At 72.6% G+C, this 56955-nt stretch carries 55 protein-coding genes (2 of these 55 cut by a window edge); 31 read left to right on the forward strand and 24 right to left on the reverse strand.

Annotated features, from left to right (window positions below):
• From ABZT12_RS17420 to ABZT12_RS17435, 4 genes are all read right to left on the reverse strand, one after another.
• Window positions 1-886: the 5' portion of an alkaline phosphatase D family protein gene (locus ABZT12_RS17420; protein WP_356384408.1), read on the reverse strand. 785 nt of this gene lie to the left of the window's left edge; 886 of the gene's 1671 nt are visible here — the first part of the coding sequence; the start codon lies at window positions 884-886; its stop codon lies off the left edge, out of view.
• An 80-nt stretch (window positions 887-966) separates the two neighbouring features.
• Window positions 967-1785, reverse strand: a complete 819-nt coding sequence (locus ABZT12_RS17425) for a thioredoxin domain-containing protein (RefSeq protein ID WP_356384412.1) — start codon at window positions 1783-1785, stop codon at window positions 967-969.
• A gap of 87 nt (window positions 1786-1872) precedes the next feature.
• Window positions 1873-2559 (reverse strand): hypothetical protein, encoded by a 687-nt coding sequence (locus tag ABZT12_RS17430; protein WP_356384415.1) that lies wholly within the window; start codon window positions 2557-2559, stop codon window positions 1873-1875.
• A gap of 68 nt (window positions 2560-2627) precedes the next feature.
• Window positions 2628-3953 carry a DUF2252 domain-containing protein gene (locus ABZT12_RS17435; RefSeq protein WP_356384418.1) on the reverse strand — a complete coding sequence of 442 codons (1326 nt, stop codon included), beginning with the start codon at window positions 3951-3953 and terminating at the stop codon, window positions 2628-2630.
• Window positions 3954-4154: 201 nt separating this feature from the next.
• On the opposite strand from ABZT12_RS17435, the gene dnaE reads away from it, so the two are divergent.
• Window positions 4155-7694, forward strand: a complete 3540-nt coding sequence (gene dnaE / locus ABZT12_RS17440; RefSeq protein ID WP_356384421.1) for a DNA polymerase III subunit alpha — start codon at window positions 4155-4157, stop codon at window positions 7692-7694.
• Window positions 7695-7798: 104 nt separating this feature from the next.
• Here the strand turns inward: dnaE and ABZT12_RS17445 are convergent, their stop codons facing one another.
• The gene (locus ABZT12_RS17445; RefSeq protein ID WP_356384424.1) at window positions 7799-7963 is read right to left on the reverse strand and encodes a hypothetical protein; all 165 of its coding nucleotides are present in this window, start codon (window positions 7961-7963) and stop codon (window positions 7799-7801) included.
• A 223-nt stretch (window positions 7964-8186) separates the two neighbouring features.
• On the opposite strand from ABZT12_RS17445, the gene ABZT12_RS17450 reads away from it, so the two are divergent.
• The 4 genes from ABZT12_RS17450 (at window position 8187) to ABZT12_RS17465 (ending at window position 12155) form a co-directional block, all read left to right on the forward strand.
• Window positions 8187-9413, forward strand: a complete 1227-nt coding sequence (locus tag ABZT12_RS17450; protein WP_356384427.1) for an NYN domain-containing protein — start codon at window positions 8187-8189, stop codon at window positions 9411-9413.
• Between the two features lie 106 nt (window positions 9414-9519).
• Window positions 9520-10491, forward strand: a complete 972-nt coding sequence (locus tag ABZT12_RS17455) for an ABC transporter ATP-binding protein (RefSeq protein ID WP_356384602.1) — start codon at window positions 9520-9522, stop codon at window positions 10489-10491.
• 61 nt (window positions 10492-10552) lie between these two features.
• Complete coding sequence (locus ABZT12_RS17460; protein ID WP_356384432.1) at window positions 10553-11377, forward strand: ABC transporter permease; 825 nt, start codon at window positions 10553-10555, stop codon at window positions 11375-11377.
• A 34-nt stretch (window positions 11378-11411) separates the two neighbouring features.
• A complete protein-coding gene (locus ABZT12_RS17465) occupies window positions 11412-12155 on the forward strand; it encodes an AAA family ATPase (RefSeq protein ID WP_356384435.1) in 744 nt (247 codons plus the stop codon).
• Between the two features lie 184 nt (window positions 12156-12339).
• Here the strand turns inward: ABZT12_RS17465 and ybaK are convergent, their stop codons facing one another.
• From ybaK to ABZT12_RS17485, 4 genes are all read right to left on the reverse strand, one after another.
• Entirely contained in the window at window positions 12340-12840 is a 501-nt protein-coding gene (ybaK, locus tag ABZT12_RS17470; protein ID WP_356384438.1) for a Cys-tRNA(Pro) deacylase, read from the reverse strand.
• Between the two features lie 13 nt (window positions 12841-12853).
• Window positions 12854-13597 (reverse strand): LON peptidase substrate-binding domain-containing protein, encoded by a 744-nt coding sequence (locus ABZT12_RS17475; RefSeq protein ID WP_356384441.1) that lies wholly within the window; start codon window positions 13595-13597, stop codon window positions 12854-12856.
• Between the two features lie 11 nt (window positions 13598-13608).
• Window positions 13609-14640, reverse strand: a complete 1032-nt coding sequence (locus tag ABZT12_RS17480; RefSeq protein WP_356384444.1) for a hypothetical protein — start codon at window positions 14638-14640, stop codon at window positions 13609-13611.
• A gap of 147 nt (window positions 14641-14787) precedes the next feature.
• Window positions 14788-16365, reverse strand: coding sequence for an oxidoreductase (locus tag ABZT12_RS17485; RefSeq protein ID WP_356384447.1), 1578 nt, complete (start codon window positions 16363-16365; stop codon window positions 14788-14790).
• A 176-nt stretch (window positions 16366-16541) separates the two neighbouring features.
• On the opposite strand from ABZT12_RS17485, the gene hisD reads away from it, so the two are divergent.
• The 8 genes from hisD to hisF are packed head-to-tail and all read left to right on the forward strand — an operon-like array spanning window position 16542 to window position 22255.
• Window positions 16542-17891, forward strand: coding sequence for a histidinol dehydrogenase (hisD, locus tag ABZT12_RS17490; protein ID WP_356384450.1), 1350 nt, complete (start codon window positions 16542-16544; stop codon window positions 17889-17891).
• Window positions 17888-18997, forward strand: coding sequence for a histidinol-phosphate transaminase (locus ABZT12_RS17495; protein WP_356384453.1), 1110 nt, complete (start codon window positions 17888-17890; stop codon window positions 18995-18997). The genes hisD and ABZT12_RS17495 overlap by 4 nt, the downstream gene beginning before the upstream one ends.
• A complete protein-coding gene (hisB, locus tag ABZT12_RS17500) occupies window positions 18994-19587 on the forward strand; it encodes an imidazoleglycerol-phosphate dehydratase HisB (protein ID WP_356384455.1) in 594 nt (197 codons plus the stop codon). Before ABZT12_RS17495 ends, hisB begins: the two co-directional genes overlap by 4 nt.
• Complete coding sequence (locus tag ABZT12_RS17505; RefSeq protein WP_356384458.1) at window positions 19584-19748, forward strand: hypothetical protein; 165 nt, start codon at window positions 19584-19586, stop codon at window positions 19746-19748. Before hisB ends, ABZT12_RS17505 begins: the two co-directional genes overlap by 4 nt.
• Complete coding sequence (gene hisH / locus ABZT12_RS17510) at window positions 19739-20389, forward strand: imidazole glycerol phosphate synthase subunit HisH (protein ID WP_356384461.1); 651 nt, start codon at window positions 19739-19741, stop codon at window positions 20387-20389. Before ABZT12_RS17505 ends, hisH begins: the two co-directional genes overlap by 10 nt.
• The gene (gene priA, locus ABZT12_RS17515; protein WP_356384464.1) at window positions 20386-21111 is read left to right on the forward strand and encodes a bifunctional 1-(5-phosphoribosyl)-5-((5-phosphoribosylamino)methylideneamino)imidazole-4-carboxamide isomerase/phosphoribosylanthranilate isomerase PriA; all 726 of its coding nucleotides are present in this window, start codon (window positions 20386-20388) and stop codon (window positions 21109-21111) included. Before hisH ends, priA begins: the two co-directional genes overlap by 4 nt.
• Entirely contained in the window at window positions 21108-21503 is a 396-nt protein-coding gene (locus ABZT12_RS17520) for a RidA family protein (RefSeq protein ID WP_356384467.1), read from the forward strand. The genes priA and ABZT12_RS17520 overlap by 4 nt, the downstream gene beginning before the upstream one ends.
• Entirely contained in the window at window positions 21500-22255 is a 756-nt protein-coding gene (gene hisF / locus ABZT12_RS17525) for an imidazole glycerol phosphate synthase subunit HisF (protein WP_356384470.1), read from the forward strand. The genes ABZT12_RS17520 and hisF overlap by 4 nt, the downstream gene beginning before the upstream one ends.
• Before the next feature lie 81 nt (window positions 22256-22336).
• Here hisF and ABZT12_RS17530 read toward each other — a convergent pair whose 3' ends face one another.
• Window positions 22337-22972 carry a TIGR03085 family metal-binding protein gene (locus tag ABZT12_RS17530; RefSeq protein ID WP_356384473.1) on the reverse strand — a complete coding sequence of 212 codons (636 nt, stop codon included), beginning with the start codon at window positions 22970-22972 and terminating at the stop codon, window positions 22337-22339.
• A gap of 125 nt (window positions 22973-23097) precedes the next feature.
• Here ABZT12_RS17530 and hisI point away from each other — a divergent pair, with 125 nt between their 5' ends.
• From hisI to lgt, 11 genes are all read left to right on the forward strand, one after another.
• Window positions 23098-23499 carry a phosphoribosyl-AMP cyclohydrolase gene (hisI, locus tag ABZT12_RS17535; protein ID WP_356384476.1) on the forward strand — a complete coding sequence of 134 codons (402 nt, stop codon included), beginning with the start codon at window positions 23098-23100 and terminating at the stop codon, window positions 23497-23499.
• Between the two features lie 11 nt (window positions 23500-23510).
• Window positions 23511-24998, forward strand: a complete 1488-nt coding sequence (locus tag ABZT12_RS17540) for an anthranilate synthase component I (protein WP_356384479.1) — start codon at window positions 23511-23513, stop codon at window positions 24996-24998.
• Window positions 24999-25050: 52 nt separating this feature from the next.
• Window positions 25051-25692, forward strand: a complete 642-nt coding sequence (locus tag ABZT12_RS17545) for a TIGR02234 family membrane protein (protein ID WP_356384482.1) — start codon at window positions 25051-25053, stop codon at window positions 25690-25692.
• 130 nt (window positions 25693-25822) lie between these two features.
• Entirely contained in the window at window positions 25823-26071 is a 249-nt protein-coding gene (locus ABZT12_RS17550; protein WP_356384484.1) for an HGxxPAAW family protein, read from the forward strand.
• A 104-nt stretch (window positions 26072-26175) separates the two neighbouring features.
• The gene (locus tag ABZT12_RS17555; protein WP_356384487.1) at window positions 26176-26622 is read left to right on the forward strand and encodes a DUF2752 domain-containing protein; all 447 of its coding nucleotides are present in this window, start codon (window positions 26176-26178) and stop codon (window positions 26620-26622) included.
• A 119-nt stretch (window positions 26623-26741) separates the two neighbouring features.
• Window positions 26742-27551: an indole-3-glycerol phosphate synthase TrpC gene (gene trpC / locus ABZT12_RS17560; protein ID WP_356384490.1), complete on the forward strand. Its 810-nt coding sequence runs from the start codon at window positions 26742-26744 to the stop codon at window positions 27549-27551.
• Between the two features lie 21 nt (window positions 27552-27572).
• A complete protein-coding gene (locus ABZT12_RS17565) occupies window positions 27573-27755 on the forward strand; it encodes a hypothetical protein (protein ID WP_356384493.1) in 183 nt (60 codons plus the stop codon).
• 114 nt (window positions 27756-27869) lie between these two features.
• Complete coding sequence (trpB, locus tag ABZT12_RS17570; RefSeq protein WP_356384496.1) at window positions 27870-29153, forward strand: tryptophan synthase subunit beta; 1284 nt, start codon at window positions 27870-27872, stop codon at window positions 29151-29153.
• A complete protein-coding gene (trpA, locus tag ABZT12_RS17575; RefSeq protein ID WP_356384499.1) occupies window positions 29150-29965 on the forward strand; it encodes a tryptophan synthase subunit alpha in 816 nt (271 codons plus the stop codon). Before trpB ends, trpA begins: the two co-directional genes overlap by 4 nt.
• 107 nt (window positions 29966-30072) lie before the next feature.
• Window positions 30073-30855: a thioredoxin domain-containing protein gene (locus tag ABZT12_RS17580; RefSeq protein ID WP_356384502.1), complete on the forward strand. Its 783-nt coding sequence runs from the start codon at window positions 30073-30075 to the stop codon at window positions 30853-30855.
• Window positions 30856-30948: 93 nt separating this feature from the next.
• Window positions 30949-32079 (forward strand): prolipoprotein diacylglyceryl transferase, encoded by a 1131-nt coding sequence (lgt, locus tag ABZT12_RS17585; protein WP_356384505.1) that lies wholly within the window; start codon window positions 30949-30951, stop codon window positions 32077-32079.
• A gap of 73 nt (window positions 32080-32152) precedes the next feature.
• Here the strand turns inward: lgt and ABZT12_RS17590 are convergent, their stop codons facing one another.
• The 7 genes from ABZT12_RS17590 to ABZT12_RS17620 all read right to left on the reverse strand — a co-directional run bounded on the left by ABZT12_RS17590 (window position 32153) and on the right by ABZT12_RS17620 (window position 39892).
• Window positions 32153-32977, reverse strand: coding sequence for a CoA ester lyase (locus ABZT12_RS17590; RefSeq protein ID WP_356384508.1), 825 nt, complete (start codon window positions 32975-32977; stop codon window positions 32153-32155).
• Window positions 32974-34164: a CoA transferase gene (locus ABZT12_RS17595; protein ID WP_356384511.1), complete on the reverse strand. Its 1191-nt coding sequence runs from the start codon at window positions 34162-34164 to the stop codon at window positions 32974-32976. Before ABZT12_RS17595 ends, ABZT12_RS17590 begins: the two co-directional genes overlap by 4 nt.
• Window positions 34161-35054 carry a ribokinase gene (rbsK, locus tag ABZT12_RS17600; RefSeq protein WP_356384514.1) on the reverse strand — a complete coding sequence of 298 codons (894 nt, stop codon included), beginning with the start codon at window positions 35052-35054 and terminating at the stop codon, window positions 34161-34163. Before rbsK ends, ABZT12_RS17595 begins: the two co-directional genes overlap by 4 nt.
• A complete protein-coding gene (locus ABZT12_RS17605) occupies window positions 35051-36412 on the reverse strand; it encodes an ADP-ribosylglycohydrolase family protein (protein ID WP_356384517.1) in 1362 nt (453 codons plus the stop codon). Before ABZT12_RS17605 ends, rbsK begins: the two co-directional genes overlap by 4 nt.
• Window positions 36400-37575 (reverse strand): ADP-ribosylglycohydrolase family protein, encoded by a 1176-nt coding sequence (locus ABZT12_RS17610; protein ID WP_356384520.1) that lies wholly within the window; start codon window positions 37573-37575, stop codon window positions 36400-36402. Before ABZT12_RS17610 ends, ABZT12_RS17605 begins: the two co-directional genes overlap by 13 nt.
• Window positions 37576-37583: 8 nt before the next feature.
• Entirely contained in the window at window positions 37584-38687 is a 1104-nt protein-coding gene (locus ABZT12_RS17615) for an ADP-ribosylglycohydrolase family protein (RefSeq protein ID WP_356384605.1), read from the reverse strand.
• 83 nt (window positions 38688-38770) lie between these two features.
• Complete coding sequence (locus ABZT12_RS17620; RefSeq protein WP_356384523.1) at window positions 38771-39892, reverse strand: ADP-ribosylglycohydrolase family protein; 1122 nt, start codon at window positions 39890-39892, stop codon at window positions 38771-38773.
• A 282-nt stretch (window positions 39893-40174) separates the two neighbouring features.
• On the opposite strand from ABZT12_RS17620, the gene ABZT12_RS17625 reads away from it, so the two are divergent.
• The 3 genes from ABZT12_RS17625 (at window position 40175) to ABZT12_RS17635 (ending at window position 47436) form a co-directional block, all read left to right on the forward strand.
• A complete protein-coding gene (locus ABZT12_RS17625) occupies window positions 40175-40906 on the forward strand; it encodes a VIT1/CCC1 transporter family protein (protein WP_356384526.1) in 732 nt (243 codons plus the stop codon).
• 367 nt (window positions 40907-41273) lie between these two features.
• Complete coding sequence (gene gltB / locus ABZT12_RS17630) at window positions 41274-45980, forward strand: glutamate synthase large subunit (protein WP_356384529.1); 4707 nt, start codon at window positions 41274-41276, stop codon at window positions 45978-45980.
• A complete protein-coding gene (locus ABZT12_RS17635) occupies window positions 45973-47436 on the forward strand; it encodes a glutamate synthase subunit beta (protein WP_356384531.1) in 1464 nt (487 codons plus the stop codon). Before gltB ends, ABZT12_RS17635 begins: the two co-directional genes overlap by 8 nt.
• Before the next feature lie 116 nt (window positions 47437-47552).
• On the opposite strand, the gene ABZT12_RS17640 is transcribed toward ABZT12_RS17635, so the two are convergent.
• The gene (locus ABZT12_RS17640; RefSeq protein ID WP_356384534.1) at window positions 47553-48362 is read right to left on the reverse strand and encodes a chitosanase; all 810 of its coding nucleotides are present in this window, start codon (window positions 48360-48362) and stop codon (window positions 47553-47555) included.
• Window positions 48363-48460: 98 nt separating this feature from the next.
• Here ABZT12_RS17640 and ABZT12_RS17645 point away from each other — a divergent pair, with 98 nt between their 5' ends.
• Window positions 48461-49042, forward strand: a complete 582-nt coding sequence (locus ABZT12_RS17645) for a HutD family protein (RefSeq protein ID WP_356384537.1) — start codon at window positions 48461-48463, stop codon at window positions 49040-49042.
• Window positions 49043-49082: 40 nt separating this feature from the next.
• On the opposite strand, the gene ABZT12_RS17650 is transcribed toward ABZT12_RS17645, so the two are convergent.
• Both ABZT12_RS17650 and ABZT12_RS17655 read right to left on the reverse strand, forming a co-directional pair.
• On the reverse strand, window positions 49083-50054 hold the full coding sequence (locus tag ABZT12_RS17650; RefSeq protein WP_356384540.1) for an acyl-CoA dehydrogenase: 972 nt from the start codon (window positions 50052-50054) through the stop codon (window positions 49083-49085).
• Window positions 50054-51193: an acyl-CoA dehydrogenase family protein gene (locus ABZT12_RS17655; protein ID WP_356384543.1), complete on the reverse strand. Its 1140-nt coding sequence runs from the start codon at window positions 51191-51193 to the stop codon at window positions 50054-50056. The genes ABZT12_RS17650 and ABZT12_RS17655 overlap by 1 nt, the downstream gene beginning before the upstream one ends.
• A gap of 48 nt (window positions 51194-51241) precedes the next feature.
• Between ABZT12_RS17655 and ABZT12_RS17660 the strand changes: the two genes are divergently transcribed.
• From ABZT12_RS17660 to ABZT12_RS17670, 3 genes are read left to right on the forward strand one after another with little or no spacing between them, the layout of a single operon-like run.
• Window positions 51242-52030 (forward strand): SDR family oxidoreductase, encoded by a 789-nt coding sequence (locus ABZT12_RS17660; protein WP_356384546.1) that lies wholly within the window; start codon window positions 51242-51244, stop codon window positions 52028-52030.
• A 25-nt stretch (window positions 52031-52055) separates the two neighbouring features.
• On the forward strand, window positions 52056-52667 hold the full coding sequence (locus ABZT12_RS17665) for a TetR/AcrR family transcriptional regulator (protein WP_356384549.1): 612 nt from the start codon (window positions 52056-52058) through the stop codon (window positions 52665-52667).
• A 26-nt stretch (window positions 52668-52693) separates the two neighbouring features.
• Window positions 52694-53851, forward strand: a complete 1158-nt coding sequence (locus tag ABZT12_RS17670; protein WP_356384552.1) for an acetyl-CoA C-acetyltransferase — start codon at window positions 52694-52696, stop codon at window positions 53849-53851.
• A gap of 74 nt (window positions 53852-53925) precedes the next feature.
• Here the strand turns inward: ABZT12_RS17670 and ABZT12_RS17675 are convergent, their stop codons facing one another.
• The 4 genes in view from ABZT12_RS17675 to ABZT12_RS17690 are tightly spaced (each overlapping or abutting the next) and all read right to left on the reverse strand, a layout consistent with a single transcriptional unit that may run on beyond the window.
• Window positions 53926-54978, reverse strand: coding sequence for a nitronate monooxygenase (locus ABZT12_RS17675; RefSeq protein ID WP_356384555.1), 1053 nt, complete (start codon window positions 54976-54978; stop codon window positions 53926-53928).
• Window positions 54978-55742 carry a CoA-transferase gene (locus ABZT12_RS17680; RefSeq protein ID WP_356384558.1) on the reverse strand — a complete coding sequence of 255 codons (765 nt, stop codon included), beginning with the start codon at window positions 55740-55742 and terminating at the stop codon, window positions 54978-54980. The genes ABZT12_RS17675 and ABZT12_RS17680 overlap by 1 nt, the downstream gene beginning before the upstream one ends.
• A complete protein-coding gene (locus tag ABZT12_RS17685) occupies window positions 55739-56587 on the reverse strand; it encodes a CoA-transferase (RefSeq protein ID WP_356384561.1) in 849 nt (282 codons plus the stop codon). Before ABZT12_RS17685 ends, ABZT12_RS17680 begins: the two co-directional genes overlap by 4 nt.
• Window positions 56584-56955 carry the end of an enoyl-CoA hydratase family protein gene (locus tag ABZT12_RS17690; RefSeq protein WP_356384564.1) on the reverse strand. Its footprint extends 375 nt past the window's final position, so 372 of the gene's 747 nt are visible here — the last part of the coding sequence; its start codon lies beyond the right edge, outside the window; the stop codon is at window positions 56584-56586. Before ABZT12_RS17690 ends, ABZT12_RS17685 begins: the two co-directional genes overlap by 4 nt.

Here is a 56955-nt window from a genome sequence, read left to right on the forward strand (position 1 = left end):
GCATCCACTCGAAATAGGCCTGCTTGGCGGCCGCCTGGCGGGCGGTCCAGGTGCCCTCGGCGCCCTCGGTGTGGTTGACGGCGCCGCCGGACCAGGAGTTGTCCGCGAACTCGTGGTCGTCCCAGATCGCGATGACCGGCGCCTTCAGGTGCAGCGCCTGAAGGTCGGGGTCCGTCTTGTACTTCCCGTGCCGGGTGCGGTAGTCGGCGAGCGTGATGATCTCGTGCGCCGGCGCGTGCGGCCGGACGACCGCGCCGCGCGCCGCGTACTCGCCGGACCCGTACTCGTAGAGGTAGTCGCCGAGGTGCAGCCAGGCGTCGAGGTCGCCGCGGGCGGCGAGATGGCGGTACGACGAGAAGTAGCCGGCCTCCCAGTTGGCGCAGGAGACCACGCCGAAGCGCAGCCCGGCGACGCTCGCGTCCGCCGCCGGCGCGGTGCGGGTGCGCGCCGCCGGGGAGTCGGTGCCGCCGGCCGAGAAGCGGAACCAGTAGTCGGTGGCGGGCTCCAGGCCGCGGATGTCCGCCTTGACGGTGTGGTCGGAGGCGGTGGTCGCGGTGAGGGAGCCACGGGCGACGACGTCCGTGAACGCCCGGTCCCGGGCGACGGTCCAGCTCACCTCGGTGTCCGGGCCGAGCCCCGAGCCGGGCGTCGCCTCGGCGGCGGGGGTCACCCGGGTCCACAGGAGGATGCCGTCCGGCAGCGGGTCGCCGGAGGCCACGCCGTGCAGGAAGGCCGGGGCCTGGTCCGCCGCGCGGGCGGGGAGGGCGGCGGCGAGGGGGCCGGCCAGGACGGCGCCGGCGGCCGCGGCCTTGACGACCGAACGGCGGCTTGGCGCAAGGGAGTTGACACCCTCGGAGGACTTGACTGATCTGAGTCGACTGGTCACGGACGATCAGGTTACTGATCGGTACGGAGAGAAGCGGGCGAACTCGGAAAAGTTCGCCCGCTCTTCGTGCGGCCGTCGGCTCAGCCCTTGAGGGCCGCGTCCACCACCCTGGTGAAGTCGGCCACCGTCATGGGCGGGTTGCCCTGGCTGTCGGCGGTGAGCGTCTTGCCGTCCATGACGAAGCTCGGGGTGCCCGTCACCCCGTCCTTGTTGGTGTCGAAGGTCTTCGACATGGCCATCGCCCAGGCGTCGTAAGTGCCCTTCTTGACCGCGTTCTGGAACTTGGTGTTGCCCTTCAGCGCGGAGACGGTGTCGGCGACCTTGATCAGGTAGCTGTCGTCCTTGAACTTGTCGGTCGTCTCCTCCGGGTGCCACTTCGTCGAGTACAGCGCGGTCTTGTACTCGACGAACGCGTCGGGACTGACGTTCAGCGCGGCGCCCAGGGCGCTCAGCGCGTTCTTGGAGCCCACGCCGTCGTCGTGGTTGTCGATGAACGTGCCGCCGATGTACTGGATCTTGAACTTGCCGTCGTCGAGGTCCTTCTTCACGGTCGAACCGACGGTCTGCTCGAACTGCGCGCAGACGGGGCAGCGCGGGTCCTCGTACTCCTTGAGGGTCTTCTTGGCCGTCGACTTGCCGATGACGACGGTGGTGCCCTTCGTGCCCGTGGTGTTGGCGGGCGCGACCACCGTGGCGTCCTTCAGGCCCGACCAGTAGCTGGGCTTGTTGGCCTGGACGACCGCGTAACCTATGCCGCCGGCGGCCGCGAGGACCGCGACGACCGAGCAGGCCACGATGACCTGCCGCTTGACCTTCGCCTTCTTGGCCTGACGCTCGCGCTCCAGGCGCAGCCGCTCACGGGCCGCCGTCTTCGACGCCGCGCTGTTCCGCTTGCTCATGTCGGTGATCTCCATCGGGGACGCGCACGCAGGACGCGCGCGGATACGTGTGGGGGACTTGGATGTGCTCGGGTGCGGGAGAGTGCCTCAGACCGCGGCGACCGAACACGGCGGTCCACGCCGTCCCAGGGAGTGCACCAGCAGCCGCTCACGGGCGGCGGTCCCGCGCCGCGCGGGACGCGGCAGCCGCCGTACGGGCGAGGTGCGGCGTACCGCCACCGCGGCGACGGCGAGCAGCAGCGGCCGGAAGGTGACCGCGGTGGCCGCGCGCAGCAGCCCGGCCAGGGCGCGCTCGCCCCGGCGCAGGTACGCGGCGGCGAGCAGCCCGACCCCGAGGTGGGCGCCGAGCAGCAGCCAGGCGGCGGTCGGGTCGGCGTGCGCGAGCAGCGCGGCCGTGCGGGAGGGGTCGTCGGTGACCCGGGCCAGCGAGGTGCCGACCCCGCCGCCGCTGCACAGCACGTCCAGGCCGACCGAGTGCAGCGGGCCGGCGACCGGGCCGCCGACCCGGCCGTAGCAGGCGTGCTGGCCGGTGGTGAAGACCGTGTCGGCGGTCAGCTCCAGCGGGATGAGCAGCGCCGCGATGTGTCCGAAGCCGCGCTCCCGGCCGGCGAGGGCGAAGGCGGGCAGGTACACGGCGGCGGCGACGGCCGCCACCGTGCCCAGCGGCAGGGGGACCCGGGACAGCAGCACGTGCGACGCGCTGCTGAGCGTCACGACCAGTGCCGTGAACAGTGCCGCGCGTACGGCTCTGAGCTGGATCCCGGATATGTCCATAGCGGAGGAGAGTGTGTCACGTGCTCCCGTAGGAGACCCCTAAAGGGTTCCTGTGAGCGCGCGGATGGTTACAGACCCGGAATCCTGCCGTTGCGGAACAGGTCCACGAAGATCTGGTGGTCGGCACGCGCGCGTGCGCCGTAGGCGTGGGCGAAGTCGACGAGCAGGCCCGCGAAGCCCTCCTCGTCGGCCGCGATCGCCGCGTCGATGGCCCGCTCGGTGGAGAACGGCACCAGGGACTCGCCGGACTGGTCGTCCGCCGCCGCGTGCATCGTGGCCGTGGCCCGCCCGAGGTCGGCGACGACGGCGCCGATCTCCTCCGGGTCGTCGATGTCGCTCCAGTCCAGGTCCACCGCGTACGGGGAGACCTCGGCGACCAGCTGGCCCGACCCGTCCAGCTCGGTCCAGCCCAGCCACGGGTCGGCGTGGGCCTGGAGGGCGCGCTGGGAGATCACCGTGCGGTGGCCCTCGTGCTGGAAGTACTCCCGGATCGCCGGGTCCGTGATGTGCCGGGAGACGGCCGGGGTCTGGGCCTGCTTGATGTAGATCACCACATCGTTCTCCAGGGCGTCGCTGTTGCCCTCCAGGAGGATGTTGTACGACGGCAGCCCGGCCGAGCCGATGCCGATGCCGCGGCGGCCGACGACGTCCTTGACCCGGTAGGAGTCGGGGCGGTCCAGGGAGGAGTCCGGGAGCGTCTCCAGATAGCCGTCGAAGGCGGCGAGGACCTTGTAGCGGGTCGCCGCGTCCAGCTCGATGGCGCCGCCGCCGGGCGCGAAGCGGCGCTCGAAGTCACGGATCTCGGTCATCGAGTCCAGCAGCTCGAAGCGGGTCAGCGACCGGGCGACGCGCAGCGCCCCCAGCAGCGGCCCCTGGGCGCTGTCCAGGGTGAACGGCGGCACCTCGTCGCTCTTCGCGCCGGTCGCCAGCGCGTGCACCCGCTCGCGGTAGGCGCGCGCGTAGAGCGTCACCAGGCCGGTGATCTGCTCGTCGCTGAGCGCCTTCGCGTACCCGATGAGGGCGACCGAGGCGGCGAAGCGCTTGAGGTCCCAGGTGAAGGGGCCGACGTACGCCTCGTCGAAGTCGTTGACGTTGAAGACGAGGCGGCCGTTGGAGTCCATGTACGTGCCGAAGTTCTCCGCGTGCAGGTCGCCGTGGATCCACACCCGCGAGGTGCGCTCGTCGAGGTACGGGCCGCCGCGCTTCTCGGCGTCCTGGTCGTGGTAGAAGAGGGCCGCGGTGCCCCGGTAGAACGCGAAGGCCGAGGCCGCCATCTTCCGGAACTTCACGCGGAACGCGGCCGGGTCGGCGGCCAGGAGCTCGCCGAACGCGGTGTCGAAGACGGCGAGGATCTCCTCGCCGCGGTGCTCGTCGTTGAGCTGCGGAACCGACATCGCTGGGTGCCTCCTGGTGCGGGGTCGTGCGTGACGTGGGGGACGGGTGCGCGGTGGTCTCCGGACGGCCGTCCGTCTTCTTGCAACGCCCGAAGGTACCCGGGAGTGCCCGTCGTCCGTCAGTGCCGAGGCATAGGATCTGCTCCTGTCCCCCAGACTGTCCGCAGCCTGTCGCCGAGCGTTTCCCATGGAGGCCAAGCCGTGTCAAAGCCGCCGTTCACGCACCTGCACGTCCACACCCAGTACTCGCTGCTGGACGGTGCCGCGCGGCTCAAGGACATGTTCGACGCGTGCAACGAGATGGGCATGACCCACATCGCGATGTCCGACCACGGCAACCTGCACGGGGCCTACGACTTCTTCCACACCGCGAAGAAGGCCGGCGTCACCCCGATCATCGGCATCGAGGCGTACGTCGCCCCCGAGTCCCGGCGCAACAAGCGCAAGATCCAGTGGGGCCAGCCGCACCAGAAGCGCGACGACGTCTCCGGCTCCGGTGGTTACACGCACAAGACGATCTGGGCGTCGAACGCGACGGGCCTGCACAACCTCTTCAAGCTCTCCTCGGACGCGTACGCCGAGGGCTGGCTGCAGAAGTGGCCCCGGATGGACAAGGAGACCATCTCCAAGTGGTCCGAGGGCCTCATCGCCTCCACCGGCTGCCCCTCCGGCGAACTGCAGACGCGGCTGCGGCTCGGCCAGTTCGACGAGGCGCTGAAAGCCGCCTCCGAGTACCAGGACATCTTCGGCAAGGACCGCTACTTCCTGGAGCTGATGGACCACGGCATCGACATCGAGCACCGGGTCCGTGACGGCCTCCTGGAGATCGGCAAGAAGCTCGGCATCCCCCCGCTGGTCACCAACGACTCGCACTACACGTACGCGCACGAGGCGACCGCCCACGACGCCCTGCTGTGCATCCAGACCGGCAAGAACCTCTCCGACCCCGACCGCTTCCGCTTCGACGGCACCGGCTACTACCTGAAGTCCACCGACGAGATGTACGCCATCGACTCCTCCGACGCCTGGCAGCAGGGGTGCGCCAACACCCTCCTGGTGGCCGAGCAGATCGACACGGCCGGCATGTTCGAGGCGAAGAACCTCATGCCGAAGTTCGACATCCCCGAGGGCTTCACCGAGGTCACCTGGTTCAAGGAGGAGGTCCGCCTCGGCATGGAGCGCCGCTTCCCCGGCGGTGTCCCCGAGGACCGCCAGCGGCAGGTCGAGTACGAGATGGACGTCATCATCCAGATGGGGTTCCCGGGGTACTTCCTCGTCGTCGCCGACTTCATCATGTGGGCGAAGAAGAACGGCATCGCGGTGGGCCCCGGCCGTGGCTCCGCGGCCGGCTCGATCGTCGCCTACGCCATGGGCATCACCGACCTCGACCCCATCCCGCACGGTCTGATCTTCGAGCGGTTCCTCAACCCCGAGCGCGTCTCCATGCCCGACGTCGACATCGACTTCGACGAGCGCAGGCGCGTCGAGGTGATCCGGTACGTGACGGAGAAGTACGGCGCCGACAAGGTCGCCATGATCGGCACCTACGGCAAGATCAAGGCGAAGAACGCCATCAAGGACTCCGCGCGCGTGCTGGGCTACCCGTACGCGATGGGCGACCGGCTCACCAAGGCGATGCCCGCCGACGTCCTGGGCAAGGGCATCGACCTGGACGGCATCACCAACCCCTCGCACCCGCGCTACAGCGAGGCCGGCGAGATCCGCGCGATGTACGAGAACGAGCCGGACGTCAAGAAGGTCATCGACACCGCCAAGGGCGTCGAGGGCCTGGTCCGGCAGATGGGCGTGCACGCCGCCGGCGTCATCATGTCCAGCGAGCCCATCGTCGACCACGCCCCGGTCTGGGTGCGGCACACCGACGGCGTCACCATCACGCAGTGGGACTACCCGCAGTGCGAGTCGCTCGGCCTGCTGAAGATGGACTTCCTGGGCCTGCGCAACCTGACGATCATGGACGACGCCGTCAAGATGGTGAAGTCCAACAAGGGCATCGACCTGGACCTGCTGGGCCTGCCGCTCGACGACCCGAAGACCTTCGAACTGCTCCAGCGCGGCGACACCCTGGGCGTCTTCCAGTTCGACGGTGGCCCCATGCGCTCCCTGCTGCGCCTCATGAAGCCCGACAACTTCGAGGACATCTCCGCCGTCTCCGCGCTGTACCGTCCCGGCCCGATGGGCATGGACTCGCACACCAACTACGCGCTGCGCAAGAACAAGCTCCAGGAGATCACCCCGATCCACAAGGAGCTGGAGGAACCCCTCCAGGAGGTCCTCGCGGTCACCTACGGCCTGATCGTCTACCAGGAGCAGGTGCAGAAGGCCGCCCAGATCATCGCCGGCTACTCGCTCGGCGAGGCCGACATCCTGCGCCGCGTGATGGGCAAGAAGAAGCCGGACGAACTGGCCAAGAACTTCACCATCTTCCAGGCCGGCGCCAAGAAGAACGGCTACAGCGACGAGGCGATCCAGGCCCTGTGGGACGTGCTGGTCCCCTTCGCCGGCTACGCCTTCAACAAGGCGCACTCCGCCGCGTACGGACTGGTCTCCTACTGGACCGCCTACCTGAAGGCGAACTACCCGGCCGAGTACATGGCCGGACTGCTCACCTCGGTCAAGGACGACAAGGACAAGTCGGCCGTCTACCTCAACGAGTGCCGGCGGATGGGCATCCGCGTGCTCCCGCCGGACGTCAACGAGTCGATGTCCAACTTCGCCGCCCAGGGCGACGACGTGATCCTCTTCGGCCTCTCCGCCGTCCGCAACGTCGGCACCAACGTCGTCGAGTCGATCATCAAGTCCCGCAGGGCGAAGGGGAAGTACGCCTCCTTCCCCGACTACCTCGACAAGGTGGAGGCGGTCGCCTGCAACAAGCGCACCACGGAGTCGCTGATCAAGGCCGGCGCCTTCGACACCATGGGGCACACCCGCAAGGGCCTCACCGCCCAGTTCGAGCCCATGATCGACAACGTGGTGCAGGTCAAGCGCAAGGAGGCCGAGGGCCAGTTCGACCTCTTCGGCGGGATGGGCGACGAGGCGAGCAGCGAGCCCGGCTTCGGACTCGACGTCGTCTTCACCGAGGACGAGTGGGAGAAGACCTACCTCCTCGCCCAGGAGCGGGAGATGCTCGGTCTGTACGTCTCCGACCACCCCCTCTTCGGCCTGGAGCACGTCCTCTCCGACAAGGCCGACGCGGGCATCGCCCAGCTCACCGGGGGCGAGCACGCCGACGGCGCGGTCGTCACCATCGGCGGCATCATCTCGGGCCTCCAGCGCAAGATGACCAAGCAGGGCAACGCCTGGGCCATCGCCACCGTCGAGGACCTCGCCGGCTCCATCGAGTGCATGTTCTTCCCTGCCACCTACCAGCTGGTGTCGACCCAACTCGTCGAGGACGCCGTGGTGTTCGTCAAGGGCCGCCTCGACAAGCGCGAGGACGTGCCGCGGCTGGTCGCGATGGAGCTCCAGGTCCCCGACCTCTCCAACGCGGGCACCAACGCGCCGGTGATCCTCACCATCCCGGCCACCCGGGTCACCCCGCCGATGGTCAGCCGCCTCGGCGAGATCCTCACCCACCACCGGGGCGACAGCGAGGTCCGGATCCGGCTCCAGGGCCCGCGCAAGACCACCGTGCTCCGCCTCGACCGGCACCGCGTCAAACCCGACCCGGCCCTCTTCGGCGACCTGAAGGTACTGCTCGGCCCGGCCTGCCTGGCCGGCTGAGCGAGCGGCACGACCGGGGGGCGCATCCGTCGACGGATGCGCCCCTCGGCGTGTGCCTGGGTCTCAACAACGCGATTCAGGTCTCAACGACCGCCGCACGGTTGTCAGTTGTGACCGAAGCGCTTCTCGCGGCCCTTGCGGGCCATGTCGCTGGGGGTCGCATGGGATATGCGTTCCTCGGCCTGGTTGGTCATCGAGGACGGCTGGGCCTGCTCCTGCCCGCGCTCGGCCGGGGCGTGTTTGCGGTCACGGTTCTTGTTCTTGGCCATGGTGATCTGCCTCCTGAAGGGGATCTAGGGGCCAGGACCGGGACCAGACTCACATAGGCTGACAGGGAGCGCATTTCGGATCATTACCGTATGTGACAGGCTTGGTCGGCGTGCCGGTCCCCGATACGCCACGCCGATGATCGAGTTCCGGCCGTTAACCCCTGCGCAGTCGGGCAGACTCCAAGCAAGCCCGAAGCAATCTCCCGGAAAGAGGGTGGATCGCGTGGACCGCTGCATCGTCCTGGTGGACGCCGGGTATCTGCTGGGGGCCGCCGCCAGTCTTCTTGCCGGAGAGCCCTCACGTTCCCGCATCACCGTCGACCACCCCGCCCTCGTCCAGGGCCTGCGTGAGCGCGCCGAGTCCGACACCGAACGGCCGCTGCTGCGCATCTACTGGTTCGACGGCGCCCCCGACCGCGTCCCGCAGCCGGAACACCGCAGACTGCGCGTGATGCCCCGGGTCACGGTCCGCCTCGGCGCCCTGACCCGCAGCGACGGCCGCTGGGCGCAGAAGGGCGTCGACGCCGCCATGCACGCCGAGCTCACCGAGCTGGCCCGCAACCGCGCCTGCTCCGACATCGTGCTCGTCACCGGTGACGGGGATCTGCTGCCGGGCATGATGGCCGCCAAGGAGCACGGCGTCGCCGTACACCTGTGGGCCGTGCAGGCCGCGGACGGCGACTACAACCAGTCCGAGGACCTGGTCGCCGAGGCCGACGAGCGGCGCGTGCTGGACCGGGCCTGGATCACCAAGGCCGTACGTCCCAAGGACCTCGGCGGGGTCTGCGCGCAGCCGCCCGCGCCCCGGCCCGAGATCGCGGCGATCCTCTCCGCGCCGCTGCCGGAGTCCGCGCTCGGCCGGGCGCCCGAGCGCTCCGCCGACGAGGGCGAGCACACCTCGCCCGACCCGGAGTCGGAGAACGGCTCGCAGGACCGGGTCCCCGCCGCCAAGGGCGTGCCCACCCCGAAGGACCTGGCCGCGCTGCGCGCCCCCGGCGCCGCCCAGCCCGCCGCCCCGCATCCGCCCAGCGCCACCCTGCGCTGGTCCTCCGACAAGGGCTGGGTGGACCGGCCCGGCACGGCCTCGGAGCCGCCCGAGGTCGCCTCCATGCCGACGCTCGCCCAGCTGACCACGGCCGAGCAGCGCTGGGCCGACCGCGAGGAGGACATCACGACGGTCGGCGGCGACCCGTTCGAGGTCGGCCAGGTCTTCGCCCGCCGGTGGATGGGCCGGCTGGGCGACCAGGGCCACCTCCAGAAGCTGTCCGGGATGTATCCGCGGATCCCGCACCGCATCGACGGCGAGCTGCTGCGGTACGCGGCCCGCTTCGGACTCCTCGCCCACAAGGACGACCAGATCGACGAGCACGACCGGTACGCGATCCGGGCCGGCTTCTGGCGCGAGATCGATGTCCGCACCGCAGCCGAGCACGCGCCCGCCGCCGAGTGAGGCACGTGCGGGGCGGGGTTGGATTTCAGGCGGAGTCGGGCACCCCGTACTCTCGTCCTTTGTGAGTACGCGCGCGGGACAGGCACCTCGGCACACGGCTGACGTCGTGTGCGCCGCGCGCGGGCTGACCAAGATCTATCCGCCGGTACGGGGTCGGCGGGGCGCTCCGGGCACCCCCGAGGTGCGGGCCACCGACGAGGTGACGCTGGACATCCGCCGGGGCGAGATCTTCGGACTGCTCGGGCCGAACGGCGCCGGCAAGTCCACCCTCGTCCGCCAGCTCACCGGGCTGATGCGGCCCGACGCCGGCAGCGTCGAGATCCTCGGCCACGACATCGTGCTCCACCCGGAGCGGGCCGCGCGCATCCTCGCCTATCTCGGGCAGGAGTCCTCCGCGCTGGACGAACTCACCGTGTCGCTGGCCGCCGAGACCACCGGGCGGCTGCGCGGCCTGGAGCTGCGGCAGGCGCGGGCCGAGCGGGACGCCGTACTCGACGAACTGGGGCTCACCGCGCTCGCCGGCCGCCCCCTGAAGAAGCTCTCCGGCGGCCAGCGGCGGCTCGCCTGTGTCGCCGCCGCCCTCGTCGGGGAACGGCCGCTGCTGGTGCTCGACGAACCCACCACCGGCATGGACCCGGTGGCCCGCCGAGCCGTGTGGTCCGCGGTCGACCGGCGGCGGGCCGAGCGCGGCACCACCGTGCTGCTGGTCACCCACAACGTGATCGAGGCGGAGACCGTGCTCGACCGGGTCGCCGTCCTGGACAGCGGGCGGGTGATCGCCTGCGACACCCCGGCCGGGCTCAAGGAGCGGGTGGCCGGCGAGGTGCGGGTCGAGCTGGTGTGGCGGGAGCGGCCGCCGCTGGAGGTGCCGGAGGTGGCCGCGCTGCGGGACCGGGCGGTGGAGTCGGGGCGCCGCTGGACGTTGCGGCTCGCCCCCGAGGAGGCCCGGGTGGCCGTCGCCACGGTGACCGGCGGGGCCGCCTTCGCCGCCCTGGACGACTTCACCCTGGCCACCCCGAGCCTGGAGGACGTGTACCTGGCGCTGGGCGGGAACGCGCAGGGGCTGGTGAAGGCATGAGCACGCGGGCCGTCGCATCCGTATCGGACAGGACTGCCGGCGTCGAGAGGAGCAGCGCGACGTGAGTGCCGTGTCCGCCGATGTACTGCCCGGTGGTGCCCTGGCCGTGCCGGAGGCCGCCGGGGGCGCGGCCGAGCTGGGGCCCCGGGCCCGGCTGTGGCCGTCGATGGCCGCCGTGTACCGGGCCCAGCTCTCCCGGGCGCGGGTCGCGCGGATCCCGCTGCTCTTCGTGGCGACCTTCCAGTCGGTCGGCATCCTGATCATGATGCGCGGGGTGGTGGACACCGGCAGCGCGGACGCCCGATCCGTGGTGGCCGGTTCGTCGGTGCTGGTCGTCGCCTACGTCGGGCTGAACCTGCTGTCGCAGTACTTCGGGCAGCTGCGGGCCAGCGGCGGCCTCGACCACTACGCGACGCTGCCGGTGCCGCCCGCGGCCGTGGTGCTGGGCGCGGCGGGCGCGTACGCCTCCTTCACCGTGCCCGGGACCGTGCTGACCGCGGTCCTCGGCTGTGTCCTGTTCGGGCTGCCGCTGTCGAACCTGTGGATCGTGCTCGCGGTGATCCCGTTGGCCGGGGCCGCGCTCGCCGGGCTCGGGGCGGCCTGCGGACTGCTCGCGCCCCGCCCCGAACTGGCCACGCTGCTCGGCCAGTTGGGCATGTCGGCGGCTCTGCTGCTGGGGGTGCTGCCGGCCGACCGGATGCCGGAGGCGGTGCGGTTCGCCCGCGATCTGCTGCCCTCGACCTACGGCGTGGAGGCCTTCGCGCGGACCTTCGGGGCGCGTCCGGACTGGGCGTTCGTCGCCGGTGACCTCGCCGTCTGCGCCGGTGTGGGCGTCGTCTCGCTCGCCGTCGCCACCTGGGCCTACCGCCGGGCCGCCGTCCGGTGACGCGCCGCACAGCGGCGCCTGGCACGATGTCAGGGTGACCGCACCGCTGACTCCGCCTCCGCCGCCGCGTGACCAGTCCTCGCACGAGCACTCCTCGCACGATCAGTCTCCGCGGGACGGGTCCGCGCGGGACCAGGCCCCGCGGGGCGCCTGGCCGACGCCGGACGCCGGGTATCCGGAACCCGGCCCGCACGACGAGCCGTCCGACGAGGACGGCCCCGGGCTGAAGACCGAGATCCGGGAGGCCGTGGTGATCACGGTGGCCTTGGCGGTCGGCGGGGCGCTGCTCGGACTCCTGTGGTGGTGGCTGGCGCCGCACGTGCCGCTGGTCGGCGACGTGACCGGCAAGAGCTGGGTCGTCTACCTCAAGGACAGCGAGGGCGAGCAGGCCGTGGGCGTGGACGGAACGTTCACTCTGCTCGCCGTGGCCTTCGGTGCCGTGACCGCGCTCGCCGTCTTCCTGCTGCGCCGGCGCGGGGGCGTGCCCCTGGCGGTGGCGCTCGCCGTGGGCGGCCTGCTCGGCTCGCTGCTGGCGTGGCGGCTCGGGGTCTGGCTCGGCCCCACGGGGAACGTGATCGCCCACGCGAAGTCCGTCGGCAAGGGCGTCACCTTCTCGGCGCCCCTCAAGCTGGGCGCGAAGGGCGCGCTGCTGGCGTGGTCCGTGGCCGCCCTCGTCGTCCACCTCGGCCTCACGGCCCTGTTCGGCCCGCGCGATCCGGAGCCGCCCTACCAGCAGGCCCCCCTCCTCAAGGACCCGTACGGAGCCCCGCAGCCGTAGGCCCGGTGCGGGGGCCGCCGGGGATCAGGCGGGCCGTCTGCCGTGGTTGGCGCGGCCCCTTCCGGTGCGCCACTCGCGCTTCCGCGTTCTCTTCGACATGTCCCTCGTACTCGGCTGAGGAACCCCCCGCCGTCGAGGGGTAGGCACGCCCGGGGGCGCCGGTACCGCGCGGTGAGCCGGGCGGTCAGGCACGCCCGAGAGGGGCCGACACCGCCGCCGTGAGCCGGGCCAGGTCCGCCGGGGCCAGCTCGATCTCCAGGCCCCGGCGACCCGCCGAGACACAGATGGTGGCGTGGGCGGGCGCGGAGTCGTCCAGCACCGTGGGCAGCCGCTTGCGCTGGCCGAGCGGGGAGATGCCGCCCAGGACGTAGCCGGTGGTGCGCTCGGCGAGCACCGGGTCGGCCAGGACCGCCCGCTTGCCGCCGACCGCCGCGGCGAGCGCCTTCAGGTCGAGCCGGCCCGCCACCGGGACCACGGCCACCGTCAGGGCCCCGTCGACCTCGGCGACCAGCGTCTTGAACACCCGCTCGGGGGAGACGCCCATCGCCTCGGCCGCCTCCTCGCCGTAGGAGGGATGGGCCGGATCGTGGTCGTAGGAGTGCACCGTGTACGGCACTCCGGCGGCCGTCAGGGCGACCGTCGCGGGGGTGCCGCCGGGCTGCTGCTTCCGGGACTTCTTCGCCATCGCGGGTACGGCCTCAGTTCAGGCTCGTCGGGCCGCGCGTCAGGTCGAACGCCGGCAGCGACGGCAGGTTGCGGATGATGGACGTCTCCGTGCGCAGGACCTTCAGCTCGTCGCGCAGCCGCGAGGCGGTGTCCGGGGCCTGGAGGAGGCGCTGCTTGGTCACCGTGTCCAGCATCATCGCCGCCGCGACCAGGTACGACACCACGGCCGGCTCGTCCGGCAGCTCGGCCTCGCCGGTCGACAGGGACCGCTCCCGGGCGCCCGCCAGCCGCTTCTGGTACTGACGGAATGCCCGCAGCACCCCCTCGGCCAGCGCCCCGGCGCCGTCACCGGGCTCCTCGGGCAGCTCCTCCAGCTCGGCCGTCAGGAACGGGCCGGAGCTGTCGAGGGAGAGCAGCCGCACCCGGGTGGTCCCGGTCGCCAGCACCTCGAAGGTGCCGTCCTCCCGCTCCCGGATCGTCGCGGCGTCCGCCACGCAGCCCACCGAGTGGAACGCCTTGAGCGGCTCGGGCCCGAAGCCCGCCGAGGGCCCCCGCTCGGGCACGGCCGTCTGGTCCGGCATCCCGGACGCGCTCGGCGCCACCTCGTGCCCGTCGCGGATCGTCACGACGGCGAACCGGCGCGGTTCCTCCTCGGAGGTCTTCAACAGGTCGCGCATCATGGCGCGATAGCGCTCCTCGAAAATGTTGAGGGGGAGCACGAGCCCCGGGAACAGCACGGTGTTCAGCGGGAAGAGCGGAAGCCGGACGGTGGTCACGCCGCAAGAGCCTAGTCGTCGCCGGAGCCGGTGCGAGCGCCGTGTCCCCTGTGCGGGTGTTCCGCCGGGTGCGCCGCCGCCGTGGCGCGGATGTCGGCGCGCACCTTCAGGAACATGCCGAGCGGGTCGTCCGAGAGCCGCTCCCAGGGGAACGAGGTGGCGTACGGGCCGATCAGCCGGACCTGGGCGAGGGCCTCCTCGGGGCGGTCGAGCCGGACCAGGAGATACATCAGTTCGTTGCGGATCCGGGCCGGCCACGGGGCAGCGGCCGGGAACCGGGCCGACAGCGCGATCGCCCGGTCGGCCGCCGCGTCCAGCCGCGCGCGGGGCACGTCCGCGACGGCGCCGTCGATGAGGCACCCGAAGGCCGCCCGGGCGGGCAGCGCCTGGACGAACGAGTCGGCGGGGGCGTCCTGCGCGGCCAGGTCGGCGAAGTCGAAGCAGGCGCGGTGCGACCCGTGCCAGGCGGAGGCGAGATAGCGCAGGGCGGCCACATGGCAGCCGTAGTGGTGCGGGGCGCGGCGGACGGCGGCGGCCCACAGCTCCTCGAAGTAGGTGTGGCCGGCCCGTGAGCCGCGCGCGTGGTCCAGGGCGACCCGCCAGGGCACCGGGTCGCTGTTGTCGCCGCGCGCGGCGGCCGTGATCAGCGGGGACACCTCCCGCAGCAGCTCCGCGCGGGCCGGGGAGTCCCAGGCGCGGTCCACCGCGAGCTGGGCCGCGACCAGGGTCGCGTCCGGGTCGTGCGGGGCCGCCGCGCACCAGGCCTGCAACCACTCGGCGCGGGAGCGGGCGAAGGAGGCCAGCCGTTTGACGTACCGGTCGCGGTTCTCCCAGCGGGCGCTCGCCCGGGTGGCCGCGAGCAGTTCGGCGGCGGGGAGGTACTCGCCCCGCGCTGCGGTGACCAGGACCGGTCCCACGAAGTCGTCGGGCGCGTCGAGCAGCACCTCGTCGTCGTGGGGTACTCCGGTGGCGAGGTGCGGCCGGCTTCGGGGGGACCGGGGCGCGCGGAGGAAGGGGGGCAGCGGTGCCATGGTGGGGACCATTGAAAGCCGCAGGTCACGCCCGCGCCAGGGGTGGGGCGGAATCGGCGGAAGGTTGTACGGGCGCGGGTCAAGGCCCGGTAAAAGGTGACTGTTGTTCAGCTGTTCGAGAGCTGTGCGCCCGCCCCGGCCGCCCTTCCGGTGGCCCGCTCACCCCCGTCTGAGCAGCCGGGTCGCCCCCGCCGCCACCGCGGTCGCCAGGACCCAGCCCAGCACGATCATCGCCGCGGAGAGCCACTGCCAGCCGCCGCTCAGCTGCCACTGGCCCACCTGACCCAGGTCGACGACGGGCAGCAGCAGGTCCAGGGCGAACAGGGCCGGGTTCCACCGCGGGTGCCCGCCCCCGCCGGCCGGCGGATGGCTGGCGTGCGCGAAGGCCAGCGAGCCCGCCGCCCACAGCACCGCCATCCACACCGCCGCCCGGCCCGGCCGGTAGCCGTAGGCGACCGTCCAGTCCTGTGCGAACCCCCACATCTTGGCCGCGAGGGGCAGGCTCTCGCGGCGCCGGCGCTGCTTGGCGAGCAGCACCTCGCGCGCGTCCTCGTCCTCCCCGCCGCCACGCAGCACCGCCGCCAGCCGCTCGTACGGCTCCGGGTTGTACTCGGCGGTCGCCGCCGCCACCCAGTCCAGCCGCGCGGTCAGCGGGAAGGGGCCCTCCGGTACGAGGTTCTCGTAGGCGAAGCCGCCCATGTGGAGGTTGCCCGGCTCGGGCCAACTGCTCGCCCGGTCGATCAGGTTGACGACCCGGGCGCCCGACAGCACCACCTTGCCGCGCTGCGGCTTCTCGCCGAGGAAGCGCAGCTCGGGCGTCTGCACCCGGCGCAGGGACAGCTCCTGCCGGTCGGTGAAGGTGAACCGGGCCCGCTCCAGGTCGACCGCGTCCCCGAACCGCCCGTCGTCCAGCCGCACCCCGCCCTGGCACTCGAAGCGCTGGATGCGGGTCCCGCGCGCCGGGGTCGTGCCGCTCAGCAGCGGGCTGCCGACGCCCGCCGGGGTCAGGTACAGGGTGCGGCCGACGGTCAGCTGCGGGGCGTTGAGGGCGAGCCGGGAGTACGGGTTGGCCAGGTGCGCCCCGCGCAGGCTCAGCGAGACGCCGACCTTGGCGCTGCGCAGGCTCAACTCGCCGTGCGATTCCAGGAGTTCGGCCTGTAAGTCCTGGCCCACGGTCATTCCGTCCGCGGCGATCGAACGCCCGGTGCGGTCGCGGTGCACGATGGCCTGGTTGAGCAGCAGATCGGTGCCGATACGCGCGTCGGTCAGCCGGACCCCGTTGTGGAAGCGGCAGCGCGGCAGATGCAGATCGCCCTCCGTGTGCACCCGCGCCGCCTCCAGCCGCGGCACCGAGCAGTCCACCAGCCGCAGGGTCTGGAAGCGGGCCTCCGGCAGCAGGACCTCCTCCTCGAACCGGCATGCCTTCAGCTCGACGTACGGCGCGACCGTGCCGCCCGCGAGGTCGAGGGTGCCGCTGATCCGCAGCCCGGTGAGTTTCAGGGAGGCCACCCGGCCCGACAGCGGGGGCGGTCCGTCGAGGAGCAGGCGGCAGATGACACGGGCCCGCACGGTCCGCTCGGCGCCCCACGGGTGGCCGCCGTGCGGATCGTCGACGACGGCGTCGCCGCTGCTCAGGTCGTACGCGGTGCCGTTGCGGAAGGCCTGCCACATGCCGGCCTCGGCGGCGGTCAGATCGTCCGGCAGCTCCCCGGTGCGGATGCCGGCCCCTTCGGTCACAGCTCTTCCATTCCCTCGCTCCTCGCGGGCGGACCCATTCGCACATGTGTTCATGCCCGGTGCGTGACGCCCCGAACGCTAGACGGGAACGGGATCTTCCGGGTTCCGGCCAGGTTCTGTATCAGCCATTGATACGCGTGAACAGGGCCCGATCCCGGTCTGAGAGAATTGGCCATGTGATCTCTCGAATCGATCTGCGCGGTGACGCCCTTCCCGAGGGGCCCGCCCTGCGCGAGCTGCTGCCCCGAGCCGACTTCGACGTCTCGGCCGCCCTGGAGAAGGTGCGTCCGATCTGCGAGGCCGTGCATCATCGGGGCGACGCGGCGCTGATCGACTTCGCCGAGAAGTTCGACGGCGTCCGTCTGGAGCGGGTACGGGTCCCGGAGCGGGCGCTCGCCGACGCCCTGGAGCGGCTCGACCCGCGGGTCCGCGCGGCCCTGGAGGAGTCGATCCGGCGCGCCCGGCTCGTCCACCGCGAGCAGCGCCGTACGACGCACACCACCCAGGTCGTGCCCGGCGGCTCGGTCACCGAGAAGTGGGTGCCCGTCGACCGCGTGGGCCTCTACGCGCCCGGCGGACGCTCGGTCTACCCCTCCTCCGTGATCATGAACGTGGTGCCCGCGCAGGAGGCCGGCGTCGCGTCGATCGCGCTCGCCTCCCCGCCACAGGCCGACTTCGGCGGACTGCCGCACCCGACGATCCTCGCCGCCTGCGCGCTGCTCGGCGTCGACGAGGTCTACGCGGCCGGTGGCGCGACCGCCGTCGCGATGTTCGCCCACGGCACCGAGTCCTGCGCCCCCGCGAACATGGTCACCGGGCCCGGCAACATCTGGGTCGCCGCCGCCAAGCGCTACTTCACCGGCCGGATCGGCATCGACACCGAGGCCGGACCGACCGAGATCGCGATCCTCGCGGACGACACCGCCGACCCGGTGCACGTCGCCGCCGACCTGATCAGCCAGGCCGAGCACGACCCGCTCGCCGCCGCCGTCCTGGTCACCGACTCGCCGGCGCTCGCGGACGCGGTCGAGAAGGAGCTGGAGCCGCAGATCGCGGCCACCAAGCACATCGAGGACCGGATCGTCCCGGCGCTGAACGGCCGGCAGTCCGCGATCGTCCTGGTCGACGGCGTCGACGAGGGCCTGCGGGTCGTCGACGCCTACGGCGCCGAGCACCTGGAGATCCAGACCGCCGACGCCCGCGCGGTCGCCGACCGGGTGCGCAACGCCGGCGCGGTCTTCGTCGGCCCCTGGGCGCCGGTCTCCCTCGGCGACTACGCGGCGGGCTCCAACCACGTGCTGCCGACCGGCGGTTGTGCCTGCCACTCCTCCGGACTCTCCGTCCAGTCCTTCCTGCGCGGCATCCACATCGTCGACTACACGAAGGACGCGCTGGCCGACGTGGCGCACCACGTGGTCACGCTGGCGGAGGCGGAGGACCTGCCCGCGCACGGCGCGGCGGTCACGGCACGCTTCGCCGAAGGGGAACTGACCGAACGCGGTGGCGGGAAGGTGCCCGGCAAGTGAGCTTCGGAATCGACGACCTTCCCGTACGGGACGAACTGCGCGGCAAGACCCCTTACGGCGCGCCCCAGTTGGACGTCCCCGTACGGCTGAACACCAACGAGAACCCCTACCCGCTGCCCGAGGCACTGGTCGAGCGGATCACCGAGCGCGTCCGCGAGGCCGCCCGTGACCTCAATCGCTACCCCGACCGGGACGCGGTCGAACTCCGCGCCGCGCTGGCCGGGTACCTGACCAGGACCGGCAACCACCGGGTCGGCGTCGAGAACGTGTGGGCGGCCAACGGCTCCAACGAGGTCATCCAGCAACTGCTCCAGACCTTCGGCGGCCCCGGCCGTACGGCGATCGGCTTCGAGCCGTCGTACTCGATGCACGCACTCATCGCACGGGGTACGGGGACCGGCTGGATCTCCGGCCCGCGCGACGAGGACTTCACGATCGACCTGCCGGCCGCCGAGCGGTGGATCGCGCAGAACAGGCCCGACGTCGTCTTCGTCACCACCCCCAACAACCCCACCGGCAACGCGGTCCCGCCCGGGACGGTCCTCGCGCTGTACGAGGCGGCGCAGGCCGCCAAGCCCTCGATGGTCGTCGTCGACGAGGCGTACGTCGAGTTCAGCCACGGCGACTCGCTGCTGCCGCTGCTCGAAGGTCGGCCGAATCTCGTCGTCTCGCGGACGATGTCGAAGGCGTTCGGCGCGGCCGGGCTGCGGCTCGGCTACCTCGCCGCGCACCCGGCGGTCGTGGACGCCGTCCAGCTCGTCCGGCTGCCGTACCACCTGTCGGCCGTCACCCAGGCGACCGCGCTGGCCGCCCTGGAGCACACCGACACGCTGCTCGGCTACGTGGAGCAGCTGAAGGCCGAACGGGACCGGCTGGTGGGCGAGTTGCGCGCGATCGGCTGCCAAGTCGTCGAGTCCGACGCGAACTTCGTACAGTTCGGACGGTTCGCCGACTCGCACGCGACCTGGCAGGCGCTCCTCGACCGGGGCGTCCTGGTCCGGGACAACGGCGTACCGGGGTGGCTGCGGGTCTCCGCCGGAACCCCCGAAGAGAACGACGCGTTCCTCGACGCGGTCCGTGAGTCGACTAAGGAGCAGAGCGCATGAACCGCGTAGGACGTGTGGAGCGGGTGACCAAGGAGACGTCGGTCCTGGTCGAGATCGATCTCGACGGCACCGGCAAGGTCGAGGTGTCGACCGGAGTCGGCTTCTACGACCACATGCTCGACCAGCTCGGCCGGCACGGTCTCTTCGACCTCACCGTGAAGACCGAGGGCGACCTGCACATCGACTCCCACCACACCATCGAGGACACCGCGCTGGCGCTGGGTGCCGCCTTCGCGCAGGCGCTCGGCGACAAGGTGGGCATCTACCGCTTCGGCAACTGCACGGTCCCGCTGGACGAGTCCCTCGCCCAGGTCACCGTCGACCTCTCCGGCCGCCCCTACCTCGTGCACACCGAGCCCGAGAACATGGCACCGATGATCGGCGAGTACGACACCACGATGACCCGGCACATCCTGGAGTCCTTCGTCGCCCAGGCCCGGATCGCCCTGCACGTGCACGTGCCGTACGGGCGCAACGCGCACCACATCGTGGAGTGCCAGTTCAAGGCGCTGGCCCGGGCGCTGCGGTACGCCTCCGAGCGCGACCCGCGCGCCGCCGGGATCCTCCCCTCCACGAAGGGCGCGCTGTGACCGGCCTGTCGAGCCTCCTCATCATCGTCGGACTCTTCCTGCTCGGCGGGGTCTACTCCTTCGTCAAGCAGAAGATGCCGCGCAACCTCGTCGTGCTGCTCTCCGTCTCCGCCGCCCTGTGCCTGGTGGCGGGTGTGATGCGGCTGGAGGTGTGGAATTGAGCGCCCCCGCCAAGAAGGTCGTCGTCTTCGACTACGGCTTCGGCAACGTCCGTTCCGCCGAGCGCGCCCTCGCCCGCACGGGCGCCGACGTCGAGGTGACCCGAGACTTCGACCGGGCGATGAACGCGGACGGACTGCTCGTGCCCGGCGTCGGCGCCTTCGCCGCCTGCATGCGGGGCCTGAAGGAGGCGCGCGGCGACTGGATCATCGGCCGCCGGCTCGCCGGCGGGCGCCCGGTGATGGGCATCTGCGTCGGCATGCAGATCCTCTTCGCCCGCGGCATCGAGCACGGCGTGCGCACCGAGGGCCTCGACGAGTGGCCCGGCTCGGTCGAGCCGCTCCAGGCCGACATCGTGCCGCACATGGGCTGGAACACCGTGGAGGCACCGGCCGGCACCCGGCTCTTCGCCGGCCTCGACGCCGACGCCCGCTTCTACTTCGTGCACTCCTACGCCGTCCACGACTGGTCCCTGGAGGTGACCAACCCCGCGCTGCGCGCCCCGCTCGTCACCTGGGCGACGCACGGCGAGCCGTTCGTGGCGGCGGTGGAGAACGGCGCCCTGTGGGCCACCCAGTTCCACCCCGAGAAGTCCGGCGACGCCGGAGCCCAGCTCCTCACCAACTGGATCGGAACCCTGTGAGCAAGCTCGAACTCCTCCCCGCCGTCGACGTCCGCGACGGCCAGGCCGTCCGTCTCGTCCACGGCGAGTCCGGGACCGAAACTTCTTACGGCTCCCCTCTGGAGGCCGCCCTCGCCTGGCAGCGCTCGGGCGCCGAGTGGCTGCACCTCGTCGACCTCGACGCCGCCTTCGGCACCGGTGACAACCGCGCGCTGATCGCCGAGGTGGCCGGCGCCATGGACATCAAGGTCGAGCTGTCCGGCGGCATCCGCGACGACGACACGCTCGCCGCCGCCCTCGCCACCGGCTGCACCCGGGTGAACCTGGGCACCGCCGCGCTGGAGACCCCGGAGTGGGTCGCCAAGGTGATCGCCGAGCACGGCGACCGGATCGCGGTCGGTCTCGACGTACGCGGCACGACCCTGCGCGGCCGTGGCTGGACCCGGGACGGCAGCGACCTGTACGAGACGCTGGAGCGCCTCAACGGCGAGGGCTGCGCCCGGTACGTGGTCACCGACATCGCCAAGGACGGCACCCTCCAGGGCCCCAACCTGGAGCTGCTGCGCACCGTCTGCGGGGCGACCGACCGCCCGGTCGTGGCCTCCGGCGGGGTGTCCTCCCTGGACGACCTGCGGGCCATCGCCGAACTGGTGCCGCTCGGAGTCGAGGGCTCCATCGTCGGGAAGGCCCTGTACGCGAAGGCCTTCACCCTGGAAGAGGCCCTGGAGGCGGTGGCCAAGTGAGCGACATCCGACGCGTCGCGACCGGCGCGCCCTGGGAGGACGACTTCGGCTACTCCCGCGCGGTGGAGCTGCCGAACGGCCTGGTGCTGGTCTCCGGATGCACGTCGATCGTGGACGGCGAGATCGCCGGCGGCGGCCCCTACGAGCAGACGGTCAACGCCTTCAACGTCGCCTTCGCGGCATTGGAGCAGCTGGGCCTCGGCCGCGACGACGTGGTGCGCACCCGGATGTTCCTCACCCACGCCCGGGACGTCGAGGACGTGGGCCGCGCCCACAAGGAGCTCTTCGACACCGTCCGCCCCGCCGCGTCGATGATCATCGTCTCCGGCTTCGTGGACCCCAGCCTGGTCGTCGAGGTCGAGGTGGAGGCGTTCCGGGGAGGGGCCGCATGACCCTCGCCGTACGGGTCATCCCCTGCCTGGACGTGGACAACGGCCGGGTCGTCAAGGGCGTCAACTTCCAGAACCTGCGCGACGCGGGCGACCCCGTCGAGATGGCCAAGGTGTACGACGCCGAGGGCGCCGACGAGCTGACGTTCCTGGACATCACCGCCTCCTCCGGCAACCGCGAGACCACGTACGACGTGGTGCGCCGCACCGCCGAGCAGGTCTTCATCCCGCTCACGGTCGGCGGCGGCGTCCGTACCGCCGAGGACGTGGACAAGCTGCTGCGCGCCGGCGCGGACAAGGTCGGCGTCAACACGGCGGCGATCGCCCGCCCGGAGCTGATCCGGGAGATCGCGGAGCGGTTCGGACGGCAGGTGCTGGTGCTGTCGGTCGACGCGCGCCGCACCCCCGAGGGCACCTTCGAGGTCACCACCCACGGCGGCCGCACGGGTACCGGCATCGACGCCGTCGAATGGGCGCACCGCGCCGCCGAGCTGGGCGCGGGCGAGATCCTGCTCAACTCGATGGACGCGGACGGCACGAAGGACGGCTACGACCTGGAGATGATCGCGGCCGTGCGCAAGCACGTGACCGTCCCGGTCATCGCCTCCGGCGGCGCCGGCCGGCTGACCGACTTCCCGCCGGCCGTCGCGGCGGGCGCGGACGCGGTGCTCGCCGCCTCCGTCTTCCACTTCGGCGATCTCCGCATCGGCCAGGTGAAGGAGACCCTGCGGGCGGCGGGCCGTCCCGTACGGTGACGCCGCGCTGAACCCCGGCGGGGGGAACCCCGGTCGCCCGACGGCGCCGGGGTTCCCCCCGCCGCGACGCCCGGCCGGGGTTCAGATCCCGAGCTGCTTGGTCTCGTGCAGCTCGGCGATCGCGTTCTCGTCGCCGGCCAGCTCCACGACGGCCGCGCTCTGCCGCCCGCACGCGAACATCAGCAGCTCCGACGGCTCGCCGGTCACCGTCACCACCGGAGTGCCCTTGTGGGCGACCGCCGTCTGTCCGTCCGGGCGGCGCAGCACCAGGCCGGTCGGCACGCCGCGGCCCATCAGCCGGGCCGTGCGCTCCAGCCGGGACCACAGGGCGTCCTGGAAGACCGGGTCCAGCGCACGCGGCGTCCACTCCGGGGCGGCCCGGCGGACGTCCTCCGCGTGGACGTAGAACTCGACCGTGTTGGACGCCTCGTCCAGCTGCTTGAGCGAGAACGGCGAGAAGCGCGGCGGGCCGGTACGGATCAGCTGGATCAGCTCCTCGTACGGCTTGGCCGCGAACTCCGCCATCACCCGGTCCAGCCGGGGCGCGAGCTGCTTGACCAGGATGCCGCCGGCGGCGTCGGCGCGGCGCTCGCGCACCACGACGTGCGCGGCGAGGTCGCGGGTGAGCCAGCCCTCGCAGAGGGTCGGGGCGGTGGGGCCCGCGGTCTCCAGGAGATCGGCGAAGAGAAGTCGTTCACGCTTGGCGAAGGTCGACATGCGGCCAGCCTACGACCGCCCGTACGGTCCGCCCACCCGTCCCGCCCCGGACGGCGCGCGCCGTCTTTTCCCACCAGTCGGACATCCGGCCGGGACGATTCGCGGCGCGCGGCACAATGGCACCCATGAGCAGCACGCCCCCGCCCAGCAGCCTCGCCCCCGAGATCGCCGCCCGCCTCAAGCGGGCCGCCGACGGGCTCGTCCCCGCCATCGCCCAGCAGTACGACACCGGTGAGGTGCTGATGCTCGGCTGGATGGACGACGAGGCCCTGCACCGCACCCTGACGACGGGCCGCTGCACCTACTGGTCGCGCAGCCGCCGGGAGTACTGGGTGAAGGGCGACACCTCCGGCCACGTCCAGCACGTCAAGTCGGTCGCCCTGGACTGCGACGCCGACACCGTCCTCGTCAAGGTCGACCAGGTCGGCGCCGCCTGCCACACCGGCGACCGCACCTGTTTCGACGCGGACGTGCTCCTCGTGGACGGCGGGGGCGCCGGTTCCGGCACGGTCGCCGCGGATCAGTAAGGTCAGCCGCCATGGATTTCGAGACGTTCCGCAAGCTGGCCTCCGACCGCCGCGTCATCCCGGTCACCCGCACGCTCCTCGCCGACGGCGACACCCCGGTCGCGCTCTACCGCAAGCTGGCCGCCGAACGCCCCGGCACCTTCCTGCTGGAGTCCGCGGAGAACGGCCGCACCGCCTTCAGGTGGTCCCGCTACTCGTTCGTCGGCGTCCGCAGCGCCGCCACCCTCACCGCCCGTGACGGCGAGGCCCACTGGCTCGGCACCCCGCCGGTCGGCGTCCCGGTCGACGGCGACCCCCTCGTCGCCCTGCGCGCCACCATCGAAACCCTGCACACCCCCCACCAGGAGGGCCTGCCGCCCTTCACCGGCGGCATGGTCGGCTACCTCGGCTACGACATCGTCCGACGCCTGGAGAAGATCGGCCCCGGCGGGCGCGACGACCTCGAACTGCCCGAGCTGACCATGCTCCTCACCAGCGACCTCGCCGTGATGGACCACTGGGAGGGCACCGTCCTGCTGATCGCCAACGCGATCAACCACAACGACCTCGACACGGGCGTCGAGGAGGCGTACGCCGACGCGGTCGCCCGCCTCGACGTCATGGAGGCCGACCTCTCCCGGCCGGTGGCGCAGCCGCCCGCCGTGCTGCCGCCCTCGGAGCTGCCCGAGTACACGGCCCGGTGGGGCGGCCCCGACTTCCAGGCCGCCGTGGAGGACGTCAAGGAGCGCATCCGGGCGGGCGAGGCCTTCCAGGTCGTCCCCTCGCAGCGCTTCGAAACGCCGTGCACGGCAAGCGCGTTGGACGTCTACCGGGTGCTGCGGGCGACCAACCCCTCGCCGTACATGTACCTGTTCCGCTTCGACGGCTTCGACGTGGTCGGCTCCTCCCCCGAGGCACTGGTCAAGGTCGAGGACGGCCGGGCGATGGTCCACCCGATCGCCGGCACCCGGCACCGCGGCGCGACCCCGCAGGAGGACCAGGCCCTCGCCGACGAACTCCTCGCCGACCCCAAGGAACGCGCCGAGCACCTCATGCTCGTCGACCTCGGCCGCAACGACCTCGGCCGGGTCTGCGAGCCCGGCTCGGTCGCGGTCGTCGACTTCATGTCCGTAGAGCGCTACTCGCACGTGATGCACATCGTCTCGACGGTCACCGGCACGGTTGCGGCCGGTCGTACCGCCTTCGACGTCCTGACGGCCTGCTTCCCGGCCGGCACCCTCTCCGGCGCGCCCAAGCCCCGCGCGATGCGGATCATCGACGAACTGGAGCCCTCCAGAAGGGGGTTGTACGGCGGCTGCGTCGGCTACCTCGACTTCGCCGGCGACTCCGACACCGCCATCGCCATCCGCACCGCCCTGCTCCGTGACGGCACGGCCTACGTCCAGGCGGGCGCCGGGATCGTCGCCGACTCCGACCCGGTCGCCGAGGACACCGAGTGCCGCAACAAGGCGGCGGCGGTGCTCCGCGCGGTGCACACGGCCAACCGGCTCGGGCGGTAGGACGAGAGTCATACGAACCCCGGGTGACGGCCGGCCCGGGGTCGGAGCGATAGTGGACCCCGTGACTGCTGCTGTTCCTCCCCCCCGTTCCGAAGCCGCGGGTCCCGCGCGGGCCGTCCGCCGGAGTCTCGCCGTCGCCCTGCTCTGCGGTGCGCTCGGCGCGGCCGTCGCCCTGCTCTCCACCCGCCAGCGCTGGGCGGCCGGCACCGCGACGGTGGCCGGCGGCCACTTCCCGCTGACCGCCCGGGGCAGCGACATCACCGGCGTGCCCGCGGCCCTCGCCATAGTGGGCCTCGCCGCGCTCGTCGCCGTCTTCGCCGTCCGCCGGGCCGGCCGCTTCCTGGTCGCCGGGCTGCTCGCGCTCTCCGGCGCCGGCATCGCCGCCGCGGCCCTCCAGGGCGCCTCCGACCGCTCCGCCCTCGACGACCGGGCCGCCCAGGTCTCCGGGGACACCACGACCGGTGTCGCCGCCCTCACCCACACCGGCTGGCCGTACGTGGCGGCCGTCGGCGGCGCGCTGATCCTCCTCGCCGGCCTGCTCGCCCTGCTGTACGGCCGCCACTGGCCCACCATGTCCGGCCGCTACGAGCGCACCGGTACCCCCCGCGCCCGCAAGGCCCCGGCCGTCGACCCCGACCGTCCGGAGGACGTCTGGAAGGCGCTCGACCGGGGCGAGGACCCCACCGGGGCGTAGCGCGGCGGCGGCGCGCGGCACCGGGGCGCGCGCCGAGACCCCGCGACACCGCACCGGCGCGCGTGCGGAACAATGGACGCGGAGCGTCCGCTCACACACGTACAGAGCAACGAACAACGAGGAGCAAGTCATGGCGGGCAACAGCCACGGTCACACTTTGGCCGCCTGGACCGGTGTCAGCATCGCCTTCATCGGGTTCTGCGTCGCGGGCGCCTTCATGGTCATGGCGAAGCCGGTCGGCTTCTGGGCCGGTATGGCGGTCGTGCTCATCGGCGGCATCGTCGGCTGGATCATGAGCGCGATGGGCATGGGCATGCCCAAGGACCGCCACAAGGACCGGAGCGGGTCGCTGGGCGAGCCGGCGCACGCCGACAGCTGATCCGCCGTAAGACGCGCTCGTACGCCCTCGTCGAGGGGCGGCCCCCGGTCTTCGCGCACCGGGGGCCGCCCCTCACGCGCGCGCGGCGCCCGGTGCGGGGCACAATGCGAGGCGTGCCTGCCGACAGCCAGAGGGTCACCCAGTCCGCCGCCGGTACCGCGCTGGGCCGGGCGGCCGTGCCCGCCGGGGTCCTCGCGGCGGTCGCCGCCGCGTTCGCCTACGTCGGCACGGTCGACCCGAACCGGCCCGGCCACTACCCGGTCTGCCCCCTGTACCGCTTCACCGGCCTCTACTGCCCCGGCTGCGGCGGCCTGCGCAGCGCTCACGCCTTCGTCCACGGCGACTTCACGGCGGCGCTCCAGGACAACGCGATCGCCGTCATCGGTTACCTGGTGTTCGCTGTCGTATGGACCGTCTGGGTGGTTCGCGCGACCCGCGGCCGGCCGGCCCGGATCACCCTCGGACGGGGCCTGCTGTGGAGCCTGGGCGCATTGCTGCTGGTCTTCACGGTTGTCCGGAACTTGCCGTTCGGTGGCTGGCTGCACCCTTGATCATTTGATGAATGTCCAGGTAGTGGGACCGCCGTCAACCGGATGCGAGGGCTGCGCCGTCCTGCGGATACCATCGATGTGACCATGGGTTTTCAACCGTCCGGAAGGGGACCGCTCGCGTGAGTGTGCTCGACGAGATCATCGACGGAGTCCGTGCCGACCTGGCGGAACGTCAGGCGCGCGTCAGCCTCGACGAGCTCAAGGAGCGCGCGGCGAAGGCGCCCGCGGCCAAGGACGGGATCGCCGCGCTGCGCGGCGAGGGCGTCAAGGTCATCTGCGAGGTCAAGCGGTCCAGCCCCTCCAAGGGCGCGCTGGCGGCGATCGCCGACCCGGCGGCCCTCGCGGCGGACTACGAGGCGGGCGGCGCCGCCGTCATCTCCGTCCTCACCGAACAGCGCCGCTTCGGCGGCTCGCTCGCCGACCTGGAGGCCGTCCGGGCCCGGGTGGACATCCCGGTCCTCCGCAAGGACTTCATCGTCACGTCGTACCAGCTGTGGGAGGCCCGCGCGTACGGCGCCGACCTCGTCCTGCTGATCGTCGCGGCGCTGGAGCAGCCGGCCCTGGAATCCCTCATCGAGCGCGCCGAGTCCATCGGACTCACGCCGATCGTCGAGGTCCACGACGAGGACGAGGTCGACCGCGCGGTCGACGCGGGCGCCAAGATCATCGGCGTCAACGCGCGCGACCTCAAGACCCTCGAAGTCGACCGCGGCACCTTCGAGCGCGTCGCCCCCGAGATCCCGGCCCATATCGTGAAGATCGCCGAGTCCGGCGTCCGCGGCCCGCACGACCTCATCGCCTACGCCAACGCCGGCGCCGACGCGGTGCTGGTCGGCGAGTCCCTGGTCACCGGCCGCGACCCCAGGACCGCCGTCTCGGACCTGGTGGCGGCGGGCGAGCACCCCGCGCTGCGGCACGGCCGCGGCTGATCCCCCGCTAGGCTTGCCCCGATGACGCTCACCCCGACACCCACGGACCGGTACGCCCGCCTGGCGCGCGGCTGCCGCCCCCGTGGCTGCCGCGCGCCCGCGAGGCGGGTGCACGGCCGGCGGGTGCGGTACGTCATCGGTGACGAGCCCGGCCAGGTGAACGGCATGCGATGGCGTCCCGGCAGGGGCGCGGGGCCTTTCTGACGTGCGGCTCCGCCGCGTGGGCGCGACCAGCCCCGGCGGACCCGCGGTCGACCGGCACCCCCTGCTCCCACGGCGTTCAGTGCACTCTCCACAGACTCACCGTGAGGTTTCCGCATGCCCAGCGAGTTCTTCATTCCCGACCCCGAGGGTCAACTCCCCAACGCTGAAGGCTACTTCGGCGCGTTCGGCGGCAAGTTCATCCCCGAGGCGCTCGTCGCCGCGGTCGACGAGGTCGCCGTCGAGTACGACAAGGCCAAGCACGACCCCGAGTTCGCCCGCGAACTCGACGATCTGCTCGTCCACTACACCGGCCGCCCCAGCTCTCTCACCGAGGTGCCGCGGTTCGCCCGGCACGCCGGTGGCGCCCGCGTCTTCCTCAAGCGCGAGGACCTCAACCACACCGGCTCGCACAAGATCAACAACGTGCTCGGCCAGGCCCTCCTCACCCGGCGCATGGGCAAGACCCGGGTCATCGCGGAGACCGGCGCCGGCCAGCACGGGGTGGCGACGGCCACCGCCTGCGCGCTCTTCGGCCTCGACTGCACCATCTACATGGGCGAGATCGACACCCGGCGCCAGGCCCTCAACGTGGCCCGGATGCGCATGCTCGGCGCCGAGGTCATCGCCGTACGGTCCGGCAGCCGCACCCTCAAGGACGCGATCAACGAGGCGTTCCGCGACTGGGTGGCCAACGTCGACCGCACCCACTACCTCTTCGGTACGGTCGCCGGACCGCACCCCTTCCCCGCCATGGTCCGCGACTTCCACCGCGTCATCGGCGTCGAGGCCCGCCGCCAGATCCTGGAGCGCGCCGGACGCCTGCCCGACGCGGCGATCGCCTGCGTCGGCGGCGGTTCCAACGCCATCGGCCTCTTCCACGCCTTCATCCCCGACACCGGCGTCCGGCTCATCGGCTGCGAGCCCGCCGGGCACGGCGTCGAGACCGGCGAGCACGCGGCGACGCTCACCGCCGGCGAGCCCGGCGTGCTGCACGGCTCCCGCTCCTACGTCCTCCAGGACGAGGAGGGCCAGATCACCGAGCCGTACTCGATCTCGGCCGGTCTGGACTACCCGGGCATCGGACCCGAGCACTCCTACCTCAAGGACAGCGGCCGCGGCGAGTATCGCGCGGTCACCGACGACGCGGCGATGCAGGCCCTGCGGCTGCTCTCGCGCACCGAGGGCATCATCCCGGCGATCGAGAGCGCCCACGCGCTCGCCGGCGCACTGGAGGTCGGCAAGGAGCTGGGGGCGGACGGGCTGATCGTCGTCAACCTCTCCGGCCGCGGCGACAAGGACATGGACACGGCCGCCCGTTACTTCGGCCTGTACGAAACCGACGCCGAGGTCGCCGCCGACGCGGCCGGCCCCGCCGAGATCGAGGGGGACGCCAAGTGAGCGGCAACATCCGGCTGTTGAACGACACCCTCGCCGCCACCCGGGCCGAGGGACGCGCCGCGCTCATCGCCTACCTCCCGGCCGGCTTCCCGACCGTGGACGGCGGCATCGAGGCGGTCAAGGCCGCGTTCGACGGCGGCGCCGACATCGTCGAGGTGGGCCTGCCGCACAGCGACCCGGTCCTCGACGGCCCCGTCATCCAGACCGCCGACGACATCGCCCTGCGCGGCGGCGTCAGGATCGCGGACGTGCTGCGCACGGTCCGCGAGGCCCACGCGGCGACCGGCAAGCCCGTCCTCGTCATGACGTACTGGAACCCGGTCGACCGCTACGGCGTCGAGCGGTTCACCGCCGAGCTGGCCGAGGCGGGCGGCGCCGGGTGCATCCTGCCCGACCTGCCGGTCCAGGAGTCGGGCCTGTGGCGGGAGCACGCGGAGAAGCACGGGCTCGCCACGGTCTTCGTGGTCGCGCCCAGCAGCCGGGACGCCCGGCTCGCCGAGATCACCGCGGTCGGCACCGGCTTCGTCTACGCCGCCTCACTGATGGGTGTCACCGGCACCCGGGCGTCGGTGGGCGCGCAGGCGCGGGAGCTGGTCGAGCGCACCCGGGCCACCACCGCCACCCCGGTCTGCGTCGGCCTCGGCGTCTCCGACGCCCGGCAGGCCGCCGAGGTGGCCCGGTTCGCCGACGGCGTGATCGTCGGCTCGGCCTTCGTCAAGCGGATGCTGGACGCCCCGGACGAGGCGGCCGGCGTAGCGGCGGTCCGTGCCCTCGCGGGCGAACTCGCCCAGGGCGTGCGCCGGCAGCCGTAGCGGCCGGCTTCCGCGCGGACGGACACGCGGAAGACCACGCGGTCACTCGAACGGGTGGACCTGGGACCGGGGAGGCGCGCTGTGCCTCCCCGGTTCGTTCTGCGGGTGTGAGCGAGAAGAACCGTGACGGAAAGCGCACCGCCCGTGAGCGGCTGGCGGTCGAGCGCGAGAAGCAGAAGTCCGCGGAGCGGCGACGGCGCACGCTGATCGTGGGCGCGAGCGTCGTCTGCGTGCTGGGCCTGGCGGCGGTGATCGGCGTGGTCGCCGCCAACTCCGGCAAGGACTCCGGCAGCGGCAGAAGCGGTGCCGGCCCGGTCGTGGCCCCGTCGGGCTCGCAGGGGAAGGACAGTCTGGCGATCCCGGTCGGCAAGGACGGCGCCAAGTCGGCGCTCACCGTGTGGGAGGACTTCCGCTGTCCGGCCTGCCAGGCCTTCGAGACGACCTACCGCTCCACGCTCCGCCCACTCGTCGACGCCGGACAGCTGAAGGTGACGTACCACCTGGCGACGCTCATCGACGGCAACCTCCGCGGCACCGGCTCCCGCCACGCGGCCAACGCGGCGGCCTGCGCCCAGGACGCGGGTAAGTTCCGCGACTACCACGACGTGCTCTACGAGAACCAGCCCAAGGAGACGGACGACGCCTACGGGAGCAACGCCAAGCTGATCGAGCTGGCCGGCAAGGTGAGCGGTCTCGACACGCCCGCCTTCCGCACCTGTGTCGAGGACGGGACGCACGACAGCTGGGTGGCCAAGTCCAACAAGGCGTTCCAGTCCGCCGGTTTCACCGGCACCCCGACCGTCCTGCTCGATGGGAGGAACATCTACCAGGACCAGACGATGACCCCCGCGAAGCTGAAGCAGCTCGTGCGGGCGGCGAACAAGGGGTAAGCGCGCGGGGCGGATCTCTCACCGGCCCGTTATGGACCCGTAGCCGGGCTGCCTGCCGTCGGTGCGGCCCGGCACGGTAGCGTCGACCCTGCCATGCAACTACTTGCCTACATTCCGAGCCCGTCGCGCGGGGTGCTGCATCTCGGCCCCATTCCGCTGCGCGGCTACGCGTTCTGCATCATCATCGGCGTCTTCGTCGCGGTCTGGCTCGGCAACAAGCGCTGGGTCGCCCGGGGCGGACGGGTCGGCACGGTGGCCGACATCGCGGTCTGGGCCGTGCCGTTCGGCCTCGTCGGCGGTCGCCTCTACCACGTGATCACGGACTACGAGCTGTACTTCAGCCAGGGCCGTGACTGGGTCGACGCCTTCAAGGTGTGGCAGGGCGGCCTCGGCATCTGGGGCGCGATCGCGCTCGGCGCGGTCGGCGCCTGGATCGGCTGCCGCCGCCGTGGCATCCCGCTGCCGGCCTGGGCCGACGCCCTCGCCCCCGGCATCGCCTTCGCGCAGGCCTGCGGTCGCTGGGGCAACTGGTTCAACCAGGAGCTGTACGGCCGGGAGACGCATCTTCCCTGGGCGCTGCACATCACCTCCGCGGCGGACGGCCGGGTGCCGGGCTACTACCACCCGACGTTCCTGTACGAGTCGCTGTGGTGCGTCGGCGTCGGCTTCCTCGTCATCTGGGCGGACCGCCGCTTCACGCTGGGACACGGCCGGGCGTTCGCGCTGTACGTCGCTGCGTACTGCGTCGGCCGCGGCTGGATCGAGTACATGCGCGTCGACGACGCCCACCACATCCTGGGTCTGCGGCTGAACGACTGGACCGCGATGATCGTGTTCCTGGGCGCGGTGGCCTACCTGGTGATCTCGGCGAAGAAGCGTCCGGGCCGCGAGGAGGTCGTCGAACCCGGCGCCTCCGACGACGACCCCGCCGCCACCGAGCCGGGGGAGACCGACCTTTCCGCCACCGAGGCGGAGACTCGCGACGACGCCCCGGCCGACGCGGAGTCCGCCCCGGAGCTGTCGAAGGACCCGGAACTCTCCGAGTCCCCCCCGGAGCCCGAGCCCGGGCCCGAGGCCGCGTCCGGCACCGAGACGCAGACCGGCACCGAGACGCAGACCGGGACGGGGAGCAGGGCCGAGTCCCCGGCCGCGGCAAAGGCCGGAACGACGACCGGAACGGCGTCCGGGACGAAGACCGAGGCCGAGTCGGCGAAGAACAGCTGACCCGCCGTCGTGCCACGACGCCGAGGGCGCCCCGACCACCGGTCGGGGCGCCCTCGACGCAGGTGCGGGCAGCTCAGCCCCGGCGGGCCAGGGACAGGGTGCGCCGGGCCGCCGCCACCACGGCCGTGTCGACGAACCGGCCGTCGGGCAGGGCCTGGGCGCCCGCCTCCTCGGTGGCCGCCTTGACGACCGTCTCGGCCTCCTCGATCTCCGCGCGGGTCGGCAGGTAGGCACATTCGATGACCGCGAGCTGCCGCGGATGGATGGCCGCCCGCCCCAGGAAGCCCAGCGCCCGGCCGTGTGCGCAGGAGGCCGCCAGACCTGCCAGGTCGTGCAGGTCGGGGTGGACCGACTGCGGCGGCGGCGCGAGGCCCGCCGCCCGGGCGGCCACGATCACCCGGGAGCGGGACCAGTCGAGCCCGGTGTCCTCCCGCGCGCCCAGATCGGCCCGGAGATCCGTCTCGCCCAGCGCGATACCGCGCAGGGCCGGGTCGGCGGAGGCGATGGCGAAGGCCCGCTCCACACCGAGGGCCGATTCGAGGAGGGCGTACAGCGGGCGGCCCCACCGGCGCGCGACCCCGACGACCTGTTCCGCGTCCGTCACCTTCGGCAGCCGCAGTCCCGCCAGGCCCGGCAGGGGAGCGACCGAGCGGAGGTCCGCCGCCGCCCACGGGCCGTCCAGGGCGTTGACCCGGACGTGGACCGGCACGGCCGGGGACGGCCGGGCGTCGGCGAGGAGCTCCGCCGTGGCCGCGCGGGCGTACTCCTTGCGGTCCGGTGCGACCGCGTCCTCCAGGTCGATCACGACCACGTCGGCGCCCGCGGTCAGCGCCTTCGCCACCACCGGGGGCCGGTCGCCGGGAACGTAGAGCCAGGTCAGCGGGGTGGTGGCGGTCACAGGACGCCCGCCGCACGGAGGGCGGTCCGTTCGGACGGGGTCAGTCCGAGCTCGGTCAGGACCGCCTCCGTGTCCGCGCCGTGCGGGCGGCCGGCCCAGCGGATCGCGCCGGGGGTGGCCGAGAGGCGGAAGAGGACGTTCTGCATGCGCAGCGGGCCGAGTTCGGGATCGTCGACGGTGGTGATCGTGGCGAGGGCCTGGTACTGGGGGTCCTCCATCACGTCCCGGACGTCCTGGATCGGGGCGACGGCCGCCTCCGCCTTCTCGAACGCCGCCAGCACCTCGGTCCGGGTGCGCCGCGCGATCCAGTCGCCGACCGCCGCGTCCAGGACGTCGCTGTGCCGGGCCCGTTCCGCGCCCGTGGCGAACCACGGTTCGTCGATCAGCTCGGGCCTGCCGACCAGCCGCATCACCCGCTCGGCGACCGACTGCGCGGAGGTCGAGACGGCGACCCAGGCACCGTCGGCCGTGCGGTAGGTGTTGCGCGGGGCGTTGTTCTGGGACCGGTTGCCGGTACGCGGCTGGACGTACCCGAGCTGGTCGTACCAGAGGGGCTGGGGGCCGAGGACGGTCAGGATCGGTTCGATGATCGCCATGTCGACGACCTGGCCCTCGCCCGTACGGTCGCGGGCGGCGAGCGCCGTCAGCACCGCGTACGCCGTGGCCAGCGCCGCGATCGAGTCGGCGAGGCCGAACGGCGGCAGCGTCGGGGGCCCGTCCGCCTCGCCGGTGACCGCGGCGAAGCCGCTCATCGCCTCGGCGAGGGTGCCGAAGCCGGGACGGTGCGCGTACGGGCCGAACTGGCCGAAACCGGTGACCCGGGCCAGGACCAACCGGGGGTTGGCGGCGGAGAGCTCGGCCCAGCCCAGGTCCCACTTCTCCAGGGTGCCGGGACGGAAGTTCTCGACGATCACGTCGGCGGTCGCGGCCAGCCGGAGGAGCGTGGTGCGGCCGCCCGGTTTCGACAGGTCGAGGGTGATCGTGCGCTTGTTGCGGCCGAGCAGCTTCCACCACAGGCCCACGCCGTCCTTCGACGGGCCGTGGCCGCGGGAGGGGTCCGGTCGGGTGGGGTGCTCGACCTTGATGACCTCGGCGCCGAAGTCGCCGAGCATGGTGGTGGCGAGCGGCCCCGCGAAGAGCGTCGCGAGGTCGAGGACGCGCAGGCCCGTCAGGGGGGCGTCGGTCATGAGGCGTACCGCTTCTCGATCTCCGGGCGGTACGGCATCGACGCCGACGCCCCGGCCCGCTCCACGGAGAGCGCCGCCGCCGCTGCCGCCCAGCCCAGCGCCTCGCGCGTCGCCCGGCCCTCGGCGAGTGCCACCGCGAGGGCGCCGGCGAAGGTGTCGCCCGCGCCCGTCGAGTCGACGGCGGTCACCCGGGGCGCGGGCACGGTGAACGGCTCGGCGCCCCGGGCCGCGTACAGGCTGCCCGCCGCGCCCAGGGTGACGACCACCTCGGGCACCAGGTCGAGCAGGGCCGCCGCCGCCTCGCGCGGTTCGGTGCGGCCGGTGAGGGCGGCGGCCTCGTGCTCGTTGGGGATCAACAGGTCGGTGGCGGCGAGGAGTTCGGGTGGCAGAGGGCGTACGGGGGACGGCGTGAGGATCGTCCGGACGCCGTGCCGGCGGCCCGCCTCGGCGCCCGTGACCACCGCGGCCAGCGGAATCTCCAGCTGGAGGAGGAGGGCGTCGGCGGAGACGATGAGGTACTCGTCGCCGGCGGCCAGATGGTCGACGGTCCCGTTGGCGCCGGGGATCACGACGATCGCGTTGCCGCCCGCGTCGTCCACGACGATGTGCGCGGTGCCGGACGGCCCCTCGACGGTGCGCAGATGGTCGGTGTCCACCCCCGAGTGCTCCAGCGCGCTGCGGAGTCGGGTGCCGAACCCGTCGTTGCCGACCGCCCCGATCATCGAGACGTCGGCGCCCGCGCGGGCGGCGGCGACCGCCTGGTTGGCGCCCTTGCCGCCGGGGACCGTACGGAACTCCCGTCCGGTCACGGTCTCTCCGCGCCCCGGGGCCCTCGCCACGTACGCGACGAGGTCCATGTTCGTGCTGCCGAGCACGGCGATGAGGGTCATGGGCGGGATGCCTCCAGGTGGGTGAGGTGGGCGAGCGCGTCGAAGCCGGTGCCGTCGAAGTCGCCCACGGAGGTGGCGAGCCGGTTCTTGAGGGGAGCCGTCCAGCGGGCGGGGAGCGCGGCGGGGGTGCCCGCGAGGAGGGCGGCGACGGAGCCGGCGGTCGCGCCGTTGGAGTCGGTGTCCCAGCCGCCCGACACCGCGCGGCAGACGGAGCCGGTGAAGTCGCCGTCCGCGTGGGCGAGGGCGGCGGCGGTCAGCGCGGTGTTGGGGATGGCGTGGACCCAGTGGTGGGTGGTGTCGTAGGTGGCGTGCAGTTGGTCCACCACGTCGTCGAAGTCCCGGTGCTCGCGCGCGAGTCGAAGGGCGTCGTGGAGTGCCCGGGCCAGCCGGGAGGCGGGCGGGACGACGGTCAGCCCGGTGCGCAGACAGGTGTGGACGTCCGCGGTGCCGGTGGCCGCCGCGGCGATGACGGCGGCGGTGAACATGGCCGCGTAGACACCGTTCGCGGTGTGGGTCAACGTGGCGTCGCGGTGGGCCTGTTCGGCCGCGGCGGCCGGATCTCCCGGGTTGGTCCAGCCGTGCACGTCGGCGCGGATCAGGGCGCCGATCCACTCGCGGAACGGATTGCGGTGCCGGGCCGTCCGCGGGGGTTCCAGACCGGTGAGGAGGTTGCGGTAGGCGACCCGCTCGGCGGTGAACGTACGCCCTGCCGGGAGTTCGTCCAGCCAGAGCCGTGCCACCTCCTCGGTGCTGAAGCCCCGGCCGTGGCGTCGCAGCAACAGCAGGTTCAGTACGGGGTAGTTGAGGTCGTCGTCCTCGGGCATGCCGTCGATGTTCTCGGCGAGCGAGGTGGCGGCGGAGCGGCGGTTCCAGGGGTGCGCGGTGAGGAGTTCGCCGGGGACGCCCCGGGCGGTGAAGTAGGTGTGCAGCGGCCAGTTGCCGGTGGACCGGGCGAGCCGGCGGATGGCGGCGAGGGGGAGTTTCTCCACGGGTTTGCCCAGGAGGCAGCCGACGGCCCGGCCCGTCCAGGCGGCCTCGAAGCGGGCCCGGGAGGGCGTCGGCGCGGAGCGCGGCGCGGGCCACTCCGGGCACAGGGCCCGGATCCGCGCCAGGTCGGTCGGTTCGGACTCCGCCAACGTGCTGGGCAGATCGGCGAGTTCGTCCAGCAGGTCCTCGGCGAGCAGCCGCAGGTACCGGGAGGGGGGTTCCTCCGAAGCCCCGGCCCGTTCCGGCGCCCGCGTACCGCCTGCCGCCCGCCACCGCTCGGCGACCGCGGCGGCCTCGCGTCCGTCCTGTGCCGCCTGGCGCAGCTCGTGACCGAGCAGGTCCTCCGGCTGGACCCAGGTCAGTCGGAGCACCCGGGGCCTCCGATTCCGGCGAACGCCGTCTCGTGCGCCCGGCGTCGCAGCACGTCGCGGGCGAAGAGCTCGCGGGCCACCTCGGTGAGGTTTGTCGCCGGTTCCCACAGGTCGAGGCGGCTCGCCTCCGCCACCGTCTTCGACCACTCGCCCGGCACCGGGGAGCCGAGGGCGCCGGCCAGCGCGCCCGCCATCGTGGCGATCGAGTCGCAGTCCCGGCCGTAGTTCACCGCACCCAGCACCGCGTGCCGGAAGTCGCCGCCGGCCACCACCAACATGCCCAGCGCGACGGGGAGTTCCTCGATCGCCTTGGTCCGGGAGGGCCGCCGGGCGTCCAGGCCGGGGGAGCGGTAGTCCGGGCCCACCGTGTCGTACGGTGCCACTGCCTCCCGCAGCGGCACCAGCGCCGACGCGAAGTCCGAGTAGCGGCACGCCACTTCGCAGACCCGCTCGATCGCCGCCCGGGTGCCGTCCTTCGCCAGCGAGAGACAGGCCGTCACCACCGAGTCCGGCGTCGCCCCCGGTGCGCAGGCCGCCGCGACCGCCGCCGCGAGGACACCCGCCGCCTCCCGGCCGTACGACGACTGGTGGGCGCCCGCGATGTCCAGCGCCTCGGCGTAAGCGCCCGCCGGGTTGGCCGCGTTGACCAGACCGACCGGCGCCATGTACATCGCCGCCCCGCAGTTGACGATGTTGCCGGTGCCCGCCTCGCGCGGGTCGGCGTGGCCGTAGTGGATCCGCGCCACCAGCCACTTCTCGGCGAGGAAGATCCGGTGCAGCGGCAGCGCCTCGGCCTCCAGCTCCGGAATCCAGCGCGGGTTGGTCAGCAGGTCGGGGACGAGGTGGTCGGCGACCGCGTACGCGTCCAGATGGTCGCGGACCCGCGCGTAGACCCGTACCAGCGCGTGGGTCATCAAGGTGTCGTCGGTGACGTGACCGTCGCCCTTGTGGTAGGGGGCGAGGGGGCGGGCGGTGCGCCACGCGTCGCCGTGCCAGGGGCCCACCACCCCGTGGACCCGACCGCCGTGGCGTTCGAGGATCTGGTCGGGGGAGTAGCCCTCGACGGGACCGCCGAGGGCGTCGCCGACGGCCGCGCCGACCAGCGCCCCCGCGATCCGTTCGTCCAGCGCGGCCCCGCTGCTTTCTTCTCCTTTGGGCGTCATGCCCCGAATCATCCTCCTGGCGGGGCCGGTTGTACGGCTTCCAGGAGTCCGGCGAGTTCCACCAGATCGGTTCCGGTCAGCCGGGGGAGCGCGCAGCCGGAGAGGGTGCGGCAGGCGTCCCGCCAGGCCGCCGGGATCGCCGGGCCGCCGCCGAGCGCGCCGGTCAGGGCGCCCGCCAGCGCCGGGGCGGAGTCGGCGACCCGGGACAGACAGGCCGCCGCGGGTACCGCCTCGGCGATCCGGCCGCGGGCTGCGGTGGCCAGGGCCAGGGCGACCGGGACGGTCTCGGCGGCGGCGATGCCGTAGCTGTAGACGTGGTCGACGATCTGGTGTTCCAGGAGAGGCACCACGGCGAAGGCGCTCTCCGCGTCCCGGGCCAGGCGCAGCGCGTGCCGGGCGTTGCGGCCGATCTCCGTGCCGTCCGGCAGTTCGGCGAGGGCGGCGGCCACACAGGGGCCGACGGTCTCGCCGGCGAGCGCCAGGGAGAGCGCCGCCGCCATCGCCCGGGCGCCGTGCACCCCGTCGCCGTCCTGGGTGTAGCGGGCGTCGAACTCGGCCAGTTCCGCGGCGAGTCGGGGCTCGCCGGGATGGGCGACCGCGAGCACGCAGGCCCGTACGCAGGCGGCGTCGTCGAAGTAGTGGGGGTTGTCGTGACCGGTCGCGGGCGGCCGGAGACCGGCGACGAGATTGCCCAGCCCGGCCCGCACGGAGATGCGGGCGCGCAGGGGGAGTACGGCCGACTCGACCTCGGGCGCGCGGTCCGCCGCCGCGGCGACCTCACTCGCCACGGCGTTCCAGCCGAGGTCGATGGAGGCACGGGTCCTGCGGCCGCGGCCGAGGTCGCCGAGGACGGTGTCGTCGCCGGCCCGCAGCACGGCCTCCGCGGCGAACGCCGCCCACTCCGCGTCGTCGGACGGGCCGAGCCGCAGGGGCTCGGGGGGCTGGTTCAGGGCGATGGGGACGGGGAGGGTGGTCGTCGCGTTCTGTTCGGCGAAGGTGTCCAGTTCGCGGGTGAGGCGGCGGGTCCACTCGGGCATGCGGGCGGCCCGGTGCCGCGCGGCGGGCCACCCGGCGGCATCGCCCGCGGCCAGTCCGAGCAGCAGCCCCTCGATCCGCCGGGCCTCCGCGCCACGGACTTCTGCCGCCGCCCCCGCCGCTCCCGTTTCCCCCGCGGCGCACCGCCCTCCGTCCCCGGTCACGGCGCCGCCTCCGCGATCGTCGCCAGCGCGTACGCCTCGCGTTCCGGTGCGGCGGCCGGGTGCCTGGCCCACTTCCCGGCCTCGCCGGGGAGGAGCAACTCCGCGATGTCCAGGACGTGGTGGCCCGCCATCTCCGGGAGGCAGCTGCCCCGGGCCGGGCCGATCGCCGTCGCCCAGTCGGGCGGGACGGCGCGGGCGCCCTGGGTCGCGCCGGCCAGGGCGCCCGCCACCGCTGCGGTCGTGTCCGCGTCGCGGCCCATGTTGACCGCCGTGAGGACCGCTTCCCTGAAGTCGCCGTCCGCCGCCGCGTAGGCGCCGAAGGCGAGGGCCACTGCTTCGGGGGCGAGGTCGGTCCAGGGGTAGCCGCCGATGACGACCGCGGAGCGCACCGCGCGTTCGCCGCGGTGGGCGACCGCGACCGCGCGGCGCAGGGAGCGCGCGGTCCAGGAGTCGTCGGGGATCACCGCCAGCGCGGCGGCGACGACCGAGACCGTCGGGGCGCCCGCCATCGCCGCCGCCACACCCGCGGCGACCGCCTGGCCGCCGTAGATGCCCTCGCCGTCGTGGCTCACCGAGCCGTCGATCGCGACCAGGCGGGCCGCTTCGACGGGGCGGCCCGCCGCGAAGACGCCGAAGGGGGCCGCGCGCATGGCCAGACCGTCGCTCCAGGCGTGGCGGTGCTGGGCGGAGATGGGGGCCGCGAGACCCCGGCGGAGGTTCTCCAGGGTGCCGCGTTCGCTGAAGCCGGCGCCCCGGAACGGGCCCTCGTCGCGGTCGGCGATCCACGCGTGCCAGGCCGTCTCCACATGGGCGGGGGTGAGCGCGGAGCCGTGCCGGGCCAGCAGCAGGCCGGAGAAGATCGCGTACTCGGTGTCGTCCGTGCCCGCCGGGTTCTCGGCGACGTATCCGGTGATGCGGCCCCAGCGGGCGCGGATCTCGGAGGGCTTCATGTTCTCGGCCGGTGCTCCGAGGGCGTCCCCCACGGCGAGGCCGAGCAGCGCGCCGCGGGCGCGGTCACGGAGTACCGCCAGGTCAAGGGCGGTGTCTTCGCCGGTGTCGCCAACGGTGTTCCGCGGACCGCGGGCGGGGACGGAGGGAGTGCGGGCGATCGATGCCATGCGCGGCCTCTCCTTGCGGGGGTTCGCCCGGGGCGCGGAACCCGTGGCCGATATGTCCCACAGTGGCGGTACGGCAGAGCCTCACCCGTCTCGCTGTCACCCGGTCGACATCTGTGCGGAGCTCCTCACGGATGAGCGCCGGGAGGCAAAAGCGCAGGTTAGCCGAGCCTTTCCTTGCTGGTGGCGGGGAAATGAAACGCGTACATTCCTTGTTGTCAAAGACTGGAACGTTTCCAAAGTTAGCCTCTCCTTACCTTCCTGAACCTCCTGGGGGACCACCGCATGGCCATCCTCGACACCGAAGCGACGCTGCACGAGGCGCATCGGGACAACCACACCCACCGGGATGTGACCGGCGGCTGGCTGCGTCCCGCGGTGTTCGGTGCGATGGACGGCCTGGTCTCCAACCTCGCCCTGATGACCGGTGTCGCCGGCGGCGCGGCCGGCCAGCACATCATCATCGTCACCGGGCTGGCGGGTCTCGCCGCCGGCGCCTTCTCCATGGCGGCCGGCGAGTACACCTCGGTCGCCTCGCAGCGCGAACTCGTCGAGGCCGAACTCGCCGTCGAGCGACGGGAGTTGCGCAAGCACCCGGAGGACGAGGAGGCGGAGCTGGCCTCCCTGTACACGGCCCGCGGGGTCGAGCCCGGACTGGCCCGCGAGGTCGCCCGGCAGCTCTCCCGCGACCCGGAGCAGGCGTTGGAGATACACGCCCGCGAGGAGCTGGGCATCGACCCCGGCGACCTGCCGTCGCCGTTGGTCGCCGCCGTCTCCTCGTTCGGCTCGTTCGCGCTGGGCGCCCTCCTCCCCGTGCTGCCGTTCCTCCTCGGGGCGACGGCGCTGTGGCCGGCGCTGCTGCTCGCCCTCGTCGGACTCTTCGCGTGCGGCGCCCTGGTGGCCCGGGTGACGGCGCGGTCCTGGTGGTTCAGCGGGGTGCGGCAGCTCGCGCTCGGCGGCGCGGCGGCCGGTGTGACGTACGCCCTGGGCACGCTGATCGGATCGGCCGTAGGATAGGGCGACGCGCACTTATGCGCTGAGCCGCATAAGTAGCCGTTACTCGCTGGTTTCGAACGCTTAAACACCGGGCATGACCCGTAAGCGCTACGGGCAATGACGCCCGGCGCGCATCCGCGGGACGGGCGACGAACGCTCCCTCTGCCCCGGACCGACGGACACCGATCTGTCCGCTTCGGTCCCCTTGACTTCCACCGCTCGCGCGGTGCCCCGCCGCCACCACGCGGCGTCCGCATGTTGGAACGGCATATCCGGTTCCCGAGAATCGCTCCATCATGTAACCTGCACGAAATTTTGCACCGACTTCGCAGAGGGCCAACGTCGTCCCTATGCCCACGCATATGCCACGACGACGACGGGAGAGCCGATGCGTACGCCGCGCCAGCCGTCCCAGCACTCCGCGAATGGCCAGAACTGGTCCTTCATGGATGCTCGCCCTGCCGCGCAGGGTATGTACGACCCCCGCAACGAGCACGACGCCTGCGGCGTCGGCTTCGTGGCCACCCTCACCGGCGAGGCGAGCCACACGCTGGTCGAGCAGGCGCTCACGGTGCTGCGCAACCTGGAGCACCGCGGTGCCACGGGTGCCGAGCCGGACTCCGGTGACGGCGCGGGCATCCTGTCCCAGGTCCCGGACGCCTTCTTCCGCGAAGTGGCCGGATTCGAACTCCCCGAGGCCGGTGCCTACGCCGTCGGTATCGCCTTCCTCCCTCCGGACGGTTCAGACGCCTCCACCGAGGCCGTCTCACGTATCGAGACGATCGCGTCCGAGGAGCGGCTCACCGTCCTCGGCTGGCGCGAGGTCCCGGTCGCCCCCGGACTCCTCGGCGTCACCGCCCGTTCGACGATGCCCGCCTTCCGGCAGCTCTTCGTCTCGGACGGCTCCTCGCGGGGCATCGACCTCGACCGCAAGGCGTTCGTGCTGCGCAAGCGCGCCGAGCGCGAGGCCGGCGTCTACTTCCCCTCGCTCTCCGCGCGGACCCTCGTCTACAAGGGCATGCTGACCACCGGCCAGCTGGAGCCCTTCTTCCCGGACCTGTCCGACCGCCGCTTCGCCTCCGCGATCGCGCTCGTGCACTCCCGGTTCTCCACCAACACCTTCCCGTCCTGGCCGCTGGCCCACCCGTACCGCTTCGTCGCGCACAACGGCGAGATCAACACGGTCAAGGGCAACCGCAACTGGATGCGGGCCCGCGAGTCGCAGCTCGTCTCCGATCTGTTCGGCTCCGCCGACCATGGGCACAGTGGCTCCGCCGACCATGGGCACAGTGGCTCCGCCGACCATGGGCACAGTGGCTCCGCCGACCTTGGGCACAGTGGCTCTGCCGAGCAGCAGGGCCTCGACCGGATCTTCCCGATCTGTACGCCCGACGCCTCCGACTCGGCCTCCTTCGACGAGGTGCTCGAACTCCTGCACCTCGGCGGCCGTTCGCTGCCGCACTCCGTGCTGATGATGATCCCGGAGGCGTGGGAGAACCATGCCTCCATGGACCCGGCCCGCCGCGCCTTCTACCAGTTCCACGCCACGATGATGGAGCCTTGGGACGGCCCGGCCTGCGTCACCTTCACCGACGGCACCCAGGTCGGCGCGGTCCTCGACCGCAACGGCCTGCGCCCCGGCCGCTACTGGGTCACCGACGACGGCCTCGTCGTCCTCGGCTCCGAGGTCGGCGTCCTCGACATCGACCCCGCGAAGGTCGTCCGCAAGGGCCGCCTCCAGCCCGGCCGGATGTTCCTCGTCGACACCGCCGAGCACCGCATCATCGAGGACGACGAGATCAAGGCCGGCCTCGCCGCCGAGAAGCCCTACGGCGAGTGGCTGGAAGCCGGCGAGATCGAGCTCTCGGACCTGCCCGAGCGCGAGCACATCGTGCACACCCACGCCTCGGTCACCCGCCGCCAGCAGACCTTCGGCTACACCGAGGAGGAGCTGCGCGTCATCCTGGCGCCGATGGCCAAGGCCGGTGCCGAACCGATCGGCTCGATGGGCACCGACTCGCCGATCGCCGCGCTCTCCGCCCGTCCGCGGCTGCTCTTCGACTACTTCACCCAGCTGTTCGCCCAGGTCACCAACCCGCCGCTGGACGCGATCAGGGAAGAGCTCGTCACCTCCCTGCGCTCCTCCCTCGGCCCGGCGAGCAACCTCCTGGAGCCGACGGCCGCTTCCTGTCGTAGCGTCACCCTGCCCTTCCCGGTGATCGACAACGACGAGCTGGCCAAGCTCATCCACATCAACGCCGACGGCGACATGCCCGGCATGAAGGCCGCGACCCTCTCCGGCCTGTACCGGGTCTCCGGCGGCGGCGAGTCGCTCGCCGCCCGCCTGACGGAGATCTGCGTCGAGGCCGACGCCGCCATAGAGAACGGCGCCCGGCTGATCGTCCTGTCGGACCGCCACTCCGACGCCGAGCACGCGCCCATCCCCTCGCTGCTGCTCACCGCGGCCGTCCACCACCACCTGATCCGCACCAAGCAGCGCACCCAGGTGGGCCTGCTGGTCGAGGCCGGTGACGTCCGCGAGGTCCACCACGTCGCCCTGCTCATCGGGTTCGGCGCCGCCGCCGTCAACCCCTACCTGGCGATGGAGTCCGTCGAGGACCTCGTCCGGGCCGGCACCTTCCTCACCGGCATCGAGTCCGAGCAGGCCATCCGCAACCTGATCTACGCGCTCGGCAAGGGCGTCCTCAAGGTCATGTCCAAGATGGGCATCTCGACCGTCGCCTCCTACCGCGGCGCCCAGGTCTTCGAGGCGGTCGGCCTGGACGAGCACTTCGTCAACAGCTACTTCAGCGGTACGGCCACCAAGATCGGCGGCGTCGGTATCGACGTCATCGCCCAGGAGGTCGCCGCCCGGCACGCCAAGGCGTACCCCGCCAGCGGCATCGCGCCCGCGCACCGCGCCCTGGACATAGGCGGCGAGTACCAGTGGCGTCGAGAGGGCGAGCCGCACCTGTTCGACCCGGAGACGGTCTTCCGCCTCCAGCACTCCACGCGCACCGCCCGCTACGACATCTTCAAGAAGTACACGGACCGGGTGAACGAGCAGTCCGAGCGCCTCATGACGCTGCGCGGCCTGTTCAACTTCAAGTCCGACCGCCCCTCGATCCCCATCGACGAGGTCGAGCCCGTCTCCGAGATCGTCAAGCGTTTCTCCACCGGCGCCATGTCGTACGGCTCCATCTCGCTGGAGGCGCACGAGACGCTCGCCATCGCCATGAACCAGCTGGGCGGCAAGTCCAACACCGGCGAGGGCGGCGAGGACGCGGACCGGCTCTACGACCCGGCCCGGCGCAGCGCCATCAAGCAGGTCGCCTCCGGCCGCTTCGGCGTCACCTCCGAGTACCTGGTCAACGCGGACGACATCCAGATCAAGATGGCCCAGGGCGCCAAGCCCGGCGAGGGCGGCCAGCTGCCCGGCCACAAGGTCTACCCGTGGGTCGCCAAGACCCGGCACAGCACCCCCGGTGTCGGTCTGATCTCCCCGCCGCCGCACCACGACATCTACTCCATCGAGGACCTCGCCCAGCTGATCCACGACCTGAAGAACGCGAACCCGCAGGCGCGGATCCACGTGAAGCTGGTCTCCGAGGTCGGTGTCGGCACGGTCGCCGCGGGTGTCTCCAAGGCGCACGCGGACGTCGTCCTCATCTCCGGCCACGACGGCGGTACGGGCGCGTCCCCGCTGACCTCCCTCAAGCACGCCGGCGGCCCCTGGGAGCTGGGCCTCGCCGAGACCCAGCAGACCCTGCTGCTCAACGGGCTGCGCGACCGTATCGTCGTGCAGACCGACGGCCAGCTGAAGACCGGCCGTGACGTCGTCATCGCCGCGCTGCTGGGCGCCGAGGAGTTCGGTTTCGCCACCGCGCCGCTCGTCGTCTCCGGCTGCGTCATGATGCGCGTCTGCCACCTGGACACCTGCCCGGTCGGCATCGCCACCCAGAACCCGGTGCTGCGCGAGCGGTATGCGGGCAAGGCCGAGTACGTCGTGAACTTCTTCCGGTTCATCGCCGAGGAGGTCCGCGAGATCCTCGCCGAGCTGGGCTTCCGCACCATCGAGGAGGCCGTCGGCCAGGCCGGGACGCTCGACGTCGAGCGCGCCGTCGACCACTGGAAGGCGCAGGGCCTGGACCTGGCCCCGCTCTTCTACGTGCCCGAACTGCCCGACGGCGCCGCGCTGCACCAGGTCGTCGGCCAGGACCACGGTCTGGAGAAGGCGCTCGACAACGAGCTGATCAAGCTCGCCGCCGACGCCCTGTCCGCGGCCGGCGCCGCCGATGCCCAGCCGGTCCGCGCCCAGGTCGCGATCCGCAACATCAACCGCACGGTCGGCACCATGCTCGGCCACGAGGTGACGAAGAAGTTCGGCGGAGCGGGTCTGCCCGACGACACCATCGACATCACCTTCACGGGCTCGGCGGGCCAGTCGTTCGGCGCCTTCCTGCCGCGCGGTGTCACGCTCCGCCTGGAGGGCGACGCCAACGACTACGTCGGCAAGGGCCTCTCCGGCGGCCGGGTCATCGTCCGCCCGGACCGGGGCGCCGACCACCTCGCCGAGTTCTCCACCATCGCGGGCAACACCATCGCCTACGGCGCGACCGGCGGCGAGCTGTTCCTGCGCGGCCGGAGCGGTGAGCGGTTCTGTGTCCGCAACTCCGGTGCCACGGTGGTCTCCGAGGGCGTGGGCGACCACGGCTGCGAGTACATGACCGGCGGCCGGGCGGTCGTCCTGGGCGAGACCGGCCGCAACTTCGCGGCGGGCATGTCCGGCGGTGTCGCCTACGTGATCGACCTCCTTCCCGAGAACGTCAACGTGGGCAACGCCGGCGCCGTGGAGGCGCTCGACGACACCGACAAGCAGTGGCTGCACGACGTGGTGCGCCGGCACGCCGAGGAGACCGGTTCGACGGTCGCCGAGAAGCTGCTGGCGGAGTGGCCCGTCTCCGTGGACCGCTTCAGCAAGATCATTCCCAGTGCCTACAAGGCAGTGCTCGCCGCCAAGGACGCCGCCGAGCGAGCCGGTCTCTCCGAGACCGAGATCACCGAGAAGATGATGGAGGCGGCGATCAATGGCTGACCCGAAGGGCTTCCTGAACCACGGGCGCGAGGTCGCCAGGTCCCGCCCCGTCGACGTACGGCTGAAGGACTGGAACGAGGTCTACGTCCCCGGTTCGCTGCTGCCGATCATCAGCAAGCAGGCCAGCCGCTGCATGGACTGCGGTATCCCGTTCTGTCACAACGGCTGTCCGCTGGGGAACCTGATCCCCGAGTGGAACGACTACGCCTACCGCGAGGACTGGACGGCCGCCTCCGAGCGGCTGCACGCCACGAACAACTTCCCGGAGTTCACCGGCCGGTTGTGCCCCGCTCCGTGCGAGTCGGCGTGTGTGCTCGGCATCAACCAGGCGCCGGTCACCATCAAGAACGTCGAGGTCTCGATCATCGACAAGGCGTGGGAGACCGGTGACGTCGCCCCGCAGGCCCCCGAGCGGCTCTCCGGCAAGACCGTCGCGGTCGTCGGCTCCGGCCCGGCCGGCCTCGCCGCCGCCCAGCAGCTGACCCGGGCCGGCCACACGGTCGCCGTCTACGAGCGCGCGGACCGCATCGGGGGCCTTCTCCGGTACGGCATCCCCGAGTTCAAGATGGAGAAGCGGCACATCAACCGCCGTATCGAGCAGATGCGCGCGGAGGGCACCCGCTTCCGCACCGGTGTCGAGGTCGGCCGCGACCTCAAGGCCACCGACCTGCGCAAGCGCTACGACGCGGTCGTCATCGCGGCCGGCGCCACCACCGCCCGTGATCTCCCCGTCCCCGGGCGGGAGTTGACGGGTGTGTACCAGGCGATGGAGTACCTGCCCCTGTCCAACAAGGTGCAGGAGGGCGACTACGTCACCGCCCCGGTCTCGGCCGAGGGCAAGCACGTCGTCGTGATCGGCGGCGGCGACACCGGCGCGGACTGCGTCGGTACGGCCCACCGCCAGGGCGCGGCCTCCGTCACCCAGCTGGAGATCATGCCCCGCCCGGGCGAGGAGCGGAACGCGGTCTCCCAGCCCTGGCCGACCTTCCCGATGCTCTACAAGGTGACCAGCGCGCACGAGGAAGGCGGTGAGCGGGTCTACTCCGTCAACACCACCCACTTCGAGGGCGACGAGGACGGCAACGTCCAGTGGCTGCACCTCGTCGAGGTCGAGTTCGTCGACGGCAAGCTGACCCGGAAGCCGGGCACCGAGCGCAAGATCCCCGCCCAACTGGTCACCCTGGCCATGGGATTCACCGGCACCGACCGGCAGAACGGACTGGTCGACCAGTTCGGCCTGGGCCTCGACGAGCGTGGCAACATCGCCCGCGACGCCGACTTCCAGACCAACGTCCCCGGTGTGTTCGTCGCCGGTGACGCGGGCCGCGGCCAGTCCCTCATCGTGTGGGCGATCGCGGAGGGCCGCTCGGCCGCCCGCGGCGTCGACCGCTTCCTCACCGGCGTCAGCGAACTGCCGGCCCCCATCCGTCCGACGGACCGTTCACTGATGGTCTGACGGTCGCTCGAAAGAAGCGTCCCGTACAAAGGCGTACGGAACACTGTGCGGCGCCCGCCAAGTCCCCGACCGGACCGGCGGGCGCCGCCGCACGTCCGCGTCCGACTCCCGCTCATTCAGGCCACCTCGTACGTCTCGCCGTACACCTTCCACACCAGCGGCGTCCGCAGGGCGAGGTTGCCGGCGGCCAGGAATCGGCGCTGCGCGGTGTCGATACGGGTGGTGTCGATGCCGGGGTGCTCCGCCCGCATCGCCGTCCGCCGGACATCGAGGAAGGCGCCGAGGTACGCCTGCTCCGAGCCCCCCTCGGCCGGGGTGCGCGCCCTGCGCATCGCCTCGGCGCGCAGGCCCTCGAAGCCGTCCTGTCCCGGGCCGTGGAAGACGATCGCGTCGTAGTAGACGAACTGCCCGAGCGCGCCCAGCCCGTCGAGCGCGGCCCGGCGCACCGCCGGGTCGAAGTAGACACGGTCACGCTCCGCGTCCTGGGCGGCCCGGAAGGCGGGCACCTTCGCCTCCGCCTTCCAGGCCGCCGGGAAACCGGGGTCGAGTCCCTGATGGGAGTCCGTGCCGTCGACCTCGCGCAGGGCGGGGAGGTAGCGGGCAAGTCCGTTGCGGGGATGGGCGGTTGTGTAGCCCTCCAGCAGGGTGAGCAGATCGTGGGTGCCGGTGCAGAAGCCGATGATGCCCGCCGTGTAGCCCTGGCCGTCGCCGATGTCCTCGACGTAGCCGTACGCGCTGCGCCAGTCGAGGGTCGCGTTCTCGGCGCTCGCCACGAGTTCCTGGGCGAGTTCCTTCGCGGCGGGGGACGCCAGTGCCACCGCCTCCCGCCGTCGTGCCGCGGCGTGGTGCGGGGAGGCGAGACCGTAGGCCGTCACCGCGAGGACGACGGGGAGCACGGTGAGGAGCAGGGCACCGGCACGTTTCATGGCGCACAGAGTAGGGCGGTGGTACATCCGGATTCCCGCCCCTTGGGAGACCTTGACCAAGGGCGGTGCGGTGGTGCCCGGTGGCGTAGCCTCGTCCGGTGATCCGCTTCCTGCCCGCCGCCGCGCGCACCGCCGTGCCCTGGAAGAACGGCGGCGGTGTCACCCGTGAGATCGCCGTCTCACCCGAGGGCGCCGGCCTGGACGACTTCCGCTGGCGGGTGAGCCTGGCCGAGGTCGGCGCCGACGGGCCGTTCTCGGCCTTCCCCGGCGTCGACCGGAACCTCATGGTCGTCGAGGGCGCCGGGCTGGAGCTCACGGTGGGCGGTGAGCGCGGACTCGTCGACTCCCGTTACGTGCCAGGGGAGTTCAGGGGCGACCTGCCGACGGAGGGCCGGCTGCTGGACGGTCCCGTGGTGAACCTCAACGTGATGTGGCGCAGGGGCGACGGCCGTACGGCCCCCACGGTGGCCGTGGTGTGCGGCCGGCTGCCCCTCCTCGCGGACGCGCTGGTCGTCGCGCTCGACGGACCCGCGGAGGTGGCCGGCCTGACCCTCGGGCCGTACGACGCCGCGCTGTTGACCGGCGAGGAGCGCGTGCTGCACGCGCGGGGCCGCTGCGCGGTGATCGGACTCGGCGCGGCGGCGCACCGGAAACTCACGAGCGGCGACCACCGCCCCTGAGCCCGTCCAGCCCGTTCATTCCGTGCAACCCTTCAACCCTTCAACCCTTCAGCCCGCTGAGGCCGCCGAGCCCTTCGAGCACGGTGGCCCGGCACTCGCCCGGGCCGCCCCAGGCGGTGCGCAGGGCGCGGGCCTTGCCCAGCCACAACGACAGGTCGTACTCCGCCGTGTAGCCGATCGCGCCGTGCAGCTGGAGCGCCGTACGGGCCGTCGTGCACGCCGCCTCGCAGGCGGTGACCTTCGCGGCGGCCACCTCGGCCGGGGCCATCGACAGGGCGGCCCCGAACACCAGCGGACGCGCGAACTCCAGGGCGATCCTGGCATCGGCGAGCCGGTGCTGCACGGCCTGGAACGAGCCCACGGGCACCCCGAACTGCGTCCGCTGCCGTACGTACGCGACGGTCCGGTCGAGCAGCGCGAGCCCGACGCCGAGCGCCTGGGCGGAGACCGCGAGCCGGGCCAGGGTGACGGCGCGCTCCACGGGCGGGGCGGGGTCGAGGAGTTCGCCGCCGGGGGCGAGCGCAGTGAGCCGGCGGGCCGGGTCCAGGGACGGGCGGACCGCGCCGTGCCCGGGGGCCAGCCGCAGCCCGCCGGCGTCCCAGGTCAGCCGGACGGCCGCCGCGTCACCGTCCAGGGCGTACGACCCGGAGGGCGCCGCCGTCGCCATCGCCTCGCCCGCCGCCAGCGAGGCCAACAGCCTTTTGGCGGGAGCGGGTGCGGCGAGCAGCGCGGCGGCGGCGACCGTCTCCACCAGCGGCCCCGGCACCGCGTGCCGCCCCAACTCCACAAAGGCGACGGCCAGTTCGACCGGACGCAGGCCCGCCCCTTCGTAGGCTTCCGGCACCGCCAGCGCGAACACCCCGGCCGCCGCGATCCGGCGCCACAGCGCGCGCCCGCTTCCGTGCTCCCCGCGGCTCCACTCCCGTACCACCGCGGGTGTGCCGGCCGCCGTCAGCATCGCGTCCAACGAGGCGGCGAACGCCCGCTGTTCGGCGTCGAGGAGGAAGCGCATCAGCGGCGTCCCTTCGGCAGGCCGAGCAGGCGCTCGGCGATGATGTCGCGCTGGATCTCGTTCGTGCCCGCGTAGATCGGGCCCGCGAGGGAGAAGAGATGGCCCTCGGACCAGTCGCCGTCCGCCAACTCGCCCTCCTCACCCAGCAGATCGAGCGCCGTCTCGTGCAGGGCGAGGTCGAACTCGGACCAGTACACCTTGATCAGGCTGGACTCCGGCCCGACGGTCCCGCCGTCGCGGAGGCGGCAGGCCGCCGCGTAGGCGAGGAGCTGGTAGGCGCGGGCGCCGATCACGGCGTCGGCCACCCGGTCCCGGAACACCTCCGGGCTGCCCCGCCGCCGCCAGAGGTCCAGCAGCCGGCCGGCCGAGGCGAGGAAGCGGCCGGGGGAACGCAGCGTCAGCCCGCGCTCGTCGGCCGCTGTCGACATCGCCACCCGCCAGCCGTCGCCGGGCGCGCCGATCACGTCCTCGTCCGGCACGAACACCCCGTCCAGGAACAGCTCCGCGAAGGCGGGCTTCCCGTCCAGGCGGCCGATCGGGCGGACCGTGACCCCGGGCGCCCGCAGGCCGAACATCAGGTACGTGAGCCCCTGATGCGGCCTGGGCAGCCCCGGCTCGCTGCGGAAGAGACCGAAGGCGCGGTCCGCGAAGGCCGCCCGCGACGACCACGTCTTCTGGCCGGTCAGCAGCCAGCCGCCCGCCGTGCGCTCCGCCCGGGAGCGCAGCGACGCCAGATCCGAACCCGCCTCCGGCTCCGACCACGCCTGCGCCCAGACCACCTCGCCGGTCGCCATCGGCGGCAGCACCCGCGCGCGCTGCTCCGGCGTGCCGTGGCCGAGGAGGGTGGGGGCGAGCAGGCTGATCCCGTTCTGGCTCACCCGGCCCGGGGCGCCCGCCGCGTAGTACTCCTCCTCGAACACCAGCCGGCGCACGAGGTCCGCGTCCCGTCCGCCGTACCGGGCCGGCCAGGACACCACCGACCAGCGGTCCCCGGCCAGTTCGGCCTCCCAGGCGCGATGCGCCGCGAACCCCTCCGCCGTCTCCAGCGAGGGCAGCGCGACGGGCGGCACATGGGCGGCGAGCCAGGCGCGCGCCTCGGCGCGGAACGCCTCCTCGGCGGCCGTGAAGTCGAGGTCCATCAGCGACGATCCTTCCCTAACAAGTGTTTGGTAGGTTAGCGTGGTGCCATGACAGGCGTCGAGAGTCCGGCGTACGTACCCGGCCACGGGCTGCTGACGGGGCGCACCGCCGTCGTCACCGCCGCCGCCGGGGCGGGCATCGGCGGCGCCACCGCGCGCCGCTTGCTGGAGGAGGGCGCGCGCGTCCTCATCAGCGACGCCCACCCCCGCCGGCTCAAGGAGTACGAGACCGCGCTGGCCGCGGAGTTCGGGCCGGAGTCGGTCGGCGCGCAGCCCTGTGACGTCACCGACGAGACCCAGGTACGGGACCTGTTCGCGGCGGCCGTCGAAGCGCACGGACGCCTGGATGTGGTCGTCAACAATGCGGGCCTGGGCGGGACTTCGGACCTGGTCGAGATGACCGACGAGCAGTGGACGAAGGTGCTCGACGTGACATTGAACGGCACGTTCCGGTGCACCAGGGCCGCCCTGCGGCTGATGCGGGACTCCGGCGGCGGCGTGATCGTCAACAACGCCTCGGTGGTCGGCTGGCGGGCCCAGACCGGACAGGCGCACTACGCGGCGGCCAAGGCCGGGGTGATGGCCCTGACCCGGTGCGCGGCCCTGGAGGCCGCCGAGCACGGCGTGCGGATCAACGCCGTCTCGCCCAGCCTCGCCATGCACCCCCACCTGGTGAAGGTGACCAGCCCGGAGCTGCTGGCCGAACTCACCGCCCGCGAGGCCTTCGGGCGGTACGCGGAGCCCTGGGAGGTGGCCAACGTGATCGTCTTCCTGGCGTCGGACTACTCGTCGTACATGACCGGCGAGGTCGTCTCCGTGAGCAGCCGGCACCCCTGATGACCGCACCGACCACAATGGGCCCGTGCCTACGAAGAAGAAGCCCCCGGTGACCGCCGCGCCCGCCCGCCGCCGTGAACTCCTCGCCACCGCCGCCGAGGTCTTCGCCGAGCAGGGCTACAACGCCACCACCGTCCGCAAGATCGCGGACCACGCGGGCATGCTCGCGGGCAGCCTCTACTACCACTTCGACTCCAAGGAATCGATGCTGGAGGAGATCCTGCGGACCTTCCTCGACGAGCTGTGGGACGGCTACGACACCGTCCTGGCCGCCGGACTCGGGCCGCGCGAGACCCTCGAAGCCCTGGTCACCGAGTCCTTCCGGGAGATCGACCGGCACCGCGCCGCCGTCGCGATCTACCAGAAGGAGAGCCGGCACCTCGTCGCCCAGGAGCGGTTCGCGTTCCTCACCGAGTCGCAGCGCGGATTCGAGAAGGCGTGGCTGTCCACGCTGGAACGCGGGGTCGCCGCCCGGGTCTTCCGGGCCGACCTCGACGTCCGGCTCACCTACCGGTTCGTCCGGGACACGGTGTGGGTCGCCGCGTCCTGGTACCGGCCCGGCGGACAGCACAGCCCGGAGGAGATCGCCCGGCAGTACCTCTCGATGGTGCTGGACGGGATCGCCGTACGTCCATGACTCATGGCTGATTTTGGGGAGTTGGCATGGCCGAGGCCTATATCGTCGAAGCGGTCCGGACGCCCGTCGGGCGGCGCGGGGGAGGGCTCGGCGCGGTCCACCCGGCCGACCTCGGGGCGCATGTCCTCACCGCGCTGATGACCCGCTCGGGGATCGACCCGGCCGCCGTCGAGGACGTCGTCTTCGGGTGCCTGGACGCGGTCGGACCGCAGGCCGGCGACATCGCGCGGACCTGCTGGCTGGCGGCCGGGCTGCCCGAGGAGGTGCCGGGGGTGACCGTCGACCGGCAGTGCGGCTCCTCGCAGCAGGCCGTGCACTTCGCGGCACAGGCCGTACTCTCCGGCACCCAGGACCTGGTCGTCGCGGGCGGGGTGCAGAACATGTCCCAGATCCCGATCGCCTTCGCCTCCCGCCGGGCCGCCGAACCGCTGGGACTGACGGAGGGCCCCTTCGCGGGCAGCGAAGGCTGGCGGGCGCGGTACGGCGACGCGCCGGTCAACCAGTTCGCCGGCGCCGAGATGATCGCCGCGAAGTGGGGGATCAGCCGGCACGACCAGGAGGAGTTCGCGCTGCGCTCCCACGCGCGGGCGGTACGCGCGGCCGACGAGGGCCGCTTCGTGCGGGAGACCGTGGCATACGGTTCCGTGACGGCCGACGAGGGCCCCCGCCGGGACACCTCCCTGGAGAAGATGGCGGCCCTGAAACCGGTTCTCGACGGCGGCACCATCACCGCGGCCTGCTCCTCCCAGGTCTCCGACGGCGCGGCGGCCATGCTGCTGGCGTCGGAGCGCGCGGTCCGCGAACACGGACTGCGCCCACGGGCCCGCGTGCACCACCTGTCGGCCCGGGGCGAGGACCCGATCCGGATGCTCTCGGCGCCCATCCCGGCCACCGCCCACGCCCTGAAGAAGACCGGCCTGTCGATGGACGCGATCGACCTGGTCGAGATCAACGAGGCGTTCGCGCCCGTGGTCCTCGCGTGGCTCAAGGAGACGGGCGCCGATCCCGACCGGGTCAACGTCAACGGCGGCGCGATAGCCCTCGGCCACCCCCTGGGCGCGACCGGCGTCCGGCTGATGACCACCCTCCTGCACGAACTGGAGCGCACCGGCGGCCGGTTGGGCCTACAGACGATGTGCGAGGGCGGCGGCCAGGCCAACGTCACGATCATCGAGCGGCTGTGAGCGGCTGTGAGCGGCTGTGACGGCTCGGAAACGCCGCGCGGCTGTGAACTCGGGAACGGCTGTGGTCCCCGGCGTCAACCGCGCGCCGGGGGCAGCCCGTTCAGCACCTGGTCGGCCTCCTCCATGATCCGCTCCACCAGCTCCGCACACGACGGCAGATCGTCGATCACCCCCGCGACCTGGCCGGACGCCATCACCCCCAGGTCCGAACGGCCGTCCACCATCGCAGACTTCAGCAGCATCGGCGTGTTGGCGGCGAGCAGCACCTGGCTCCAGGCCAGGTCCTTGCCGTGCTTCATGGCGAGGCCGTCGCGGATCATGCCCGCCCAGGTCGATCCGGAGAGACGGCGGAAGGCCGCCGCCCGGCGCACCGCCCGGACCAGGGCTCGCGTACGGCCGGAGCGCTCCAACGCCTCGACGAACTCCGTGCGGAGCATCCGGTGGGGCAGCCCGTCGACCGCCGTCGTGACGGTGACGTCCTTGACCGTCGCCGCCAGATAGGCCGCCTTCACCGCGTCCGGGACGGTCGAGTCGGAGGTGAGGAGGAAACGCGTCCCCATGGCGACGCCCGCCGCCCCGTACGCCAGCGCCGCGACCAGCCCGCGCCCGTCGAAGAAACCCCCCGCCGCCACGACCGGGATGCCGACCGCGTCCACGACCTGCGGCAGCAGCACCGTCGTCGCCACCTCGCCGGTGTGCCCGCCGCCCTCCCCGCCCTGCACGATCACCGCGTCCGCACCCCAGGCGGCCACCTTCTCCGCGTGCCGGCGCGCCCCGACCGACGGGATGACGACCACCCCCGCCGCCTTCAGCTCGCCGATCAGACCGGGGGAGGGCGCGAGTGCGAAGGACGCCACCCGCACCCCCTCCTCGATCATGATCCGCACCCGCTCGCCCGCGTCCGCCGCGTCCGCCCGCAGATTCACCCCGAACGGCGCCCGGGTACGCGACCTGACCTCCCGTATCGCCTCGCGCAGCCGGCCCGGGCTCATCGTCGCGGAGGCGAGGATGCCCAGCGCCCCCGCGTTGGCCGCCGCCGAGACCAGGCGCGGGCCCGCCACCCAGCCCATTCCGGTCTGCACGATCGGCAGGCGGACCCCGACCAGCCGGGTCAGCGCGGTCTCCATTAGGCCGTCACCCCCTCCGGCACCTCACGCGCCCGCGTGTTCCCCGGATCGAGCACCTCACGGATCAACCGCAGCTCCTCCCCGGTCGGCTCGCGGGTGGACGGCACCTCGTCCGGGACGGTGAGCGCGAACCCCGTCGCCTCCCGTACCCGCTCGGCGCTCACCCCTGGATGCAGCGAGGCGAGCCGCATCGAGTGGTCGGGGGTGTCGAAGTCGAAGACGCCGAGGTCGGAGACGACCCGGGGGAGGTGGTGGAAGCGGGCGGTGCCCGGGTGCTCGGCGGCCCGGTCGTACCCCACCCCGCACACCATGTCGACCTTCGCCACGAACACCCGCGGCGAGTGCCTGGGGACCCAGTAACTGGTCGGATTGTTGAGCGTGTTGACCGGTGCGCCGCGCACCCCGAGCAGCTGCCGCTTCGGGCGGGCCCAGTCGCCGATGCAGGAGATGTTCTGGTTGCCGTACCGGTCGATCTGGCTGGCGCCCATCATCACGTGCCGCCGCCCGCTCGCGACGAGGGCCAGATGCTGCCGGTAGGGCAGCCATCCCTCCGGCGTCCCGTCCGGCCGGACGAGCGTGGCCTCGCCGTCGGTGAGCAGCAGGTCCGGTGAGAAGGTCAGCCGGGCCAGCCGCGCCCCGATGGACGGGATCACTCCCATCGGGCTCGCCAGGATCTCGCCCGCGTCCCGCCACGCCTCGGCGCAGGCGATCACGCAGTACTCGGCCCGGGTGGGGGAGGGGGAAGTTTCGTTCTCCGTGTTCATGACCGCTCCTCGTGCCAGGACCGGACCGCCGACCGGTAGGCGTGCTCGTCCTTCCCGAGGAACCGCCCGGCCCACTCCGGCCAGGGCGTGCTGGCGTACTCCCTCTGGAAGGCCTCGTCGCGCGGGTAGTCGGGCACGCAGGAGGTGAAGTGCGCGCCGTTCGGCGCCTCGATGACGCCTGTCACCGTGTGCCGCTTGATCAGCAGCGTCTGCGGCGCGGCCTCCTTCGTCAGCTCGGCCGTGTCCACGATCCGCTCGCAGGAGACGTACGCGGTGTCGGCCGCCTCGCAGAACAGGTCGTCGAAGTAGGGGTCGGGGCCCAGATACCGGCCGTTGCCCAGCCGGTCCGCGCGTCCCACGTGGACCAGCGCCGCGTCCATCCGCAGGGCCGGCATCGCGACGAACGTCTCCCCGTCGCCGTAGGGTGAAGTCACCGTGCGCAGGCCGGGGTTGACCCGCATCACGTCCGAGCCGAGGCCCGCTCTGACCGGCAGGAAGGGCAGTCGGCCGGCAGCGGCGCGCAGTCCCCACATGAACATCGCCTCGTCGACCTCCATGACGTCGAGTGCCCCGCTCTCGCGGGCCGCGCGGTAGTGCGGCTCCAGGGGGATCGAGTCGAGCGTCACGAAGGCCGCCACCAGCTTGCGGATGCGGCCGGCCGCCGCGAGCATCCCGACGTCGGGACCGCCGTACGACACGACGGTGAGGTCGGTGAGGCCGGACCGCAGTACCGCTCTCACCAGCGCCATCGGCTTGCGGCGCGAGCCCCAGCCGCCGATGCCGAGGGTCATGCCGTCGGCCAGCCGGGAGACGACCTCCTCGGCGGTCATCGTCTTGTCGCTCACCCGCGCCCCTCCTTCCCGAAGGCGTCACGGACCCGGTCGGCCACTCCGCTGACGCTCGCCTCGAAGGTGAAGCCCTGTTCGAAGCGGTAGCTGCGGCGGACGTCGACGGGGTCGACACCGTTGATCGCGGACTTGGCCAGCCGGATCAGCTCGCCGTCCTTGGCGGCGATCTCGCCCGCCAACTCCATTGCCGCCGCCCGTAGTTCGGCGCGCGGTACGACCCGCCACACCGAGCCGTGCGCATGCAGCTCGGCGGCGGTCGCCGTGCGCGAGGTGTAGTACAGCGCCCGCATCAGATGCTGCGGGACCAGCCGAGCCAGGTGGGTGGCGGCGCCCAGCGCGCCCCGGTCCAGCTCGGGCAGCCCGAA

Source organism: Streptomyces sp. NPDC005423 (assembly GCF_040606415.1).
Lineage (GTDB): Bacteria > Actinomycetota > Actinomycetes > Streptomycetales > Streptomycetaceae > Streptomyces.

Coding starts and splice junctions, on each gene's coding strand:
- ABZT12_RS17445 (WP_356384424.1), bottom strand. CDS start 7,963: ATGGCCAAGAACAAGAACCGTGACCGCAAACACGCCCCGGCCGAGCGC.
- ABZT12_RS17620 (WP_356384523.1), bottom strand. CDS start 39,892: ATGGCATCGATCGCCCGCACTCCCTCCGTCCCCGCCCGCGGTCCGCGG.
- ABZT12_RS17555 (WP_356384487.1), top strand. CDS start 26,176: ATGCGAGGCGTGCCTGCCGACAGCCAGAGGGTCACCCAGTCCGCCGCC.
- ABZT12_RS17625 (WP_356384526.1), top strand. CDS start 40,175: ATGGCCATCCTCGACACCGAAGCGACGCTGCACGAGGCGCATCGGGAC.
- rbsK (WP_356384514.1), bottom strand. CDS start 35,054: ATGACCCTCATCGCCGTGCTCGGCAGCACGAACATGGACCTCGTCGCG.
- ABZT12_RS17670 (WP_356384552.1), top strand. CDS start 52,694: ATGGCCGAGGCCTATATCGTCGAAGCGGTCCGGACGCCCGTCGGGCGG.
- lgt (WP_356384505.1), top strand. CDS start 30,949: ATGCAACTACTTGCCTACATTCCGAGCCCGTCGCGCGGGGTGCTGCAT.
- ABZT12_RS17595 (WP_356384511.1), bottom strand. CDS start 34,164: ATGACCGACGCCCCCCTGACGGGCCTGCGCGTCCTCGACCTCGCGACG.
- ABZT12_RS17430 (WP_356384415.1), bottom strand. CDS start 2,559: ATGGACATATCCGGGATCCAGCTCAGAGCCGTACGCGCGGCACTGTTC.
- ABZT12_RS17565 (WP_356384493.1), top strand. CDS start 27,573: ATGACGCTCACCCCGACACCCACGGACCGGTACGCCCGCCTGGCGCGC.
- ABZT12_RS17660 (WP_356384546.1), top strand. CDS start 51,242: ATGACAGGCGTCGAGAGTCCGGCGTACGTACCCGGCCACGGGCTGCTG.
- ABZT12_RS17530 (WP_356384473.1), bottom strand. CDS start 22,972: ATGTCGACCTTCGCCAAGCGTGAACGACTTCTCTTCGCCGATCTCCTG.
- ABZT12_RS17655 (WP_356384543.1), bottom strand. CDS start 51,193: ATGGACCTCGACTTCACGGCCGCCGAGGAGGCGTTCCGCGCCGAGGCG.
- trpB (WP_356384496.1), top strand. CDS start 27,870: ATGCCCAGCGAGTTCTTCATTCCCGACCCCGAGGGTCAACTCCCCAAC.
- ybaK (WP_356384438.1), bottom strand. CDS start 12,840: ATGGCGAAGAAGTCCCGGAAGCAGCAGCCCGGCGGCACCCCCGCGACG.
- ABZT12_RS17425 (WP_356384412.1), bottom strand. CDS start 1,785: ATGAGCAAGCGGAACAGCGCGGCGTCGAAGACGGCGGCCCGTGAGCGG.
- ABZT12_RS17540 (WP_356384479.1), top strand. CDS start 23,511: ATGGATTTCGAGACGTTCCGCAAGCTGGCCTCCGACCGCCGCGTCATC.
- ABZT12_RS17675 (WP_356384555.1), bottom strand. CDS start 54,978: ATGGAGACCGCGCTGACCCGGCTGGTCGGGGTCCGCCTGCCGATCGTG.
- ABZT12_RS17550 (WP_356384484.1), top strand. CDS start 25,823: ATGGCGGGCAACAGCCACGGTCACACTTTGGCCGCCTGGACCGGTGTC.
- gltB (WP_356384529.1), top strand. CDS start 41,274: ATGCGTACGCCGCGCCAGCCGTCCCAGCACTCCGCGAATGGCCAGAAC.
- ABZT12_RS17650 (WP_356384540.1), bottom strand. CDS start 50,054: ATGCGCTTCCTCCTCGACGCCGAACAGCGGGCGTTCGCCGCCTCGTTG.
- ABZT12_RS17680 (WP_356384558.1), bottom strand. CDS start 55,742: ATGAACACGGAGAACGAAACTTCCCCCTCCCCCACCCGGGCCGAGTAC.
- hisI (WP_356384476.1), top strand. CDS start 23,098: ATGAGCAGCACGCCCCCGCCCAGCAGCCTCGCCCCCGAGATCGCCGCC.
- ABZT12_RS17480 (WP_356384444.1), bottom strand. CDS start 14,640: ATGGTCCCCACCATGGCACCGCTGCCCCCCTTCCTCCGCGCGCCCCGG.
- ABZT12_RS17635 (WP_356384531.1), top strand. CDS start 45,973: ATGGCTGACCCGAAGGGCTTCCTGAACCACGGGCGCGAGGTCGCCAGG.
- hisB (WP_356384455.1), top strand. CDS start 18,994: ATGAACCGCGTAGGACGTGTGGAGCGGGTGACCAAGGAGACGTCGGTC.
- ABZT12_RS17435 (WP_356384418.1), bottom strand. CDS start 3,953: ATGTCGGTTCCGCAGCTCAACGACGAGCACCGCGGCGAGGAGATCCTC.
- ABZT12_RS17640 (WP_356384534.1), bottom strand. CDS start 48,362: ATGAAACGTGCCGGTGCCCTGCTCCTCACCGTGCTCCCCGTCGTCCTC.
- ABZT12_RS17610 (WP_356384520.1), bottom strand. CDS start 37,575: ATGACGCCCAAAGGAGAAGAAAGCAGCGGGGCCGCGCTGGACGAACGG.
- hisF (WP_356384470.1), top strand. CDS start 21,500: ATGACCCTCGCCGTACGGGTCATCCCCTGCCTGGACGTGGACAACGGC.